Genomic DNA, 57,671 nt, shown 5'->3' with positions numbered 1-57,671 from the left:
GGCCCCGCGCAGCGTGACAATTTCAGCGTGGGCCGTCGGGTCATGGCTGAGGATCGGCTGATTAAAGCCCCCTGCAATGCGCTGATTATCTTTCACCAGCACCGCCCCGACCGGGATCTCCCCCGCCAGTGCGGCCTCTTCCGCCAGCGCCAGCGCCTGCCTCATCCAGAATTCATCATTATTATAAGGTGTTGTACTGTCAGTCACGTGAATACCTGCTTGTTTAAAATCAGGCACAGTATAGCGTCACTTTTAGCAGACAGGCAGTGTCTTTACGCCGTAAACAGCGCCAGTTTGGCGGCAAATCCCATGAAAAACAGCCCGATGGTACTGTTACCCGCTTTTGCCGCCTGTTTTTTGTGGCGGAAAAACTGTGATAACTTCGTGCCGCTGTAAATTAAAAAGGAGAGATACAAAAAGCTGACCGTTTCCAGAATCAGCGCCAGCACGCCGTAGCTCACCGCCGGATGGGTATAATTAAAATCAATAAACTGGATAAAGAAAGAGACATAAAACAGAATTGCTTTCGGGTTTGTCAGGCTCAGGATCAGCGCTTTATTAAAGGCATTTTCCGCTTTCAGCGGTTTATCCTCATGACGCCCCTTCTTCTGCATAAACGTGGCATAGAGGATTTTCAGTCCCAGATACAATAAATACGCGGCACCGAGGTAACGCACGGCGGTAAATAATGCCGGGGAGGCTTTAATCACTGAGGCCACCCCCAGAAATGACAACATGATCAGTACCGCATCACCGGTAAATACGCCCAGCGCAGCCTGGTAACCTTTTTTGTATCCGAATGTCGCGCTGGATTTAAGGACATACAGTGAGTTCGGCCCCGGCACGAGGATAATAAAAATAACACCGATAATATAAGTACCGATATTCAGTATGCCCAGATTTTCAAACATAACGCCTCCGTGGTGTGTGCCTGTTTACAGCTGTTTTTTTATTATTTTGTGTTCAGATTAATAAATCACAAAATACACGCCACGGATATACCCTCTCTGTTATAAGGTTATTTTCCCGTTTTCCTGCGGCATTTTGCGGCGGCGGGGATAAAATATCAGGATAAATATCCATACTGCCGATAATGCTGCGCCTGCCATTGCCAGATTAAACCCGCCCGCAAAGGCTTCATAAACCGCATTCTGCACTGCGTTTGTCAGTTCTCCGCTCTGTACGCCGGTGATAAGCTGCTCTGCTGACGGCAGCTGACGGTGCTGCGCAATACTGACCGCCCGCTGTATCATCAGGGTGCCGAGCAGTGCTACTCCCAGCGTCATACCGGTCTGGCGCATCATATTCAGTGTCGCCGAGGCCACGCCGGAACGCGCCGGGTCAGCGGCATGCATAATCAGCGCCCCGGTGGCGGGAATCGATAACCCCATGCCGGTGCCGAGCATAAACAGCATCAGCCCTGTCAGCGGATATGGCGTATACGGTGTCAGCAGTGTCATCAGCCCGCAGGATGCTGCGGTCAGCAGCAGACCGGTACCGAGGATCAGCCGGATACTCAGTTTGCGGGCGATCCGCCCGAAAGAGAATGCAAACAGCGCCATGGCGATAAATTCCGGCGACATCCGCCATCCTGCTTCAAGGGCATTCCAGCCCTGTGCTTTCTGTAAAAACAGTGCAATAAAAAACACATTAGTGTAGGCCGCAAAACCAATCACAAACGAGGCCAGATTATAGTGCAGATACTCGCGGCGTCTGAAATCCGCCAGCAGCAGAAGCGGTTTTGCCACCCGGCTTTCGGTGTACAGAAATAACAGAAGAAAAATAATTCCGCCGGTGACAGTAAACAGCGTCAGCGGATGCAGCCAGCCGTGAGTACCCGCTTCCGTCAGTCCGTACGTCACGCAACCCAGCGCCGCAATACTCAGCAGTTGCCCGGCAGGATCAAACGCTGCTTTTTCCGGGTCGGCACTTTCGCGGATGCCGTATTGCCCGAGCAAAAACGCAATTATACCGACCGGAATATTGATCAGAAAAATACCTTCCCAGCCGGTGGTGTGCACCAGCACGCCGCCGAGGATCGGCCCGGTAATCAGTGACAGCGCACTGACCGATGACCAGATACCAATCACACGGATACGCTGCTGATTATCCGCAAAGGTATGTGTGATCAGCGACAATGCGCCGGGGATCAGCAGCGCCGCCGCGATTCCCTGTACCACCCGCCCCGCCAGTAACAGCGGCAGCGTGTCCGCCAGGGCGCAAAGCAATGAGCCGAGGGTAAAAATCAGCACACCCGCCAGCCACATCTTTTTGCGCCCGTAACGGTCACTCAGCGGCCCGGCGGACAGGATAAGGGCAGATAAACACAAGGCATAAGCATCTATCAGCCACTGCAATGACACCATCGGTGCATCCAAATCATGCTGAATGGCCGGCAGTGCCACATTCACAATGCTGATATCCAGTGTTGCCATAAAAGTACCCAGGCAAATCGCGGTGGTAACGGCAAAATAACGAAGTCTGTTCATCGTGTTCTCCTTTCATAACAGCAGAATATACATTGACCGACCGACGGTCAATCGAAATAAGAACGTATTTCATTTGCGTGTTTTTTTCGCCTTCATATCCCGGAAATGGCATAATCAGGGTTTTCCGTTATACAAGGCGCATTTATGACTCAGTCAGCAGAACACAAACCCCGTTTTAAACCTGCCGATGTCCGGATCAATGAACTGATGGATGCCGCCGAATCACTGTTTCTCGAAAAGGGATTTGATGCCACTACGGTCAGTGACATTGTGGCGCGGGCCGGTGTCGCCAAAGGAACCTATTACCACTATTTTGCCGCTAAACCGGATATTTACGAGGCATTGCGCCACCGTTATATGGACTGGTTTCTGTCACAGACGCAGCAGGCGATGGATGCCTGTGCGGCGGATGATGCGGATGCCAGACTGGCCGCCTGGTGTGACCGGTCTGTCACCGCCTATACGGAGAAACAGGAACTGCATGATGTCCTGTTCCATCAGGGATTTCACCAGCAGGGCAATGACCATGAAAACGCCGTACTGAATCAGCTGCTTGCCCTGATTGCGGAAGGTGAGAAGCACAGTCACTGGCGGGTGGCACATCCGGATATCACGGCAATGATTATTTATCACGGTATGCATGCGGCGGTGGATACCCTGCCGCAATCCGGACAGTACACCGCACAGACGCTGGGCGGCGTGCTGTATGAACAGTTTCTGCGCTTTCTGAAAGCCTGATCTGCTCTGATAAAAAAAGCCCGGTCGCAGCCGGGCTTTTCACACTCTGTTGTTTATACAGATAAAAATCAGCGTAATGTTTCATCCGCACGCAGAGTTAACACTTCATAGCCGGTCGCGGTCACCAGAATGGTGTGCTCGGACTGCGCGGATAATTTTTTATCCCGCGTCACCACTGTCCAGCCATCTTTTTTGGTTTTAATTTTCGCGCCGCCCTGGTTAATCATCGGCTCGATGGTAAAGGTCATCCCCTCTTTCAGTTCCGTCCCTTTACCGTGCACACCATAGTGCAGCACCTGCGGGGCTTCATGCATCTCACGGCCGATGCCGTGACCGCAATACTCACGCACTACGCTGTAGCCGCGTGACTCGGCATAATGCTGAATAGCAGAGCCGATATCGCCCAGCGTCGCGCCCGGTTTCACCTGCTGAATACCTTCCCACATAGCCTCATAGGTGGTTTTCACCAGTTTACGTGCCAGCGGGGATGCTTCCGGCATGACATACATTTTACTGGAATCGGCAATAAAGCCGTTCTTCTCCAGTGTGATATCCACATTAATGATATCTTTGTCTTTCACCAGTTCGTCCGCTTTCGGAACACCGTGGCACACCACTTCATTCAGCGAGGTATTCAGCACATACTGAAATCCGTACTGCCCTTTACTGGCAGGGCGTGACTGAAGGGTATTCACAATATAATCTTCAACTTTGTCATTAATCGCCAGCGTGGACACACCCGGTTTAATGAAATCATCCAGCATGGCAAAAACGCTTGCCAGCAGACGGCCTGATTCCCGCATCAGCGCAATTTCTTCCGGTGTTTTTATAACGATACTACTCATGCTGTTCTCCTTTCCGGCTGACAGATTCTTTTTCCAGCATTTCGCTGACAAGCATTGTGAAGGTTTTATCCGGATTCATTTCAGCCTGCATTCCGATTTTGATCCAGAATTCTGCCTGAGCATTGATAGAGCGCGACATGACTGTACTCGCCCGGCGCAGATATTCATGTAATTCATCGGAGATTTTGACAATACCCACGTGAAATCCTTAACTGATAAACCATATATAAAACAGATATGGTTCATATAGTAGACCTCCCGCAAACGGGAATCAATCGCATCCTGATAAATCAGCATATTCTGTCAATCAGAAGAGCAATAACCCCATTCCCCGTTTCACCCGATCCAGCGTCTGCTGTGTCACTTCCCGCGCTTTTTCTGTTCCGCTGCGGATCACAGAGAGCAGATAAGGCTTATCCGCCATCAGCCGCGCCCGCTCCTCACGGATCGGTGCCAGCAGTGTCTGCAGGCATTCGTTCAGCACTGACTTACACTCTCTGTCACCTAACCCGCCTGCCTGATAACGTGCTTTCATCTCAGCAACCAGGGCTATATCCGGATGAAACGCATCAAGATACGCAAACACCACATTGCCCTCAATCCGGCCGGGGTCAGACACCCGCAGATGATGCGGATCGGTAAACATAGCATTGACGGCGCGCGTCAGTTCATCGGCACTGACAGAGAGATTAATGGCATTACCCAGTGATTTGGACATCTTACCGTTACCATCAATCCCCGGCAGGCGGCCGGTTTTACCGACTTCAGCACGACAATGAACCAGTAATTCCTGTCCGGTAATATGATTGATTTTGCTGACAATCTCATTGGTTTGTTCAATCATCGGCAGTTGATCTTCCCCGACCGGCACCAGATCAGCTTTAAACGCAGTGATATCCGCCGCCTGGCTGACCGGATAAATCAGAAATCCGGCCGGCAGTGTACGGGAGAACTGCTTCTGAATGATTTCCTGTTTAACCGTCGGATTCCGCTCCAGCCGGGATACGGTCACCAGATTGAGATACAGCAGTGTCAGTTCAGCCAGTGCGGGCAGCGCCGATTGCAGACAAATCACCGAACGGGCGGGATCGATGCCTGCCGCCAGGTAATCCGCCGCCACATCATAAAAATAACGGTTTACGTTTTCCGGTTGCGCACCGTTATCCGTCAGTCCCTGCATATCCGCCATCAGAATATACTGCACGGCAGAATGCTGAAGTCTGACCCGCTGTTGCAGCGAGCCGGTATAGTGCCCGAGGTGCAGCGGCCCGGTGATACGGTCACCGGTCAGAATAACGGATTGCGTGTGATGAGCAGACATACGATTTCCTCTTTTATTATGATCAGAGGCCGCCGGGGTGAATGCAATATGTCTGAAATGAAATCGCCGCACTCCGGCGGCGATTTTTGCAATTAAAACTGAATAACAAAAACGGCGCCGCACGTTGTGCGCCACCAGCAAGTATTGAGTGATAAACAGACTGCCATTTTATTATTCATCATGCTGACAATGTACAACCTTTATGGTTTATTACCACTCTTTTTTTGGCTGCGACGGACAGATGATCTTTCTGAACGCGAATAAGGCAATCACATGATTTCGGCTTCGATGCAATCAGGGTAGTTTGTCAATCTGGATATCACTGAGTCATAGGGTAAGTAAATATGTCTTTAGTTATAGGTAACGGTTGCTTTCCGTGTATTATTGATACTTATAAAGTCTTAGATGTATTTAATAATACTGCTCCCCCTACCCTGAGTATCTGGGAGAAAATTAAGGAGTTTTTCTGCCGTACTCATCAGACAGAGGCTATGTCATACCTTCATAAACTCTGCCATCCTGATCCTCCCCTGACAAAAATTGAAACAAAGGCACTCTTCGAAAAATTACGTGAGTTGGCTTATCCCGGCTTTGAGGATTATTTTTCAATTGAAGAAGTTGATGAAGTTGATGAAGTTGATGAAGCTGATGAAGTTGATGAAGTTGATGAAGTTGATGAAGCTGATGACGTTAATGAAGATAATAAAATTCTTAATTTACGCATCACGAGTACTGAAGGTTACAACTTGCTGACAATACGTATTAAAAATAACTATTTTATTGAGTGGAACGACAATATTCATTGTCTTTATCCACTCCGTCAGTCAGCCTGAATTTAATTATGGTTTCCATAGCGGACCGGCTTAAAACATGCCCGGTTTCGTATCACGTTCAGGATGCCATACAATCGCTATCGTGTTACGCGCTACCGTCAGGAGATTCACATCAATACATCTGCTATTACACTGACAGACACGATGACCGGGGAATACCCTTTTATTTACATACGTTATTCTTTGTCAGCACGAGCGGGGGTAAAAATGACAAATCATGACAATAAATCAGTTTTCTTTCATTGAGTTACCGTCTTTATCCGGTAGAATCAGTCAATGAAAACACATTATGATTTATCACCTCTTCCGGAGAATATTTATCGGACCAGATTAAAGTTACGTTAAGGAGAATATATGTTTTTACTGACACTCGGATTTATTATTTTATCCTGCCTGTTTGCCACCGTCATGAGCCCGAAATGGGATGATTAAATGAACGCAGCATTATCTCTCTGAACGCCTTTCAGTATTATACCAACACTGAAAGGCGTTTTATTTACGATGTTGTACAATACCGTATTCTCCCTTACCTTCCCGGCAAAACACACTTTTTGACCAATCATTTTTTGACTAATTCATATAACTTAACTATCTTAGACATGTCACCAAGCTGAAAGTAACACCTGACGCCTCTGAACCGGTTTCGTTTGTTCAGAGGCTTTTTTATTTCCTGCAGGAAATCCTGATTACCACCCCGCCAATATATTGTATTTTCTGAATAAATTACGCCATGATACATACGCCCGGCCTGATGCAAACCACTACGTGCAAATACTAAAAATAATCACGGATACATTTTTATACTGTACATATTCCAGATAGTGGTTATATTGATAAGCAGTTTTAATTAATTGATATTCACATTACTGACCTGCTCCTGACTATGCAGGTACACGTTCTGACATGATTTACCCGCACACTAACCTGTGCGGGTATTTTTTATTCCCCGGATGACGGACAGCAGCAGGATTTTTTACCTGTCAGTGCGGCTTCCTGCACCGGCGGACAAGCCACCGTGCCGTAAGAACAAAATACGCAGCAATCACCCTGAAGTGGTTTTAATAATGTATGGCAGTGCTCACATTCATAAAACCACTGACAGGCATTCACCGGCATGGTTTCTGTTTTTTCTGATCCGCAGACCGGACAACTCAACGTCGACTGCAATTCAATTGCTGCTGAATTTTCCATTTTTTATACCCCTGATTTTGATGTGACATCGTATAAAATAACATATTTCCTCCGGGCACAAAAAAGCCACCGAAGTGGCCTCCGCTGCCGCTGACGGCTTCACATGCGACATACCGGTTTACAGATAACGCGGTGATATGTGCATTTGTATACTCTATACTCTTTAAGTCCGAATCAGGAAATCCTTTTTTAATGTCATAAAAAACGGAAGACGACCGCTATATCCCGGTATTCATGTTAATTAATCTGTCGTCTTTTTTCTTATTCCCGCTGATACCATCCTTCTTATTGCATTATAATATTTTGACACAACCTGTCTGATTCTCATTATTGTTATATTAGATTTCATTAACAATGGATATTGTCACTATTTTAGCCTGTCTTTATTATCTTATATTCATAAAATCAGAATAATAACCCAAAATATCAAGCGAGTGATTTTGAACCAAACTCAATAAAAAATACCGAACGCTATGAATACTAACGATTATTTACCACTTCACTAATATACTACTTATTTATTACACTTCAGTCATTTATATTGTACCCACATTACGACTATTGCATTAGCAATTACCGTGCGTAGAATATACATCGTCGTCACACAGACAGATTATTTATATTAGCCAGGCATGATACATTAATTATATTACTTCATTCTCATTATTCCGGGATCCCCTTTGTTATCTGTTTATAAGGTTCTTATTTATGCCCGTTAATAACAAACGAAATTCCGCTGTCATTAATCAGGCAGCTGGTGCGGTTATTCGATCATTGCGGAAAGAAAAAAATTTGTCAGGCTATGATTTAGGCTGTTTAACCGGATTAAGCCAGCAGCAAATTTCCCGCTATGAGCGTGGCAGCAACCATCTGACACTAAACCTGCTCATTGCAATATTGCTTGCTCTGGATACGACACCAGAGGATTTCTTATACCAGATGAACATTCATTGTGGTTTTACTGACAGTAAAAATATGCTGTCAATTTTCAGAAAGAAACGTTCATCATTTAATGATGATGATGAAACTGTATTCTACAGCTAATATTTACCACTTAATATCGGAAATATTATATTTATTGTATTAATCTTCAATATAATCAAACGAAAATCGGTGACAATAATACTATCTTATTCATTGAAAATAACTAATGAATATTCAGTCACAAATACAATTTTATTTTTTATTACTGTCCGACAGGAATTCAATAACCGCTCAATGGGTAACTCCGTGACGCTGAACAGAACACCAATAGCATCCCGTTCGGTGCCATTGCCACCCTGCCCGACAATAATGCCGGTGAAACGACCACCGGCATTATAACATCGTGTATTATTCACACAGACGAAGGTGTGTGTTTCAATACATCCCTTTATTTTCTCGCTGAAGAACAAAAATAAATTCCGGCTATAATGAATACACCACTCAAAAAATGATAACTGTGTAATTTTTCACTGAGGAAAAGAACACCAAAGAAACCGCCACTCAGCGGGATCAGGTGAGAGAAGATCTCCCCTCTTGTTGCGCCGATAGTCAGTATACCTTTATTCCACAGCAGATATGAGAGCCATGACGGAAAAATAACCAGATAGGCAAGTCCGGAGATAAACAGCGGTGAGGCATAATTGCCTGTATTACTGATCTGAACATCATGTAAGAACAGATAAATAATCAGTATCGGTAACATCATCAGACTGCCGGTCACCGAGCTGATAGCCACAAAGGCATTACCGTTTACCTCACGGGGTTTCAGTCTCAGGAAAGCACAATACAATGCCCAGCTGATAGCAGATCCCAGTGCCCACAAATCCCCTTTATTTAAATGACTGATGACTTTTGTAAAATTAAGGTCACCTTTGAATATCAGATAAATCACACCTAACGTACTCAGTAATACGCCGATATAATTTCTCCTCTGAATTTTTTCTTTAAATATCAGCGCATTAATCAGTAAAACAAGGGAGGGTGTCGCTGACATATAAATAGCGGCATTAAGCGCCGTGGTATATTGCAAACCGATATACAGCGTGACCGGGAATAAAACCTGTCCGCATAATGACAGAAACAGGATTATCCCTTTTGCCTTTTTCATAAACGCCCACTGCTGTTTAACCTGACTGAAATACAGCGTCATCAGCAAAACGGCCGTCACCAGCCAGCGCAGCTGCGATAAAATCACCGGGTCAGCTTCAGATACCAAAAGATGCCCGACAACATAGTTCCCGCCCCAGAAACACGCCGCCAGCGTTAAGAATAAATAAGGCATATCCCGCTCCAGCCTGGTCAATATTTATCCGACCGTAACATGATGCCCCCGGAGCAGGCTTGTTATTTATCAAAATAGTTATGGATTTTAAAATAATTTTTAAGATGTATGACTCAGAGTGCGGGGCCGGTTATCACTGCTGCGGTTACAGACATAATGCAGAGTCCGTTCAGCCGGGGTAAAGCATCTATCTGCATCTCTCGGAATAATCCACTTGCGCATGAATTTTTGAAAAGGCAGGATGTTAATCCTAAACTAAATTGATAACGACTATCGATTCAGACTAAAAATTCATCAATAGCAGATCGGGTATTTAACAAAAAACCAGTCAAGAAGTAAAAATATCAGTAAAACAAAGCATTGCCGCTATCCTGTGTTACGACCCGAAAAATTAAAAAAGGTAACAGAATACTACCGCCACTATCTGATTGATATTTATCAAAAAAAACACACACTCGGAAAAAATAATATATATAAAACGATAAAATTCCGGTTTTATCGTACTGTTATTTTTTAATATCCGAAATATAATATCGCTTATCGCCCGATAACTTCATCCCCTTCCTCTTTATCCACCAATACTGCCCTATTCTGTTTGCAGAATTTGTCTGAAAATCGTTTTTCATCATGAAAAATGTTTCCATTTATTAATAAACCGAATTTATGCAATATACATAAGCACATGCTAAAATTTCTGCGTTTTTTTTATAAATTAAAAAATACACATATAATTATTTATGATTTCATTAGCAAATGTAAAATAATATTTCGCCATTTAAACAGTGACTTTCTCTCACAGGGCTGTTTAATTTTCACTCAGTGCAATTATCGTACAGTTACAGCATTGATTATTTAATATGCTTCAATTGCCTTCTCTATAATTTTCTTTATTTTCAATCACCCTCTGATTAACTACTATTCATATGAGTAATTAATAAAAGATTTTACTAATTAAAAACGCAATTAATTTAACATTTGTATATCACTTGACTAACACACCCGGTTTATTAGTAAAATAATTTTATTGATTGACAGGGGCGTGCCGCAGGCGATAACTTCTGCGCTAACGTATTCCACGATCTGAACTTAAATCAAATATTTTAATTAACACAAAATACAACTAATTACATAGATTACGTGTATTCATCCGGTGACACAGCCCGGTGACAGCAATCACTTATCTTATGTATCTGTACGGGACAGTTAATTCCCTCTCAAAAATTCATAAGGACAGTCAATGAGTAAAAATGACCTTGGCAGCGTTGCGCCGAAAGAACGTATTAATATTAAATACACACCTCATGACGGCGGAAGCCAGGCAGAAATTGAATTACCTCATCATTTGCTGGTCATTGGTGACTTCAAAAACAAAGAAGAAGATACACCGATTGAAGAACGTAAAACCGTTTCTGTCGATCAGAATAACTTTAATTCCGTGATGGAGAATTCAGGTATTAACCTGACATTCGCTGTTAAAAATCACCTTGAAGAAGAAAGTGATTCAGAAATTCCTGTCAATCTTGATATTAAATCTCTGCGTGATTTTTCCCCTGACAATATTGCGAAAAATGTTCCGGAATTAAATAAGTTACTCGAATTGCGGGAAGCATTAGTTGCGCTGAAAGGACCGATGGGAAATATCCCGGCATTCCGTAAACAGCTTCAGGCTCTGCTGGATAATGAATCCACCCGTGAGCAACTGTTAAAAGAACTGGATATCGTCAGTAATAAATAATTGATGGGAATTGTATTATGTCTACAGCAACAGAAAGTATAAAACAGGAAGCAGGCCAGATCCCTGCCGGTACATCCCTGCTTGATGAAATTATGTCGCAGTCGCGGATGACCCCGGAAACCGAAGCCTACGATATTGCAAAACAGGGTGTGGCCGCCTTTATCAGTAACATCCTGGCCAGTGACTCAAAAGAAGAACCGGTCAATAAGTTACTGATTGATAAGATGCTGGTCGAACTGGACAAAAAACTCAGTACCCAGATGGATGAAATTCTGCATAACCCGCAGTTTCAGGAAGTGGAGTCCTCCTGGCGTTCCCTGAAGTTACTCGTGGATCGCACTGATTTCCGTGAAAATATTAAAATTAATATTATTCATGCCACCAAATCCGAACTGCTGGAAGATTTTGAATTTTCACCGGAAATCGTCCAGTCCGGTTTCTATAAGCACGTCTATTCCGCCGGTTATGGTCAGTTTGGTGGTGAGCCGGTTGCCGCGATCGTCGGGAACTATGCTTTCAGTAATACCACACCGGATATGAAGCTGCTTCAGTACGTCAGTGCTGTCGGTGCCATGGCTCACGCCCCGTTCCTGTCATCTGTTTCACCTGAGTTTTTCGGTGTGAGCAGCTATACCGAATTGCCGGCGATTAAAGATCTGAAATCTGTTTTTGAAGGTCCGGCACACACCAAATGGCGTTCTCTGCGTGAAGCGGAAGATTCCCGTTATCTCGGTCTGACCGCGCCGCGTTTCCTGCTGCGTCTTCCTTACGACATGGTTGAAAACCCGATTAAAAACTTCAACTACCGTGAAAGTGTCAAGCAAGACCACGACCACTATCTGTGGGGGAATACCGCATTTCTGCTGGCAGCCGGGATCAACAACAGTTTCGCCAAATACCGCTGGTGTCCGAACATCATCGGGCCGCAGAGCGGGGGGGCCGTCAGCGATCTGCCGGTTCACTGCTTTGAGGCGCTGGGCGAACTGCAGACCAAAATCCCGACAGAAGTGCTTATCACTGACCGCCGTGAATTCGAACTGGCAGAAGAAGGCTTCATTACCCTGACTATGCGTAAGGGCAGTGATAACGCCGCATTCTTCTCCGCCAACTCGGTGCAGAAACCAAAACATTACCCGAACACCCGTGAAGGTAAGATGGCAGAAACCAACTACAAACTGGGTACCCAGCTGCCATACATGTTCATTATCAACCGCCTGGCACACTATATCAAAGTGTTACAGCGTGAGCAGATCGGTGCATGGAAAGAGCGCCAGGATCTGGAGCGTGAGCTGAATATCTGGCTGAAGCAGTATATTGCCGATCAGGAAAACCCGCCGTCAGATGTCCGCAGCAAACGCCCTCTGCGTTCCGCACAGATTCAGGTACTGGATGTCGAAGGGGATCCGGGCTGGTATCAGGTGGCTATCCAGGTGCGTCCGCACTTCAAATACATGGGTGCCAGTTTCGAACTGTCACTGGTTGGCCGTCTCGATAAGGAATAACCGTCATGGGGGCGTATTATCATCGTCAGTCTTCACAACCGGTACGCCTTTTTGAACGGATAAGAGGGAAGCACGCCGGTGCTTCCCGTCAGTCCCGTACTGCCGCTCTGATTAATTCGGTCAAATCACACCTGACACAGGTGCTGAATACCCGGCCGGACACCTGTCAGAGCAGCAGTGAACTGGGTGTGACGGATCTCAATGATGCCACCGCAACAGCGGTGGATTTCCGTGCCAATCTGGAAACGTCCATCAGAGACTGCATCCTGCGCTATGAGCCGCGGATCAGTGATGTCGCGGTGGAAGGTGTGATTGATGAACATAACCCGCTGCTTCTGGAGTTCCGGATCACCGCACTGGTGTTACTGGAAAATCAGTCTCAGCTGATTGAATTTAATATGCAGATGGACAGTCACCGGCATTACAGACTGAAGCAGGCCTGACAGAATGCCACGTAATCCCCGTTTTTCTGATGAACTTGAATATCTGCAACTGCTGGAAGATACCGTTGCGCGCCACAAGCCGCATCTGGTTAATTTTCTGGCGGAGAAGAGCACTGATCCGGATGTGCTGCGCCTGCTGGAAGGATTCGCTTATCTGTCCGCCTCCCTGCGCAGTCAGATTGAACGCCAGTTTCCGGAATTATCAAACAGCCTCGTCACCATGCTGTGGCCCAGTTATGCCCGGCCGTTTCCGTCAATGACAGTGATGCAGTTCGTGCCGTCCTCTTCCCTGAGCCGGCCTGTTTCGGTACCGGCGGGAACACGGTTTGAGAGTCAGCCCGTCACACTGGATGAAAGTGATGCGGAGGAAGATATTCTGCATCAGATGACCTGCCATTTCACACAAAGCCGTGATCTGCGGGTGATGCCGTTTACCGTCTCCTCTGTCACCGCTGACAGACAGTCAGTCACGGTTTCGTTTTCACTGCCGCAACCGGTCCGGTTAGCGGATGCCGGTCTGGCGGAGTTACAGATTTATCTCGGCGGGGATGATTACACCTCGCAGGAACTCTATTTTCTGCTGAATCACGCGGTATCCGGCGCAACACTGGCCACCGGAAAGCATACGTATCAGCCGGAAAACATGGCCGTATCACCGGTCGGGTTCAGCCGTGAGGATGCACTGCTGCCCTATCCTAAAAACAGTTATGAGGGGCATCGCCTGCTGCAGGAATACTTCAGTTTTCCGCGTGCCTTTCTGTTTCTGAATATTGAGGGACTTAATGATATTCCGGCGGTGATGTCCGGTGATCATTTTTCCCTGACCATTCACTTTTCCCGTCCGCTGCCGCCGGCTGCGGATATTAACAATGACAGCATCCGGATTAACTGTGTACCGGCGGCTAACCTGTTCCCGATGGAAAGTGAAGCCATTGAGCTGGACGGCAGACAAAGTGAGTACCCGCTCAGTCCGGGCTTTGCTCACCCCGGCAGCTACGATATTTTTTCTGTCACCCGGGTGGACGGACTGCGCCGCTGTGCCGGACAACCGGCAAAAATGACACATTACACGCAGTTTGAAAGTTTCCATCATCAGGAGCCGGTCAATAAAGGTGATGACGAGCTGTATTACCGCCTGCGCACACTGCCGTCGCCGGATGACGGCGGGTTCCGCCACCGGATGTCTTTTGTCCGCAGTAATGAACCGGCATTGATCGGTTGTGATGAAACCATTTCCGTTTCTCTGCTCTGCACCAACCGGGATGTGGCCGGTTATCTGCGGGCCGGTTCCGTTACCCGCAGCACGGCACCACTGCCGGATATTGCCGCAGTCAGCAATATCATGAAACCGACACAAACATTGCGGCCGTTGCTCGACCACTCGCTGCACTGGTCTGTGCTGACGAATATGTCGCTGAATTATCAGTCACTGCTGAGTCTGGATGCATTACGGCAACTGTTACAGCTTTATGATCTGACCTCTGTTTTCCACCAGCAGACGGCCCGTCAGACACAGAAATGCCTTGATGCCCTGGTGAGCATGACCACGCAGCCCGCTGAATACCTGTACCGGGGATTGCCGGTGCGCGGGCTGAAATCCACCTTATCTGTTCATCAGAGTGCGTTCTCATCCGAGGGCGGGCTCTATTTGTTTTGTTCCGTTATTGCTCACTTTTTCGGGCTCTATACCAGCGTGAATACCTTTCATGAGCTGGAAGTGATCAATATGGATAACCGGGAAGTGTATGTATGGCCGGCGAAAGTCAATCACACCGTTCTGCGCTGACATCCTCCGCCGGCGATGGTACTGCCGCCATGACGGAGTATGACTTTTATCAGCTGGCAGAGTTACTGATTAAATCCGTGACAGCGGCCGGAAAGTCCGCACAGGAAAGTATCCGTTTCTCGGCAAGTGCCGGCATCGCCTTTCCGACACGGGATGTAACCGATGTCACCCGCCGTGAGGACGGCAGCTATGATGTCAAAGTGGCGTTTCTGGGCCTGCACGGCAGCCAGTCTCCGCTGCCGGGCTATTACCTCGACAGCCTGGCGTGGGAAGAAGCCCAGCAGACCGAAAGCGTCACAGATTTTCTCAATCTGTTTAATCACCGCTTTGTCACACTGCTGCACCGGATCTGGCGGAAATACCGCTATTACATTTCGTTTGAGCCGGACGGACGTGATCCGTTTTCCCGCTATATGTTCACGCTGCTCGGGCTGGGCAGCGAAAGTAACCGCAGCCGGATCCGGATCAATCACAACAAAATGCTGGCCTATGCCGGATTACTGGCAAGCCCCGGGCGCTCAGCGGATGTGATATGCAGCCTGATTTCCCACTGTTTTGATCTGGACCATGTGGAGCTGTCAGGCTGGGAAAGCCGCCGGGTGCCGATTGCGGACGATCAGCAGAACCGGCTGGGTGAAATTCTGTACAGCGCAAGCCGGACCGCGCAGCCGCGTTCCCTGCTGGGTGAAAATTTCAGTCTCGGCGCCCGTATTGAAGACTGTAACGGAAAATGCACTATTGAAATCAGTGAATTACCACTGAGCCGTTACATGCGTTTCTTACCGAACGGCCCGGATTATCTGCCGCTGGTCGCCTTTGTGTCTTACATCATGCACGAGCAGCTGGCCTGGGATCTGCGGCTGCGGATGGCGGAAAAACAGGTCGGCGGGATGGTTCTCGGCGAAAACGATAACAATCAACTGGGCTGGCGGAGTTTTATCGGGCAACCGGAACTGAAGCCTTTTGTGACGATTTCAGTATTGGAATAACATCATGGATAAACCACAACTTAATTTTCATTTGGTGAACAGTAACCGGCTGGAAAGCGGCCGGGCTGCAACTGCGCAGTTTTCCTCTCAGGGCGGCACTATCGGCAGTAACGCCGACTGTACCTGGTCACTCCAGGACAGCCTCGGCAAAGTCGCCGGGGTTCAGTGCCGCATTGTCTGGCAGGATCAGACATTCTGCCTGAAAACCCTGACCGAGCAGGTCCGCCTCAATCAGACGGCGATCCCCCGCCACGCGGGTGCTGTCCGTCTGTCACAGGGCGATATCGTTGAGATCGGCGAACTGCAGTTTAAAACCCATCTTGCCATGACCGATGAACCTTACCGCGACCCGATGGCTGTGGCACCCCAGGATATCGTGTCCGCCGGCAGTAATCCGCTGGATAACCTGATGGATACCCGCACCACACAGGATAACACCCTGCATCAGGGCGATGATACCGCGCCGGCTGTTTTGGGTTCACGCACCCGTGACCCGTTACAGGCACTGGAAAATGAAAGCCTGACCGGCGGCGCGCAGATAAAAAACGATATCTCCGGTCTGCTGGCCGATAACTATCCGGCCTCATCCGCCGCCATGCCGCTCTCCGATAACAGAGGGAACACCATTGTGCAGGAATATATGGATCTGCCGACACTGTCCGCCACCGATCGCACTGATGATCTGCTGCCGCTCACCGATGCCGATCATATTGCGGTAAATCCGCTGATGCGCGGGCTGGAAGCACATTTACCGATGCACAATTCCCGTCAGGCCAATGATTTTCTGACCGAGATCGGCCGGACACTCAAAGCGGCTATTGAAGGACTTCTCGCACTGCAGAAAACCCAGGATAACCTGCGCGACAAACAATTGCGCCCGATCGAGGATAACCCGCTGCGTCTGAATGTGGATTACCAGGAAGCTCTGCACCTGCTGTTCGGTGATGAACGCAGTCCGGTACATCTGTCCCCGACCGCTGCCGTCAGCGAGAGCCTGGCCAATATGCAGCTTCATTATCAGGCCAATCTGGAAGCGATTTCCGTGGCACTGGATACCATGCTCGATGCCTTCTCACCGGAGCGGCTGCTGGCGCGTTTTTCCCGGTATCAGCGGGCGGGCGAAGAGAGCAGTTCAGATCCGGCATGGGCATGGCAGATGTATGTCAGCTACTACCGTGAGCTGAAATCCTGCCGCCAGCAGGGGTTTGAGAAACTCTTTTATGAAGTTTACACCCATGCCTATGACCGGGCATTACGTAAAAGTTTATAAGGGACATCCATCATGAGTGTGAAACTGCGATACGGATTGTTGCTGCTGATCCTGGTATTAAGCGGATGCAGCAAATCCTGGGAAGCGACCAAAAAAGTCGGCAAGGTGCTGTGGGATCCGGATACGCCGGTGGGCAAAGCGAGCCAGCAACCCTCTGAAATTGCTATCACACTTCTGGCGGAACCCGATATCAATCCGAATCAGGATGGTGAGCCGTCTCCGGTGGAGATGCAGCTTGTCTATCTCAGCGAGGACTCCCGCTTTGAATCGATGGATTTCGATCAGCTGGATGAAAAACCGCTGCCGGATGTGCTCGGTAAAAACTATATCGATCACCAGGATTACACACTGACACCGGATCAATACAAACCGCTGGCATTACTGCGGACCACCGGTGAAAACCGCTATCTGGGTGTGATCGTCCGTTACTCGGATCCCAATGTTACCGAATGGAAAAAAATCATCAAATTAAGCGGAATCGGACGGCAGTATTACCTGCTGGTTCATGTCAGGGCAAATGAAGTGGAATTGCGCAAAGAGGAAGAAGAATAATATGTCGATGAAAAACCGGGTTATCTGGCGCGAAGGTCTGTTTATCAAGCCCCAGCATTTCCAGCAGCAGCAGCGCCACCAGGATTATGTGACAGAGAGCCTGCTCTCTGCGTTCTTCGGTCATCATGCCGGGTTTACCTCGCTGGTGATCAACGACGATATTCTGCGGCTGGGCCGGATCGGCATTTCAGAGGCGACCGGTGTGATGCCGGACGGCACCCTGTTCTCCATGCCATCGCAGGATGAACTGCCGCCGCCGATTGATATCGCACCGATCAATGATACCGGCAACAACATTATCTATCTTGCCCTGCCGCTGCACAGTGCCACTGTCAATGAAATTGCGGCCGGGCATAACAACCACCTGACGGCGCGCTATAAAGAGTTCAGCCTGGATGTCCGTGATCTGCACACCGAAAGCGGTGATGTCAGTATGCTGAATGTGGCAAAACTCAGCCCGGTCCTGAAACAGGGTGCAACAGAGCTGAATGCCTATGTGTCTGTGCCTGTCTGCCGTATCAGTGAACAGACAGCAGACGGCGGGCTGATCCTCGACGATACCTTTATTCCGTCCTGCCTGAATATTCGTTTATCGCCATCCCTGACAGGATTTCTCGATGAACTGAGCGGCACACTGGCCGAACGCGCCCGGCAACTGGCCGGACGGATCGGTTCACCGGGGCAGCAGGGTATCGCCGATGTGGCGGAATTTATGATGTTACAGCTTCTCAACCGTGCATCCCCGCGTTTTGCGCACTTTGCTGCCCAGGATGTGCTGCATCCGGAGCCGTTATTCTGCGAACTGCGCTCATTGTGCGGTGAACTGCATACTTTTACCGATCAGTCACGGCTGGCAGGGCAACTGCCGAAGTATAACCACCAAGCTCTGGCTGAATGCTATCCGCCACTGATGCGGGCACTGCGCCTGGCACTGAGTGTGGTACTGACACCACGTGCTATTGCGATTCACCTTCAGGAACAGGAACACGGCATCCGCGTGGCGACAATTCAGGATCCGCAACTGTTGCAGCAGGGCGAGTTTATCGTGGCGATCCGCGCTCAGATGCCGCAGGAACAGCTGCGCCGCCAGTTCACCCAGCAGACCAAAGTCACCTCCATCAACCGCATCCGCGATCTGGTCAGTGTCCAGCTGCCGGGGGTATCACTGATTTCTCTGTCTGCTGCTCCGCGCCAGCTGCCGTATCACGCGGGTTACACCTATTTCCGGCTGGATCGCCAGGGCACAGCCTGGCAGGAAATTCAGCAGAGCGGCTCTGTCGCCTTCCACGTTGCCGGTAACTTCCCGGAGCTGGATATTCAGTTCTGGGCCATCCGTAACGGGGGCGATTTATGACCGATGATTTACTGACCGGCAGCCTGTATGAGGATACCTCTGAGGATGCACAGTATCTGCGCCAGCGGAGGCATAAGCAGTACCGGATCCCGCTGCGCGGTGAAAATATTAACCCGATGATTGATGCGGCCACCCCGCTGCTCGGTATGGTTATGCGGATGCATACGATGTCCGGTTCGCCGCTGCCGGACAAGCTTTATCAGCAGGTGGTGACAGATATTCAGGCTATCGAGCAGCAGTTGCAGTCTCAGGGCTATGAACCGGGCGCGATTGTCTCGTTTCGCTACGTGCTTTGCACCTTTATTGATGAAACCGCGCTGGGCCTCGGCTGGAATGCGGATAACGGCTGGGTGAAAAAATCCCTGCTGGTGCATTTCCACAATGAATCGTGGGGCGGGGAAAAAGTGTTCATTCTGATCGAACGCCTGCTCGGTGAGCCGAAACGCTATCTGGATCTGATTGAGTTTATCTGGCTGTGTCTGTGCCTCGGTTACCGGGGCCGTTATAAAGTCACCCAGGGCCATAACGATGAATTTAACCGTCTGCTGCGCCGCCTGCAAAAACAGATCCGCCAGCTGCGCCCCGAACAGGGCGCTGTTGTGCTGTATGAAAATACCACCACGGATCCTCACCGCTACCGGCTGGGAAAACGTCTGCGGCTCAAATATATCTTTATCGCCGGCATACTGATGGCCGCCGGTATTTACGGCCTGTATCTGTCACAGCTCAATAATCAGACACACCATATTTTGGAACAACTTACTCCGTTACTGAGTCAGGGTATACACTGATGATAAATATCGATCTTTCTACACTCGTTAACCGCCTCGATCCTGTGGCAAAACATGCACTGGAAAATGCTGCCGCCCGCAGCGTCAGTGAACAGCAGCCGGAAATCACTGCCGCGCTGTTTTTAGGCTGCCTGCTGGAAACGCCGTTAACCGATGTGCGGGTAATCTGCCAGCGCGCCGGTATTGATCACAGCGAACTGGCGGACATGACCGCAGCGCTGATCCCGCCGCATCAGGCACTGACCCAGGGGTATCCGGGGTTTTCCCCGCTGCTGACTGAGCTGCTGAAAGACAGCTGGCTGGTCGCTTCCGCCGAATATCAGCATACCACGCTGCGCTCCGGTGTTATCCTGCTGGTGCTGCTGCAGATGCCGCAGCGTTACCTGCCGCAGCAGGCCTGCACACTGCTCAGTAACATAAACCGTGAACAATTAAAGCAGCAGTTTGATGAGTGGACAGCGGGTTCGGCAGAAAGCCAGTCCGGTGATTTCAGCACTCAGCCTGCGGGCAGCAATACCCCGGCGGCGGACAGCCTGCTCGCCCGTTTCACTCAGAATATGTCAGAGCTGGCACGGCAGAATAAGCTGGATCCGGTTCTGTGCCGTGATAACGAAATCGACCTGATGATCGATATCCTCTGCCGCCGCCGCAAAAATAACCCGGTGGTTGTCGGTGAGCCCGGTGTCGGGAAAAGCGCACTGATTGAAGGCCTGGCACTGCGTATTGAGGCTGGTGAAGTACCGGAAAAACTGCGCCGCTGTCAGCTGCATGTGCTGGATCTGGGCGCGATTCAGGCCGGTGCCGCCGTCAAAGGGGAATTTGAAAAACGGTTCAAAGGGCTGATTCAGGAAGTCACCGGTTCCGCCACCCCGATCATTCTGTTTATTGATGAGGCGCATACCCTGATCGGTGCCGGTAACCAGCAGGGCGGCACCGATGTCGCCAACCTCCTCAAACCGGCGCTGGCACGGGGGGAGCTCTGCACTATCGCGGCAACCACCTGGAGTGAATACAAAAAGTATTTTGAGAAAGATGCGGCACTGGCGCGGCGCTTCCAGTTAGTTCAGGTCAAAGAACCGACGGCGGCGGAAGCGGTGATTATCATGCGCGGCCTGCGCACGGCCTATGAGTCCGCCCATCAGGTCTTTATTGATGATGATGCGCTGCGGGCCTCGGCTGAGCTGAGTGACCGCTATCTGTCCGGTCGTCAGTTACCGGATAAAGCCATTGATGTGCTGGATACGGCCTGTGCGCGGACCGCGATCAATCTGACTTCACCACCGAAACAGATTTCCGCCCTGAAAACACAGTTACACCAGATCAGCACGGAGCGGGATGTGCTGGCGCGCGAAGCCCTGCTCGGACTGGTGGATCACACTGACCGCCTGGCCGCGCTGCAACAGCAGTCTGAACAATTACAGCAGTCACTGGATCAGTTACAGACTGACTGGCAGGCACAGCAGACATTAGTCCGCGATATCATCCGCTTACGGGCGAAACTGCTTGGCAGCGCAGAACAACACGCAGAGACAAATGATACAACGGTACAGACGGAAAACGCATCAGACCCGGCAGAGACCGGTGAAGCCGCTGAGCCGGAAACCACAGAAAGCATCCGTGAACAGTTACAGACACTGAATGCAGAACTGGAAACCCGCCAGAAGCTCTCCTCCCTGGTGTCCCCGCATGTCGGCAAAAAACAGATTGCTGAAGTGATCGCCGAATGGACCGGTGTTCCGCTCAACCGTCTGTCACAGGATGCCCTTGCCGTGGTCACCGAGTTACCGGCTTATCTTGGGGAATCCATCAAAGGTCAGGATCTGGCGATTGCACATCTGCATAAACACCTGCTGACCGCCCGTGCCGACCTGCGGCGTCCCGGCCGTCCGCTGGGGGCTTTCCTGCTGGCCGGGCCGAGCGGTGTGGGGAAAACCGAAACGGTATTGCAGATAGCGCAGCTGATGTTCGGCGGCACACAATATCTCACTACCATTAATATGTCCGAGTTCCAGGAAAAGCACACAATTTCCCGCCTGATCGGCTCCCCGCCGGGGTATGTCGGTTACGGTGAAGGCGGTGTGCTGACGGAAGCCATCCGCCGCAAGCCTTACTCCGTGGTGTTGCTGGATGAAGTGGAAAAAGCCCATCCGGATGTGCTGAATCTCTTTTATCAGGCCTTCGACAAAGGGGAAGTGGCTGACGGTGAAGGCCGGGTGATTGACTGCAAAAATATCGCCTTTTTCCTGACCTCAAACCTGGGTGACAGCACGATTGTCGCTTATGAAAACCGCCCGGATGAACTGCTGGATGCGCTGTATCCGGAACTGACCACGTTCTTCAGACCGGCACTGCTTGCCAGGATGGAAGTGATCCCGTATCTGCCGCTCAATGACGAAACGCTGACACGGATCATCCGCGCCAAACTCAGCCAGCTGGAAGCGCGTCTGGTACAGCGTTTCGGCGCACAGGTCACTATCAGTGATGCCGTTTATAACGCCATTATTCAGCGTGCAAACCGGGCTGAGAACGGTGCCCGTATTCTGGAATCCGTCATCGATGGTCACTTACTGCCACCGCTTTCCCTGCTGCTGCTCAAACACACGGCAGCCGGAAAAACCATCCGCCATATTACGCTGTCAGCCACGGATGACAAATTCACCGCTGAGGTGGATGCGGAATAATGAAGAACCGACTGAAAAATGCGCTGTCACTGATAGACTGCCCGACAACCGAATCACTGATAACGCAGTTTCTGCCGCACTGTTTTTTCCGCAGCTCCCTGAGCGCACTGGCTGTGGTCGTACTCAGCCCGCGGGATAACCGGCTGCTCAGTTACTCGGTCGATTATTCACAACCACAGGTCACTGCCGGTCTGCTGGACACCGATGCGTCTGATATCAGTCAGCCGCTGGTACAGGTAACCTTTAACCGGACACCGCTCTGCTGGACAAACCTGTCACAGGGCAGCCATCTCGAGGAAAGCAGTCTGAAAACGTTTATCCGCGGATTACCGGCGAACAGCGGTATCCACGGATTTCCGTTCTGCGATCACGAGGGCAAACCCGCCGGGGCTATCTGCCGTCTCGGTACCGGTCTGACCCGCAAAGAACACGAACGGGGCATGACGGCGATCTATTACCGGATTTTTTGTCATCACTTCTGCTCGCTGACCCAGCGGATGCAGATCCGGACACAGAATCAGCAGCTGCGCGGGCTGCTTCAGCTGGCTCAGGAAAAGGAGCGCAGGCTGGAAGCGATGATGACACAAACCATGGTGACCCCCGCACTGCCACCGTCATCCGATCCGGATATGTCCGGTATCAGAGACCTGACCTCCGCCCTCGACCGGTATGAATCCGACATTCTGAACTACCGGATGCAGGCGGATAACCACGACCTGAATGAAGCCGCAGTGAACCTGAATATCTCCAAACGTGCCCTGGTGTACAAATTAAAAAAATACGGATACATGTCATGACCAAGAGGATGCTTCAGAGCGTGACCGCTTTGCTGATACTGACACCGCTGTGGAGCCCGGCACAACCGGTTCCCGCACTTTCCGGTGATATGTCAGCACGGCTGGACACCTGCCGTAAAGAGTCGTCACCGCTGGTGCGGCTGGACTGCTATGACAACATCGGCAGGGACAACGCCGTGCCGCAGACGGCCCCGGCGGCGAAAGGCGAGATCCGGCGCCGGGCGGCAGACAATGAAGAGAAACGGACAGAACATACCGTGACCTTCATCACCACCCAGCCCCGTGAAGGTACCTGGCCTGTGGTCATGACCGCACCGGCGATCGGCACACAACCGCCCCGCCCGATCCTGATGCTCAGTTGCATCGATAACATTACACGGATGCAGCTGATCATGAACGCCCCGGTGACAGTACATGCTGTCCGTTTATCCACCCCGGAAACCTCATTCAGCAGTGACTGGTTTATCCGCGAAAGCGGTTATGTGCTGGAATCCAGCCGGGGTCTGGCCGGGATCGGTGAAATCAAACGCATTATGACCGGCGACTCACTGACCATCACGCCGGAAAACGGGGAACCGGTGACTTTTGATCTGTCTCAGCTGACAGAAAGTATCAAACCTTTACGCGCGGCCTGCCGCTGGTGAATAGCATGATAGCAACACGTTTTAACTGGTCTGAACAACTGCTCGCCCCGCTTGATCCCGGGCAGATAAGCAGTATGGTCAGTGACAGCAACCCGGACTGGGAATATATCGACAGTGAAATGATTAAATTCGGCTCCCTGACGCATGCCTCTCTGGATATTGAGGCTATTCAGTCACGGATCCTCACTCTGCTGTCTGCCACCACAAAAGATCTCCGCCTGGTGGTACACCTGCTGCGCACTCTGCAGCATGCCGGAAATGCAGAGGAAATCACGCTGGGCGCGCAACTCTTTTCCCTGTTCTGCCGTCAGTTCTGGCACGACTGTTATCCTGACAATATCAGACTGAAAGTCCGTCTGACACAGCAGGTTTTACAGCGTTTTGAGCTGGCACAGGATAATTTTACCCGTCAGGCCACCGCTGCACAGCGGGATAATGTCCTCGGGGATTTTGCCGGACTGGCGCAGTTCTGGAGTGAAAACCACCAGGTCCTGTCACAAAAACTGGATGATCTGAGCCGGGGTTACCGCCGCATTGAGAACAGCGCACCGGACACTGTCACGGCCTCTGTCCGTCCGGCGGCAGATACCACCACAACCACAGCCCCTGCAGATCCTGCACCGCGTAGCCTGCCTGCCGCAGAAACCGGAACGGATGGCGGTTTTCCGGTCGCTGACCTTGACAGCGGAAATGACCGCACCCGCAAATCGGCCCTGCTGAATGCCGCGGATGCCCTTTGCCGCAGCGCCCCTGAAAATGCCATCGGCTATCAGCTGCGCCGTTATGCTGTCTGGCACACTATTCAGTCCGTACCGTCCGCCGATGCCACCGGAAAAACCCCGCTGGCAGCCGTTGCTGCCGATCGGGTTACCGCTTACCGCAAACAGCTGACACAGGCTGATCCGGTATTACTGGCTGATATTGAACAGAGTCTCAGCCTCGCACCTTACTGGCTGGACGGTCATTATCTGGCCGCGCAGGCCGCGCAGCAGCTGGGACTGGATACCGTTGCACAGGCCATTCGCCGCTGTGTATCGGAGTTTGTCGCCCGTCTGCCGCAGCTGACCACCCTGAGTTTCTCCGATAAAACCCCGTACGCCGGGGCAGACACCCTGGCCTGGCTGACCGCAGCGGATTCCGCCGGGACAACCGGGGTCAGCAGCGCCGGGGCAGACACGGATGAGATCACCCGCTGCTATCAGGAAAACGGTCTCGATGCGGCGCTGCAAAAGATTGACACCGCCATAAACCGGGCTGAACAGCTGCGTGACCGCGTCTGCCTGCAACTTCTGGCAGCATCACTGTTTGAGCAGTCAGGCATGACGGGACTTGCTCAGGCTCAGTATCAGCAACTGCATGACATCGTATCACGCAGCACAGTAACGCAGTGGGAACCCGCTTTACTGCAACAGCTTACCGGAAAACTTCCGGAGTCCGATTTCAGAAGGAATAACGTTTAATGAAAAAACCATCCTTATCATCCGTGGATGCACAGGGTCTGATCAGAAAATGGTTTAAAGCCGATAAACCCAGACTTAAATCGGCATGGGCTGTTTTTCTGGCCATCATTCCGGCGCTGATCCTTATCTGGATTTGGATTTGGGGAGCGGATTTCAGCTTCCGTGATGACTATCCGCTGCGTCCGGTCAGCGCCCGCTGGCTGGCAACATTCGGGCTGTTCCTGATTGTTATCGGCTGGGTGGGATACACCGCCCGGCGGCGTGTCCGCGAACTGGAAAAACTGAAACTGGATGTTGAACTGACCGTTTCAGACCCGGTCCGCAAAGATATTGAATTTCAGAACCGCTATCTCAGCCGCTGGCTCAGCGAACTGCGCCGTCACCTCGGCGACAATCGTCATTCACTCTATCAGCGCCCGTGGTATCTGGTGCTCGGCGCGGAAAACAGCGGCAAACATACCCTGTTTTCCGCTAATCTCGGCCTGCTGGATCTGGTACCGCAGGACAGGATCGTCTCAGAAGACGGTATCGCCCTGCATGTCCGCTGCTCACTGACAGATAAAGCCGTGCTGCTGATGCCGCGCGGGCATCTGATCACGCAACCGCACGATGACAGTGAAAAACCGCAGCTGTATCACCGCCTGTGGAACAGCCTGCTCGGGCGCATGGCAGAGGAGCGTACCCGTCAGCCGCTGAACGGTATCATTCTGACCATCGACACCGCCCGGCTGATGACCGAAGACAAAGAAGCCGGCAGCCGTTATTTTGCCGATATTCATATGCGGTTGCAGGATATCCGCCTTGCCTTTAACACCCGTCCCCCGGTGTATATCGTGCTGACCAAACTGGATCTGTTACAGGGTTTCAGTGCCATGTTCCAGTCACTGGGTGTGGCAGAACAGGAATCCGTTCTCGGCGTCACATTTACCCGGGACGATCAGCACAACTGGATCAGTGAACTCACCACCTTCTGGGAGAAATGGATCAGTCAGCTCAACGCCGCTCTGCCGGAAATGATGCTGAACCGGGTCGATGACAGCCAGCGCAGCGAGCTGTTCAGCTTTATCCGCCAGATGGTCGGGCTGCAGAACCGGGTGACAGAACTGACAGAACAACTTATCGGCAGCAATGATGACGACATCCCGCTGATCCGCGGTATTTATCTGACCTCTTCCGCCCAGCGCGGTCAGATCGACGATATCTTCACGCAAAGCGCCGCCATGCAGTACAACCTGCCGCCCGCACCGACACATACCTGGCCGGTCAGTGAAAGTCAGCCCTGGTTTACCGGTCAGCTGTTCCGTGATGTGCTGTTCTCAGAACCGAATCTGGCGGCAGAAAACCGTTTCTGGTTACGCCGCCATCACCACAACGTCTTTTTTGCCTCGCTGGCAACGGCGGCCGGGATTATTGCCCTCTGGGTCGGCTGGCATCATTATTATGACCAGAACTACCAGGCAGGTAAAAACGTGCTCTCCGAAGTCAGTGCATTCAGCAGTGTGACGGCGGATAACCAGCAGGACACCACCGGCGTGCGTCAGTTGCCTATCCTCAATCCGCTGTCGGAAGCCACGCTGGCTTACGGCAATTACCGCGAGAAAAACGGTATCCTGACCGATCTTGGTCTGTATCAGGGGAAAAAAGTCGGCCCGTATGTGGAAAAAAGTTATCTGCAACTGCTGATCGAACGTTTTCTGCCGGCCATCATGGCCGGATTACAGCAGGATCTGGCCCGTGCGCCGGAAAACAGCGAGGAAAAGCTCACTATTCTGCGTGTCATGCGCATGCTGGAAGACAAAAGCGGCCGTAATAATGCGATTGTCAAAGATTACCTGCGCAAACGCTGGAGCCGTGAATTCACCGGGCAAAACGAAATTCAGTCACAGCTGATGGCGCACCTGGATTATGCCCTTGAGCATACCGACTGGGCAGCAGACCGCGAGCGCGGAGATGCGTTAGCCGGTCAGGCCTTCCAACCGTTTGCCCCGGCTATCCGTAACGCCCAGAAAGAGCTGAGCCGCCTTTCGCTCTATCAGCGGGTATATCAGACACTGCGCCTGAAAGGCCTCAATGAGCTGTCGTCACCGCTGGATCTGCGCCATATGATCGGGCCGAGTTTCAGCCATGTTTTCGTCTCACTGGATGATGAAAAACTGGAAGTGCCGCAGTTCCTGACCCGCAACGGACTGACCAATTACTTTATCCGGCAGAATGAGGCGCTGGTGGATCTGACCGCACTGGATGCCTGGGTACTGAATCTGTCGCAGGATGTCCGTTACAGCGAAAGTGACCGCCGGGAAATTCAGCATCAGATCAGCGAACAGTACCTCGGTGATTATGCCGCAAACTGGCGGGCAGCAATGAGCAATCTGGAAGTCCGTGAGTTTGAAACCATCCAGGATGAAATCAGTGCGCTGGAGCAAATTATCAGCGGCGAGCAGCCGTTACGCCGGGCCCTGCAAATCCTGCGGGATAACACCAGTCTGCCTGCCGTGGACAACAACCTGACAGAGAAAGAAAAACAGGCCCTTATGACGCAGGGTGAGTACCGGTTACTCGGGCGGATCAACCGCGAATTCTCGCCGCAGACAGAAATACTGGTCAGTAACAACGGCGAAAACCTGCAAAACGTCAACCAGAAACTGAATGATCTGCATCGTTACCTGCTCAGTATCGCAAATGCGCCGGTGCCGGGCAAAGCCGCACTGAAAGCCGTTTTTCTGCGTCTGGAAGAAAATAACCGCGATGCCATTTTTGAAGTCAGCCAGATGGCGAAAACCATGCCGGAACCTCTCGGCCGCTGGATTGGTGAACTGGCTGACCAGGCGTGGATTGTGGTACAGAAAGAGGCGATCCGTTATCTCGAAGTGGAATGGAATGAATCCGTGGTCAAACAGTACAACAGCTACATTGCCGGCCGTTATCCGTTTGATCCGCAATCAAACCGTGATGTTCCGCTGAGTGAGTTTGAGCGCTTCTTCAAACCGGGCGGGACACTGGATGCTTTCTGGCAGCAGAATCTGCGACCGTTTGCCGAGAACAATCTGCTGGTGAATGAGGACGGGCAGTCACTGATCCGCCCGGATGTGCTGGAACAGATTGAAACGGCCAACCGCATCCGTAATACCTTCTTTACCCCGCAGGGTAACCTTGAAACTCAGTTTGCCATTGAACCGGTTCAGTTGTCCGGAAACAAACGGCGCAGTGTGCTGAATCTTGACGGACAAATTCTCGATTATGCACACGGACGCAGCAACACCGTTCATATGATCTGGCCTAACTCCATGCGTTCCGGCGGAGAAAGTAAGCTGACCCTGGTTTCCGGCTCCACCGGCAAATCACCGCGTGCGATTGTCCGCAATGGCCCGTGGGCACTCATCCGGCTGATTCAGTCCGGTAAACTGACCAATGTGAACGCCGACAGTTTCGATGTCCGCTTTACGGTGGATGACGGGGAAATGACCTACCGCATCTCTGTTGATGAGTCGGATAATCCATTCTCCGGCAATCTGTTTTCCCGTTTCAGCCTGCCTGAAACCCTGTATTAATGACGGAGAAAAATATGGACGGCATTGTTATCCGGACAGGCACTTCCCCGCTGGATTTACCGGCATTCGCGGAAATCCGGGAAGAAATCAATAAACTCAGTCACCCGTCCCAGCCGGAAGTCAGCTGGTCGCGGGTGGAGGCCAAATCCCTGGAACTGTTCAGACAAAACGGCGTGGATTTGCAGACGGCGGTTTACTACACCCTTGCCCGTCTGCACCGCGGCGGTCTGGCGGGGCTGACGGAAGGTTGTGAGCTGATTGCCATGATGATGGTTCATGACTGGGATGCGGTATGGCCGCCGCAAATCAATCACCGCATTGAGATTCTTAACTGGTTTATCACACGGGCCATGGCAACCGTACGCCGTCTCGCCTTCCGCCGTGATGACCTGCGCCTGCTCTACCGGGCAGAGCGGGCGTTACAGCTGATCACCGGACGGCTGTCGCAGGCACCGTCCGGCAAAATGCCGATCACGGATAATCTGCAGTTTTACTTCCGTAATGCCGCCAAAGAGCTTGAGCAACTCTCACCGGCGGCAGGCGGTGACGTGCCGCCGGTAACCGTCGCTCCGCTGATCTATATCGCGGAAGAGAGCCCGGCAGGCTCCGGAAGCCATGCGGCGTCTGACGGCAATTCCGGTCACAGCACCGTCCGTTTTGTGCAGATGGTGCCGGAACCGCCGCCACCCCGCAAAACCTTTCCGTTTGCCGGATTTGCGGCGGGTCTGGTCACCGGACTGATTCTGATCGCCGTGCTGTTCTTCACTGTCTACAAACCAGTGAAAGATGAACTGGACAGCGTCGCCGCACAGCCCGGCAGTGCGCCGGTTCTGTGGTTTGCCAACCCGCAGCTGGCGACTTACGGACAGATTCTGGCCGATGCGGAACAACAATCTCCGGTTGCCCCGCTGCTGCTGACCGAAAAGATGACCGACATTGCCCGTCAGCGCTGGCCGAACGACCCGGATCAGGCGTATGCCACCCGCCGCTGGCAGGACACTCTGCAGATGCGGATTGCTGATGCGGAACCCACGGACAGCTGGTATCTCACCAATGAACGGTTACAGGCACTGTCCAACACCATTGTTGAACGGGAAAAAAAACGCGGCAGTTTTACCCTGTCGTATCTGAAAACGGAAATCTACAACATCCGGCAGGCTCATTCAAAAACAGTTCCGGCAGAAGAATATCTGCGGGCCTTGTCTGACGACATCCGCAACGGCCGGCCGGTTTCAGCCGCACAGCTGCACCGGATTAACCAGCAGCTTAACGGCCTGATTGCGCTTTATGCGGATTTACAAAAACAGGCGGAACAGGCGGGTCTGAAACCCGGCAGCGGCAAACAGGAATAAGGAAAACCATTATGGCGAATATGATCTATTTAAATCTCAGCGGAAACCAGCAGGGCAATATTTCACAGGGTTGCGGCAGTCTTGATTCTATCGGTAATAAATATCAGCAGGGCCATGAAAATGAAATATTTGTACTCCATCTGAATAATATGTTCAGTCGTACCCAGAACCTGACATTCAGCCCGGTGAATTTTGTCAAGCTGCTGGATAAATCCACCCCGCTGCTGGCAAATGCGATTGCCAATAATGAAGTGATGGAAATGGTATTCAGTTTTTACCGGACGTCACAAAACGGCTCACAGGAAAAGTATTTCACCGTCACATTACGTCAGGCATCCATTGTTAATATTAACAGTAATTATCCGCACTCTGCGGATAATAATGACGCGCAGCCGGAGGAAACCGTCAGTGTGAAATACAAAGATATTATTTTCCAGCATGTTATGGCAGGAACATCCGGCTATTGCTGCCAGGAAGAGATCACACGTTAATTTTCCGTACACTACATACTGATTACCGGCAGCGGCAGAGTCACTCATGAGCGAAATTAAATTTTTACAGGAACAACATTATTTACAGCAACTCAGCCGCAGGTTTATCCGCGACTATCCGCATCTTGCTGATGTACTCGACCCGGATGATGAACAAAGCGGCAGCCTGCTGGAAGGGTTTGCCTTTCTCAGCGCCCGGTTGCAGGAAAAAGTGGATGATGCCTTTCCTGAAATTACCCTGCCGCTGTTACAGCGCCTGCAATCCCGTGCAATAAAAGGTATCCCGGCCACTTCGGTTGTCCGTTTTGATGGTCAGGAGCAGATTGATTTTCCGCTGCCTATCCCCGCCGGTACCGAGGTAAAAGGCGCGGCTGAGGAAATCTTCACAACCTGTAACCCGGTACTGATGCAGCCTTACACCTTATTACGCCGCTATGTGACGCATCATCCGTCAAAAAGCTGTCTGTCACTGGAATTCAGATACCGCGGCAGCCACAAAAAGCCGGAAACCGCACAACTCAGCTGTTTTCTTGATCCCGATGTTTCTTCCGCCGGTATTTTATTACTTTGGCTGAGTCAGTATTTTGATCATATTGAACTGGCTCATAACAATACGCTGTATCACGGTGATGAAACCCGGTTCAGCTTTATTCCGCAGATAGGAAAACATAACGCCGTGTTATCCGGCGCGGATGAAAAACCGAACTGGCCGCAAAAATTGCTGGAAGGATTATATATCGATCATGTCCATCACTTTATCAGCATTGATATTCCGGCGATTGTTCCGGTGCTGGACTGGGTATCCGCAGACACCTTCACACTGAATATTTATTTCAGTAAACAGTTGCCATTGCGTAATGATCAGCTGACAAACAGCTTTCTGCTTAATTGTGCCGCAGTTGTAAACCAGGAAAAAGAAAACGAAGTCATCCTGGATTTCCGTGAAAATGAAGCGGTTTATCGCCTGCCGGTGGATGACGGATATTATATTACGGAGCTTAAGCATATTCAGCTGTCTTTTGAGCCGCATGAGGAATCACGGGGCATTGTCGCCGATTTCCATCCGGTGATTCACCTCGCCCCTGCTTCCCGGCTGCTGCCGCAATATCAGGATGCCTGGTTCTACGCACTCAGTATCGATAAAACCATCACCGGTCAGAATCATTATTATATCCATTTTTATGATAATCACGGTAAAGCACTCACCCTCCCGCCGGGGCCGCATTTCCGCTGTACCTACCGCTGCATTATCAGTGCGCCGCAAAGCCGTGCTGCGGATATCAGCCATCTCAGTCCGCAGCTGCCGGATTTGCTGACTGCCTCCGGTGTCACACAATGTACACCGTGCTATCCGCCGATAACGGATAACCACGCTTACTGGAATCTGCTGTCACATTACAGCGCCAACAGCTTTATGCTGTCATCTGTTGATTCAGTGAAACAGCTGATCAGCGACTATGTATTATACCAAGAAACAGACCGGCAGCGCTGCAAGCAGATAAACCAGCTCCTGAGTGGCATTCATGCGGTTGATTCGGTACTGGAAGACCGTCTTGTCCGCGGAAAACCATACCGCTGTCTGGATCTGACAATGACACTCGATGCACACAAATATGATAATCCCGGCGATGCCTTTATGTTTGTAATGCATTTATATCATTTCTTTCCGTTCTGCCTGTCAGAAAATATGCTGCTGAAAATGAATGTGCAATTCACCGATAATGATACGATCTGGCATTTATCACCTTATTTACTGAACGGATATAAGTCGCTGATTTAAATCAGCACCCGGAAGGCTGTCACTGAAATAAACGGGCAGTTATCAGAGATAAACTGCCCGTTTTCAAAGAAGGGGTTAACCGCGTATTTATTCGTCAACAGGACAGAGATACATTAAATTTTATCGTCATCATTATCAGTACTGTGATTGACCTGATTATTCCGGACATCTGTCAGCATTTTTCCCCGGGCAAAATCTTCTTCTAATGCATTCATGCAATAGTTAATATAGAAGTATTGAAAGAGAAATGTCAGGGTTCTGTTAAGATATAATGTAATGCCGAACTCTCTTTCTGCATAATTTTCCAGCGCACGCTTCATTTTGAACGACCAGACAACCCAGAAAACAGTGACAGAAATGGAAAACACATTACTTAATATAGTATATATGTCATCCGGCCCGGCAGTATATCGGTCATGATATACATTATTCATCATACTCAGCACATCCATATGTAAAGATAGACCCATGACAATTGCAAGATAAATAAATATCTTACTTTCAAATGTTTTTTCTTTCAGTTCTGAATTAAATGCATCTGCATTCTTCCAGGCCCACATTACCGGATAAATACCCGCTGTTAACATACTGAGTAATACAAACCGACCTGTACCCTGATTTGTGATTGACTTTAATGTATTAATATCTTTCATTATATATCCGCTGCATTGATTAAATAATACACAGGAATTTCCTGTTCTGTTGATTAATATATCTGTAAATTACATTCGTCATTTTCTGCTGCTATCGCATAATGTAAACACGATCACCAAAAAATTTAATGTAGATATATTACAGTTTTACAGATAAATCATAAATGCTTTAACATTAAGTTGGCGTTAAAATTCAAAAAATAAGATAAATAAGAAATTTTTGACCAACGCAATCCAGTGATGATGATTATCTTATCAAAATACACTGCGGCAGAATTCATATTTAATCTGAACATAACAGTTTCAATAAAATAGTCACACAACTACACATAATGAGAGTTTGTGCGAACGGTGACAAAATAGTGAGTGATGATAACTCACCTGTCTGTAACCATTATTAATCGGACAGAAGATATACAACTGTCCCGGAAACCTTAGCGCAGAACAATAAATATTTTTTGTTTTTCACGACGACTATATTAGAATTACTTTTTCCATGCAAATGAACAGGTTAATAAATGACATCGATAGACAGAGTACAACACAGTTTAGTCTGTGTTATTTTTTTTGCGGGTTGGTTCTTAATTCAGTTTGCGATACTGGCGTTCCCCGGAGCAACCACCAGCAACGGCGTCTTTGCAGCCTGGCCGGTATTTATGATCTTATTTGTCCTGCCTTATTCTCTGTTTTCCCGGGCATTTTACCAGAAACGAACCGGACTGATGCCTTTCGGTACAATACGATTGTCAAATCTCTGGTTACCGGTAATCGCGATGATGATATTATCTGTTGCAACCCAGTTTTTCGGCGAAAATGAAACGTGGATGCTGCGGATATTTACCCTGTCCCCTTTGCACCAGTTTATGATGGCCGCAGCTATTATTTTTGCTGCACCGGTTATTGAAGAGATTATTTTCAGAGGCTTTCTGCTGAATACAGGAATAGGATATGGCCCGAATGGTAAACACATAGCTATTCTTATCACCTCGCTCTTATTTGCATTAGTACACTCTCAGTATCATTCCCCCGTCACATTCATTATGATTTTTGTGATGTCCGTTATTTTTTGTCTGGTCAGAATTAAGACGAATTCCCTTATAGCACCGATTGTCTTACATGCTCTGTATAATGGCATACACATGCTGCTGTTTTTTCTTTTGACAGATGTCAGCTAAATGAGAATCAGGATCTGTGTTTGTAAACCAAAGAGTCAACAAATGAAAAAACGATTCATTTCCATGCTGTTCACAGTATCAATTCAATCCGGATTCACCACTGAAAACACCCCCGGCAACGTAATCACAACGTTGCTACTTTGTTGCTGTTTTGTTTTTTGACGCAGACCTCATTTTATTTTCCACCGCCATGATTAACTTAATCAGGTTATTATGTTAAAAATCACTTTTAGCGACGACAATAATTCACAACAACACTCATTACAGAGGTGAATATGAAAAAGATACTTTGTTCCCTTTTTACTGCTGTGATTGTTTTTTCTTCTGCCCCTGCGTTTTCCTGTGTCATGTGGGGTCAGCATACATGCAATCAGGATTGTAAAGACATGCCCGCATGGCTGTATCCGATATGTATATATGGCGGCACTCATACTCATTGATAAAGATGCATTAAAAAATGCCTGCTCAGTGAGCAGGCTTGGTTTCATCAAATCGATACGGGGTTCCCGCGTAAACGTTTTAATCCTGAATCCCATCAGGTCAATAATGGTATGTCTGTCATACACCTTATCGCCCAATTCAACGTTAGATTCAATAATATGACGGGCGCGGTTTATATACGCCACAATCTTCCCATAACAGCCAGAAACACAGGCGTAAATTTAGCTCCGGAAGCCGGACACAGCCTGACACATTGCGCTTAGTGACATATCGTTTAGGATACATTTAACTTAAGTATGTATAATTACCTAATAGTATCCTTCGTAATTGTGTGTTTATGATTTACTTCCCGGCTTGCCCCGTTCCTTGGTTACGGGGCTTTTTTTTTGCCCCTCCGTTTCAGTCTCCCGCATTATCTGTTTACCTTGTTTACCGTCAGCTGCCTTGCACGGCCGGGGCGATTTATATCCCGGAATAACAAAAACTGTAATGGCTATGTACAGAAAACAGAAAATGTTAAACAGGTAACTATTAAAGCAACGATGCCATGAAGCGTCAGTGCTATCATTGTCCGGGTCGTATCAACGTTACCGTTTTTTCTGTTACTGACTAATTCACTCAACGCAATCACAGAGAAGAAAAGACAATAGACACCTGCACCAAAAATAATAAATGCCATACTCAAGCCTCTGGACAACGTTGACCACCCGCCAGAATTGTTATGAGCGCTGACCTCATTAATAACCAGTGCGGCTATAAATACGATAAGCCCGAACCAAAACGCATTTAACACGCCTCTTCCGACCACGGTGACGTCTGTTTTATCAGTATCCATGTAATTTCACTTTTATTAAAATGGGCATTAAGTAACATATACTATCCTTTTCAGATGATTTAAAAGCGTATAATTTATCCGAAAATCACAGAGTAATAAGTGTACGCTTTGCATTTTACGGAACCAGACAACGCACACAGCCGGAAAAATTTTTTCTTTCGTACTTTGCTCAGCGCGATTTTTTGAGATAATTAAGACAGTGACAGCAGGAGTAAAGGCTTGTGTTGCTGATTTGTGTTCCTGAAACAGGAAAACCAAGGTTATAATACTGGTTATATTTACAGAAACCGGTTAGATAGTAACGTATAAGTGCAAGATATAAGTTACTGAATTTTAAATAATTTATATGGTGATAGCGACTATGGCGTTACTGATTACCGAACGTTGCATAAACTGCGATATGTGCGAACCCGAGTGCCCCAATGAAGCAATTTCAATGGGGGATTCTATCTATGAAATTAATCCTGATTTATGTACTGAGTGTGTCGGGCATTATGATAAACCGACCTGCCAGTCCGTCTGTCCGATTACCAACACGATTATTATCGACCCGGAGCATACCGAGACACAGGAAATGTTGTGGGATAAGTTTGTGCTGATGTATCACGCCGATAAGATTTAAGCGCAATAATGCGCCCGCAACCGGGCGCATCTGTCAGGAATGGGTTTCAAGGATAACCGTTGCACAAGCGTAATGACGCTCGTCGGCAATAGAGACATGGTAGTGTGTGACTTCACGGGCGGCAGCCAGTTCTCCGGCATAGCCGAGAAAGGTCAGGTTAGGTTTGCCGAGTGAGTCATTGCTGACTTCAAACTGATTAAACGCCAGCCCCTGACGGATCCCGGTGCCCAGCGCTTTGGATGCGGCTTCTTTAACCGCAAAGCGCTTGGCCAGAAAGCGCACCGGTTGTTTATGCTGCCGGTACACGTCCCACTCCGCGTCACTGAGGATCCGTTTTGCAAAGCGGTCACCGGAACGCCCGATAACCGCTTCAATACGACTTATTTCAACAATATCTGTACCAATGCCGACAATTGCCATTAACGACGGGCTTCCCGCAGCAGGGTTTTCATATCCGCAACAGCCGCAGCCAGCCCGCTGAAGACCGCACGGCCGATAATCGCGTGGCCGATATTCAGCTCATAAATCGCCGGCAGTGCTGCTACGCGCTGAACGTTGTGATAGTTAAGACCGTGTCCGGCATTCACTTTCAGGCCTTTACCAGCCGCATAGGCAACCGCATCTTTAATACGGATAAATTCTTTGTCTTCTTCCTGAGAGGTTTCCGCGTCCGCATAAGCGCCGGTGTGAATTTCAATGAACGGTGCGCCGACATCATCTGCAGCATCAATCTGGGTATGGTCAGGGTCGATAAACAGGGAAACTTTGATACCGGCTTCAGTCAGACGTTTCACCGCACGGGCGATTTTTTCTTTCTGACCAGCGACATCCAGCCCGCCTTCCGTGGTGACTTCCTGACGCTTTTCCGGTACCAGGCAGCAGAACGCCGGTTTGATACGGCAGGCAATATCAACCATTTCATCGGTGACCGCCATTTCCAGATTCATACGGGTCTGAATAGTTTGTCTCAGCAGTTCCACATCACGATCGGTGATATGGCGGCGGTCTTCGCGCAGATGCACAGTGATACCTTCCGCACCCGCCTGCTCTGCGACAAATGCCGCCTGAACCGGGTCCGGATAGTTGGTGCCGCGCGCATTACGGACAGTTGCAATGTGGTCAATGTTTACACCCAATAAAACTTCACTCATTTTTTATCATCCTCCGGGTAACTTTTGTTATTCAGTTTAACCTTTTTCAGACGAAGAGGAACCACCGCAGCCATTTTCTTTTGAAACCAACGGCGGGCGCACAAATTGACGAAATAATTCGCGGCTTTTCAATGGCTTTCCGCCGAGATAGGGTTTTAAGGCGATACGGGTGAAGCGTTTGGCGGCACGTAACGTTTCCGCATCCGGAAATTCCCGGGCGGCAAGTGCTTTCAGCTCACGACCGGTGAAGCTGCTGTTATCCACCACCAGGCTGGCGATAAAGCCTTTCTCCTCGCGGTAGCGGTAGGTCATGGTATCAGAGACTTCCTGTCCGCTGCCCGCACAGTGGAGAAAGTCCACGCCGTAGCCGATATGATGCAGCAGTGCCAGCTCAAACTGACGCAGTGCCTGTTCCGGTGTGGTATCGCTGGCCGCGAGATACTGAAGGCAGCGCAGGTAATCAAAAAACAGCGCGGAATACGTGACGCCGTTAGCCAGCACACGAGAGAGCAACTCATTGATATACAAACCGCTGTAAAGAACAGTGCCGGTAAGAGGTAATGCGAGGGAGATAGGATCCGCGTCGCGCAGGGTTTTCAGTTCCCCGCGCCCGCCCCAGCGGATCAGCAGCGGCGTAAAGGGCTGCAATGCCCCTTTGAGACCGGAACGGCGGCGGCGCGCCCCTTTCGCCAGCAGGCGCTGCCGCCCTTCCTGTTCAGTGAACACATCCAGCATCAGGCTGGTTTCACTGTAAGGGCGACTATGGAGTACAAATGCGCGCTGCCAGCCGTCCATTGCTGCGTTACTTCAGGTCGTCAACATAACCCAGGCTGCGCAGTGCCCGTTCGTCATCGGCCCAGCCGGCTTTGACTTTCACCCACAGTTCGAGGTGAACACGGGCATCAAACAGGCGTTCCATATCAATACGGGATTCAGTCCCGATCGTTTTGATACGGCTGCCTTTGTTGCCGATAACCATTTTTTTCTGGCCTTCGCGCTCAACGAGGATCAGACCGTTGATCTGAAATACGCCGTTGTCCTGCACAACAAACTGTTCGATTTCCACCGTTACTGAGTACGGCAGTTCGTCGCCGAGGAAACGCATCAGTTTTTCACGGATGATTTCAGAGGCCATAAAACGCTGCGAGCGGTCAGTGATGTAATCTTCCGGGAAGTGGAACGGCGCCTGCGGAATATGCTGACGCACAATGTTCGCAATAGTATCAACGTTCATTTTCTTCTCGGCACTCAGTGGCACCACGTCGAGAAAATCCATTTGCTGACTGAGGAACGCAATATGCGGCAGCAGTTTGGTTTTATCTTCCACGTTGTCCACTTTGTTGATGGCAAGCAACACCGGACAGCGCAGAGAGCGGACTTTATTCAGTACCATCTCATCATCCGGCGTCCAGTTAGTGCCTTCAACCATAAAAATCACCAGCTCAACGTCACCGATGGAACTGCTGGCTGCACGGTTCATCAGGCGGTTGATTGCCCGTTTCTCCTCAATATGCAGCCCCGGGGTATCCACATAAATAATCTGATAATTATCCTGTGTATCGATCCCCATAATGCGGTGCCGCGTGGTTTGCGGTTTCCGCGAGGTAATAGAGACTTTCTGACCCAGTAACTGGTTCAGTAAGGTGGATTTGCCCACATTGGGACGTCCGACTATCGCGACAAAGCCGCAATAGGTGTTTTCTTCGCTCATTCAAGCTCCAACAAAATTAATGCTTGTTCCGCCGCGGCCTGTTCGGCTTTCCGGCGGCTGGAACCGGTTCCTTTTACCGGCTGTTCAACACCGCTGATTTGGCAGTGAATGGTGAACTCCTGATCGTGAGCTTCACCTTTTACCTGAACAACCAGGTAGTTCGGCAGAGGCAGATGCCGCCCCTGAAGGTATTCCTGTAACCGGGTTTTCGGGTCTTTTTGTTTATCCCCGGGCGAGATTTCGTTCAGTCTGGATTCATACCAGCTGAGGATAATCCGCTCAATTGTCTGAATATCACTGTCGAGAAAAATCCCGCCAATCAGGGCTTCGACAGTATCCGCGAGAATGGATTCACGGCGGCTGCCGCCGCTTTTCAGCTCTCCGGGTCCCAGGCGCAGACATTCGCCGAGGTTAAATTCACGGGCCAGTTCCGCCAGGGTATTTCCGCGCACCAGTGTGGCACGCATCCGGCTCATATCCCCTTCATCCACTTTCGGGAAGCGGTGATATAAATCATTGGCAATAACAAAACTTAAAATAGAATCGCCGAGAAATTCCAGGCGTTCATTATGTTTGCTGCTGGCACTGCGGTGAGTGAGTGCCTGCATTAATAAGTCCTGACGGGTAAAAGTATAGCCGAGTTTTCGCTGCAGCTGGTTTATGACTATCGGGTTCATGTGCGACCAAAAATTAGGATGTTTATAAAACGCACACGCAACAGACCTGTAGCCGCGAAAAACCGCGATACAAAACTGTTGCGTTTGCACTGGCTCCCCGGAAACCGGGGAGCCAATCATTTTGCGGGGCATATTCTACACTGTGATGACAGGTAATGCTCAGCAAATTCTGTTTTTTCTATTCTATCCGTCCGAAACGGCTCAGGCGCAGGCCGGTAGGCCATTCACCTTCCTGTTTTTCAAGGCTTAACCAGATAAAGCTGGCACGACCAACCAGGTTTTGTTCAGGCACAAATCCCCAGACACGGCTGTCCGCACTGTTATCACGGTTATCACCCATCATAAAGTAATGCCCTTCCGGCACCACCCAGGTGTACTCCGGTAATCCCGGCTGGCGGAACAGACGCTGCCCGCTGATGCTGTCCGGGGTGATTTCCGGGACGGTCAGAATATGATGAGCTACCGGCCCCAGATTTTCAATCCGTTCCGCCTGACGACGATAACCGACTTCCATATCATCTTCGATCGGGAACTGACGGGCACCGCCGCTCATAAAGGAGCCGCCCAGCGGGGATTTTTCCCAGCGGATAGCCCATTCGCTTTCATATTCCTGACCATAAGTGACCGGCAGGGTTTCACAGCTGCTCTGGTCTTTAGTACAACCCGGATAGACCTGTAACTCTTTGGCATACGGATCATAAACGACTTTATCGCCCGGCAGGCCAATCACACGTTTGACATAATCGACACGCGGATCTTCCGGATATTTAAACACTACAATATCACCGCGCTTCGGCTCCCCGGTTTTAATCAGGGTGGTCTGCGTGATCGGGTCTTTTAACCCGTAAGCGTATTTTTCCACCAGCATAAAGTCGCCGATAAGCAGTGTCGGCATCATGGACCCGGACGGGATCTGGAACGGCTCATAAATAAACGAGCGCACGATCAGAACAATCGCCAGCACCGGGAACAGGGATGCAGTACCTTCCACCCAGCCCGGTTTGGCTACTGTTTCAGCCAGATGAGCCTGATCCATGGTTCCTTCTGTCAGCTCCGCCATGCGCGCCAGTTTTTTCTTACGGGCCGGCTGAATTTTAAATTTATTCACCACCCAGATGATCCCGGTAACCAACGTTGCCAGGGTCAGGATCAGCGCAAAAGTGTTCGCCATTATGTCTCCTTACAACCTGCTGAATAATTAATCTTTGCCGACATGGAGAATGGCTAAAAACGCTTCCTGTGGTAACTCAACGTTACCGACCTGTTTCATGCGTTTCTTACCGTCTTTCTGTTTCTGCAACAGTTTTTTCTTACGGCTGACGTCACCGCCGTAGCATTTCGCCAGGACGTTTTTACGCAGCTGTTTCACTGTTGAACGCGCAATAATATGGGTGCCGATAGCCGCCTGAATCGCGATATCAAACTGCTGACGCGGGATCAGATCTTTCATCTTCTCTACCAGCTCACGACCGCGGTACATAGAATTATCACGGTGAGTGATAAGTGCCAGCGCATCCACACGATCGCCGTTGATAAGCACATCCACGCGCACCATATCAGACGCCTGGAAGCGTTTGAAGTTGTAATCCAGTGACGCGTAGCCGCGTGAGGTGGATTTCAGGCGATCGAAGAAATCGAGCACCACTTCCGCCATCGGAATTTCATAGGTCAGCGCGACCTGGTTGCCGTGATAAACCATGTTGGTCTGCACACCGCGTTTTTCGATACACAGCGTGATCACGTTACCGAGGTACTGCTGCGGCAACAGCATATGACATTCTGCGATCGGCTCGCGCAGCTCTTCAATATTATTGAGCGGCGGGAGTTTGGACGGGCTGTCAACATAGACGATTTCACCGCCGGTCGTTTCCACTTCATAGACAACCGTTGGTGCGGTGGTGATCAGATCGAGATCATATTCACGCTCCAGACGCTCCTGGATAATCTCCATATGCAGAAGACCCAGGAAGCCGCAGCGGAAACCGAAGCCCAGCGCGGTAGAGCTTTCCGGCTCATAGAACAGGGAAGCATCGTTAAGGCTCAGTTTACCGAGCGCGTCACGGAAGCCTTCATAGTCATCAGAGCTGACCGGGAACAGACCTGCGTAGACCTGAGGTTTGACTTTCTTAAAGCCCGGCAGCGGTTTATCCGCCGGTGCGCGTGCGCCGGTTAAGGTATCCCCGACCGGTGCCCCGAGAATGTCTTTAATCGCACAGACCAGCCAGCCCACTTCACCGCATCTGAGGATATCTTTATCCACCTGTTTTGGTGTGAAGATCCCCAGACGGTCAGCGTTATACACCTGACCGGTGCTCATGACTTTGATTTTATCGCCTTTGCGCAGTGTGCCGTTTTTGATACGGATCAGTGACACAACGCCTAAATAGTTATCAAACCAGGAGTCAATAATCAGTGCCTGTAACGGTGCATCAGGATCACCTTCCGGCGGCGGAATATCGCGCACCAGGCGTTCGATCACATCGGTTACACCCACGCCGGTTTTCGCCGAACAGCGCACCGCATCAGCCGCTTCAATCCCGACGATATCTTCAATTTCTTCCGCCACCCGCTCCGGGTCGGCAGCAGGCAGGTCAATTTTGTTCAGAACCGGCACCACTTCCAGGTTCATTTCCAGTGCGGTATAACAGTTTGCCAGCGTCTGCGCCTCAACCCCCTGCCCCGCATCAACCACCAGCAGCGCCCCTTCACAGGCGGCCAGTGAACGGGAGACTTCATAGGAGAAGTCAACGTGTCCCGGGGTGTCGATAAAGTTGAGCTGGTACGTGTCCCCGCTCTGCGTGGTATAATCGAGTGTCACACTCTGGGCTTTGATGGTAATGCCGCGTTCGCGTTCCAGATCCATTGAGTCCAGAACCTGCGCCGCCATTTCGCGGTCGGATAAGCCGCCGCAAATCTGAATAATGCGATCTGATAAGGTGGATTTACCATGATCGATATGAGCAATAATGGAAAAATTTCGGATATGGTTAATTTTCAAGATAAAATTCTTCTTTGTAATGCCCTATAAAACTAGCTTTGGACACCTGTAAGGACTCAAAGCCAACACTCTATATTGCTGGTTAATAGACTTATTGCCAGCATTCTACATGCTACAGACACTCAACTCAAAGAAACGTTCATTCTGCGGGGAAAAAACCCGTTTTTCCGGATAACCGGCCGGCCATCCGGCAGCGGACATTATCACCTGACCCCGTTGAACCAATCACCTTTTCACATAAATATATCTGCATTTATAAATTTTAATGATGATTTGATAAAAAATATTCACCTATGAATATCATTAATAATCAAATGATTAAGTGTAACATCAAAAAATAAGCATCTTATGACGATCTGTTTATTTGACTAAAAAGCTATTGGCGACAATTATTGTTAATGGTGATTTTTACTTATTATCCAATGTAATTAAGCTAAAAATAAGACCATATAATAAATTACAGGAATATTTTATCGATAAAATCACTTACATTAGATAATTTAACATTTATGAGGCAATCATTAATGGAACAAATAACCAGAGTCCTTGAAAAAATAAATCAGGGGCGTAACGACCAGCCTCTCACCCTGGCCGATTTCATGCCACTTTCCCTTGCCGAAATCCGTAATACGGGTCAGCTTTCACGGGATGACGCACGGTTACTGTACCGTGCCGCGCAAAAAGAAAAACAAAACAACCTGCTCTATACCGCACGGGCACTGACCCGCGCCAATCCGCTGCTGCGCAACGAAATGAGCAGAGCCCGCTATCACGGTGCAACCCCTTATGGCTATGATGATATTATTGTGCCGCGCGCTGATGAGTTTGCCGCCCCGGGTGCTGTCTCTTCCATGTTTTCCCCGGCCGGTTATCTGACAGAACTGTACCGTGAAGCCCGGGGACTGCATCCAAAAGACAGTGACCATAATCTGGATAAGCGCCGTCCGGACCTGGCAAAACTGGTGCTCTCTCAGGACAATCTGGATAACGAAATCTCTGCTCTGTCACTGGCGAATGAGCAACTGGAAACGGCGCTGATGACAAATGCCGGTCAGACAGACAAAAGCACATACTATGAAACCCTGGCAAAGTCCTGCAACAGTGGTGTAACGCCGTATAACCTGCCGTTTGAGGGAATACATAACGCCCTGGCGCAGCGGAATTTTGTTCTGCCGGATAATATTCTCAGCACCTCTGCGAAGTTTGCCATACTGACGGCATACAACGCCGGTATCTCACCAACGTTGTATGCCATACTGACAGAAGATACAGAGTCATTAACCGGTCCCGACCTGAAAAAATCGCTGAAAAATAACTTCCCGACGATTAAGATTAGAAAGCTTATGACTCCGGATGCGCTGGCCAATTATTATGAGCTTCCGGCAGATGACATTCAGGCCCTTATTGCCGCCGAAATAACAGGCCGGTTAGCAACACCGGATATGTATAACAAGAATAATAAACTGATAATACCGGCAATAAGCGCCGGCGGGAAAATAACATTCAGTGAACTGGTCAGAACACCGGATGATCAAAAACAGGCAGACTATATTGATTTAATTCCGCAGGGTGGTAATCAGTTTTTAGTTAATTTTAGTGTAAAGGAAACCCTGAAAGACGCGACGCATTTTAGTATAGGCTGTAATGAATCGTTTAATGATCTGGCAGATAAAAAGGGGTTTGTTCCTCTGGCCGGGGAGCACTACAGTATCTCCGTCACACTGGATGCTGAGCTTTTAAAAGCAAAAACCAAAATCGGAATCACCAGAAAAAAACCGGAACCCGCCAGCGACGGGAACTATTACACCTCAGCCACCTTCACCATCAGTCCCAATACGAAACCGGGTATATGGTTCCTCAGACTCAATAAAACACTGCGTCTGGCAAAAGTCAGCAGTATGATCCCGCTCGAAACACAACATGCCTTAATCCACGTAAGAAATGGTTCAAGCGAATACGAATTACACCGCTTCACCGAAACGCTGCTTTACCGTAAACGTTACGGTATTGATACTGAAACCGCATTAATGCTGTGTAACGCCGGTATCAGCAAAATCCGCTATGACGGGCAGCTCAGCCATTTTGACCGCCTGTTTAATAATCCGCCGCTGAATGGTGTAACTTACACTTTAGGTGGTGATGATATTCCGATGGAACCGGATACCAAAGACCCGCGTCGTGAAGTCCTGAAACGCGCTTTCCGGGTAGATAATACCGGTTTGTGGCAACTCTTTGTTATCACAAATCGTGAAAACGAATCCAAAACTATCGAAAACAAGACAGAAAAACTTCGTGGTCTGTTATTTGTTCGTCTGCTGGCGGATGTGCACAACCTGACAGTAACACAACTGGATGCCCTGCTGCAGATTTCCCCTTACAGGTCAATGAACGTTTACGATTTAGATGGCAAAACGCGCCAGAGAATCCTCTCTTTTCTGTCCCGGATCACCCAATGGCTGAATACACAAAACATTACGGTTGAACAGCTGATGCTGCTGCTGAGTAAAGAATCTCCGGCGGCGCCGACCAAAGAGATGCAGCTCCTGCTGGATCTCTTGCGTAACGGTGGTATTGACAAAGCCGATACAAAAACGCTGTATACCACCATGGCACCGGTGATTACCGCGGCTATGCAACTGGACGTCACGGAATCAGGGGAAGCACTGCTGCGCTGGCTGGATAACAATCATCCCGAAAAGATACCCGCCATCACCGAGGCTTGGGATCTTATTATCAAAAAAGATCAGACAGCCGACGACAAGAAAAAACTGGCGGCCTGGTGTCAGGCACTGGCACAACGTACATTGGTCATTCGCACCTTTACACTCAGTCATGCCGAACTTCAGACATTGTCACAAGGTGCACCGGCCGGCACCATTACTGACCTGTATAACATCTGTGATTTCCATAACCTGACTAACCGCTGTGGTGAACAGGCCGGTACGGTACTGGATGCACTGCAAAGCAGGACACTGACAGTGAACATTCTGGCACAGGCACTGAATCGGTCAGAAGATGTGATTACTCAGGCACTGACACAGGCCGGACAAAAACCGGAACTGACCACATGGCAACAGCTGGCCACATTGCCGCCACGGCTGGATTTGGCCGATACCCTGCATATCACCCCGAAAGATATCACCACGCTGCTGACAGTGTCTGAGAATGTGAAAGCGTCTTATGCAGACCTCTCCGCACTGGCAGGATTGTTACAGGCCGGTCTGAACGAACAACAGACCAGACAACTGCAAAATCAGTCTGAACCGCGCCGCAATGAAGCCCTCAGCGGGGAGTACCGTTCTCTGGTCATGAACAATCCGGTGGCAAACCGTGATGATATCTGGCGTAATCTGCTGGTGGACGGAAAAGTCAGTGCCGGAATCACAACCACCCTGCTGGCGGATGCCATCGCCGGTATTCAGCTCTATATTAACCGCACCATTGCCGGTGATGAGCCGGATGCAAACAGTGCAGCTCTTGAGCGTCAGTTCTTTAAAGACTGGGATACCTGTAATAAACGCTACAGTACCTGGGCGGGTGTGTCTCAGTTAGTCTATTACCCTGAAAACTACGTTGACCCGACCCTCCGTATCGGTCAGACCGCGATGATGAACACCATGCTGGAGCAGCTTTCACAAAGTGAACTCAGCAAAGATACCCTGGAAAACGGCTTCCGCCAGTACCTGACCGCCTTTGAGCAGGTCGCTAATCTGAAAGTGATCAGCGGTTATCATGATGCCGTTGATATTGAACAGGGCAACACCTGGTTTATCGGTACCAGTCAGACGGAGCCGAAAAAATATTACTGGCGCAAAGCGGATCACAGTAAATGTCAGAATGGCCGCTTTGCCGCCAATGCCTGGAGTGACTGGAAAGAAATTACCTGTGCGGTGAATCCGTACAGGGATATGGTGCGGCCGGTGATTTTCCATTCACGTCTTTATCTGTTATGGATTGAAAAACAAGTACAGAAAGATAACACCGGTAAAGATACGCCATCTTTTACCCTGAAGCTGACACATATTAAATATGACGGCAGTTGGGCTTCACCATTCAGTTATCATGTGACTGAAGACTTCACCACCGGCGGAGAAAAAAATGGTCTGTACTGTGCCGCCAACCAGGACGATAACTCATTGCTTATTGTCTGCTATAAAAAAGTAAAAGAAAATAACACAGTACCGACTGAATCCTTCGGATTGAATATTCTTCCGGATATGACCCATGAAAAAGAAAAAAATATACAAAAAATATTAACGAAAGTTTCCCATCAATTAGATACAGAAACTACCGTCAGGGTAAATACCCTTCTGAATCGTCAATTCACTTACAAATTTACCCCGGTATCACAAGACGGAAATTCGGCACTGAATCTCACCCTATCCCCTGGTGACTATTTAATCAGTGATCATAATAATAAAAAAACACTGACATTGAATCCTGATGCTTGTATTACCATCGACCCCGGTAAAATATTTGATTTTATTCCCGATCCTTTGCAGAAAGGATTTATTAGTAAACTCATAATTACTGACGCTACAATTTATAAACCGGAATCAATGGAAATAAAGCCTATCGATAATAAAATGTCCGGCTCCATTGATAAGCTTGCCGTAGTGGGTATCAGGCCAACAGATTCGATAAGTGTGATTGCGCTTTCCATCTGTAATCTTAAGCCGGAAGTTGATGACATTATTCTGACAAGTAACACAACAAAACGGAGTTTCACTCTGGGTTTTAACGAAAAATCAGGGTCATGTTCTGCATATAATTGTACTCTTCAAGACGCATTAGCGATGAATAGTGAAGAATATGCTATTCAAACTGATGTACCAAATGCGGGTACACTCCTCTTGGGCGAGATGAAAGCTCAGGCCAAACCTATCCATGCAAATAATATCGAAATTACATTTAAATCCAAGGAGAGTGAATTAAAAAAAATAAACGGTCATGACGCCGGGATCACCCCTCCGGAGTACCCGCTTCATTCAAAAAAAATACTGAAATTCCCGTTTGGGGAACAGAAAATAGATCTTCCCGACAATACAGATGTTAATAACCTGGAGATCATAATAACTGTTAGTTTCAGAAATACAGACATTCTTACAGCGACTGCCACTTATAAGTTGGTTATAAAGAATGCTGCTTTAGATTCCAGACCCATATCCCTGTACACCACGCCGGACGGCGCTCAATATATGGAGCGGGATGGTTACCGTACCCGGTTAAACACGCTGTTCACCCGCCAGTTAATTGAGCGTGCCAATAACGGCATTGACGCAATATTATCCCCTGAAACCCAGTATCTGCCTGAACCGAAACCGGGACAGGGCACCTATGTCACACTGACACTGAAACCGTATGACAAGAATATCCACGGCACTGACCGGGCATTTACGATTTATTACAGCAATGATGTCACGGACACCGGCAAATTTTCAGTTTACAGCGGCTCACTCAGTATTACCGATACGACAGAAGTAAAATTATTCATTCCGCTGATTAAAAACGCCGCGGGTCAGTCTGCTGATACGCAGCAGGATACTTTATATCTCAATGCTAAATACCAGACAGGAGCAACAAAGCCGATCTGTCTGTCCCGCGCCGATGCTGATAAAAATAATCCTGAAGGCTGGACATTGGATAAAAGTGTTAACAAAGGCACCTTCGCCGGCCTGGCAGAAGACGGGGTCTCCGGTTTATTACAATCCGGTGAGCCGATGGATTTCAGCGGTGCCAATGCCCTCTATTTCTGGGAATTGTTCTATTATACGCCGATGATGGCAGCAACGCGCCTGTTGCAGGAGCAGAACTTTACCGACGCTAACCGCTGGTTAAGCTATATCTGGCGTCCTGATGCAAATGGAGCCGGTGACTGGCGGGTACGCCCGCTGAAAGAAGATACCTCCTGGAATGCCGACCCGCTGGATTCGGTTGATCCCGATGCGGTCGCCCAGAATGATCCGATGCACTACAAAGTCAGCACTCTGATGAAACTGCTGGATTTGCTGATTGCCCGTGGTGACAAAGCTTACCGCATCCCGGAACGCGATACCCTCAATGAAGCGAAAATGTGGTATATGCAGGCTCTGGGGCTGCTCGGGAATAAACCTGTCAGCATTCTCAGCAATGACTGGGAAAATCCGTCACTCAGTAATGCGGCAGATAAAACTCAGGCAAAACAGTTCCATGACAAAATCAGCCGAATCCGCAGCGGCGGCCTGCTGCCGGATGTCCGCACTGCTAATACCCTGACCGGATTGTTCCGGCCGCAGCAAAACGAAAAACTGCTCGGCTACTGGCAAACGCTGGAAATGCGCCTGTTTAATCTGCGCAATAATCTCTCCATTGATGGTCAGCCATTATCTTTGCCAATCTTTGCCGCACCGGCAGACCCGGCCGCACTGCTCAGTGCCGCCGCCGCAGCCTCCGGAGGCAGCAAATCGTTACCGTCTGCTGACATCCCGGCAATGCGCTTCCCGCAGGCGCTGGAAAGTGCCCGCTCGCTGACCGGGCAACTGATGCAGTTCGGTTCCACCCTCCAGGGGCTGATTGAGCGCCGGGATGCGGAAGCGATGAGTGAACTGCTGCAAAACCAGGCCGGTGAACTGATGCTCTCTTCCCTGCGGATACAGGAACAGGCTCTCACCGAACTGGATGCCGAGAAAAAAACTCTGGAACAGAGCCGGGCCGGGGCACAATCCCGTTTTGACAGCTACCGCACGCTGTATGATGAAAATGTCAGTGCGGAAGAAAAACGGACCATGGATCTGTATTTATCGTCTTCTGTACTGAGTACATCCATTGACGCACTGAATATGGCTGCCGCCGCTGCCGATATGGCACCGAATATCTTCGGCGTAGCCACGGGGGGCAGCCGCTGGGGCGGTATCCCGAAAGCCATTGGTGCAGGTATGAGTCTGGCGGCGTCTGCCACCAAAACGACTGCCGATAACATCAGCCAGTCTGAAGCATGGCGCCGCCGCCGTCAGGAATGGGAAATCCAGAAAAATAATGCCGAATCTGAAATAAAACAGATTGATGCACAACTGGAAACCCTTGCTGTCCGCCGTACCGCAACAGAAATGCAGTACAAACATCTGGAACTCCAGCAGGTGCAGACTCAGGCACAACTGGAGTTAATGCAGCGTCAATTCAGCAATAAAGCACTTTATAGCTGGCTGCACGGCCGTCTGGCATCCATCTATTACCGCTTCTACGACCTGACAGCAGCCCGCTGCATGATGGCGGAAAAAGCTTACGGATGGCAAACCAATGATACTGCAACCCGCTTTATCAAGCCCGGCGCATGGCAGAGCAATAACGCCGGCTTGATGGCCGGGGAATCCCTGCTGCTGAATTTGACTGAAATGGAACAGGCATGGCTGAAACGGGATAGTCGCTCACTGGAGGTAACCCGCACTGTTTCTCTGGCAGAAGTGTACCGTACTGACAATGTTATTCTGGCAGAAGAAATTGCTGACCTCCTGCAAGGTAGTGGCAGCGGGGATACACCCGCATTAACCGGGCTTTCAATGACGGAGGATAAACAACTGCATGCCGCATTCAACCTGAAAAAATTGGGTATTGAGACAGACTATCCTGCCAGCCTGGGCAGTACACGCCGTATCAAACAAATCAGTGTAACCTTACCGGCGTTGGTTGGTCCGTATCAGGATATGCGTGCCATATTCAGTTACGGCGGCAGCGCGTTGCCGGCCGGTTGCAAAGCTATTGCACTATCCCACGGTATTAATGATGACGGCCAGTTCCGGCTTGATTTCAATGACGGTCACTGGCTGCCGTTTGAAGGTATCCCGGTGAATGATGATAACAGCCTGACCCTGAGCTTCCCGGACGCAATCGGTGAGAAGCAGAAACCACTGCTGCTCAGCCTGACCGATATCATCATCCATATCCGTTACACCATTTGTTAACTTTTATCCTGACGACACGCTGCGGGCATCAGATTGTCGTCAATAAAAACAACCCGCAGTGATAAATAACAGCCTGTCATTCAGGCTGTTATTTTTTATTCATACTGCAGGCGGGTGACTTTCCTGCATGGTGTCCTGCGGGTAAAACCACAAGACATGCCCGCGGTAAAAAAAATGCCGGTCAAATCATGACCGGCATTTTTTACAGAAAAGAAAACAGAATCAATCAGGACTCACACATATCAATACTGAGTTCTGACGGTGGCAGGCCGATTTGCAGTATAACCGGCTCATAATCCTCAGAGCCGCTCCAGTGACGGGCTATTTTACGCGCCAGCAAAAACCCGGCTGCGCCACCCAGAATACCGCCGGCAAGAACCAAAGACTGGCTTTCTGCCAGTGCCTGTACCAGTCCCGCTCCGGCAAACAAACCCAGCAGCGGCGTGAGATACACCAGCATTGCCGAACGTAATAAGCTTCCTTCCGGGATCCCGACTTCCACTTTCTGACCGGTCACCAGCGGCTCACTGACCGGAATTTCAAGCTGATGCTCTGCTTCCGGCCCCAGTTTATTCAGCAGATAAGAGCCGCATGCCGCCCGGGCTTTGCAACTGCCACATCCGGCAGATGACCCGTAACGCAGGACCGCGCGCCCGTCCTGCCAGCGCACCACGGTTGCCCACTCTTTGACCATATTAACCTCCGCTGAATGTCACACCGTCAGCTATCTGCCGGGCTGTCGCCGGAGGCAGTTCGCCGAAGACGGTGATCTCATTATCACCTTTACGTATGGTATACAGCGTACGTGAACCCTGGCGCATTGTCTGTTGATTTTCTGCTGTCTTCACGGCTTTGGCGACATTCACAGAAAAAGAAAACAGACCATCGCTGAACATGACCGTCTCCACCCATTCCTGTTCCCCCACCTGACGGCGGTTACGGGTCATTTCTTTAAACCCGTTAGGAAAACGCATCACATCCCAGTCAAATTTGACCTTTTCCGGCTGCGGAATCGCCAGTACCGGCGGCATGGTAACAGACTGCACCGCTTTCAGTGCCTCTGTCACACTACTGTTATTCACGGAAGCAGAAACCACGCGGAACTGCTCAAGTGAAACATTATTCTGATCCAGCAGATCCACCTGTAACGGCAGACCGGTTTCTTCATCTGCGACAACAATATAATTGTAACGTGAATTATCTTTTGAGGTGATGCGCACCACCCGACCCGGATGATCACCGATGTGGATCCGCCCGACATCAATAAAATTGTAATAGGCTTTCAGCGCATTGAAGTCTGCGAAAATAATCGACGGCAGATAATCAACAATGTGATTACCGCTCAGGCTGAATGAATCCAGCCCCGGTTCATAGTAGCTGATCTCCTGACCACGCTGGACAATTTCCCGGCGGGAGCTGTCCATCTGCATAATCTGCGCGACAGGCTGACCATCCATAACCGCATAGCGGTAACGGACCGGTGTGATACCTTTCGGGGAGATGGTGATAAAAGAGAGTTCATAACTGAGTGTGCGGGAAGCGTTACCCATATTCTGCAGCAGCGCCTCAGCACTTTGTTGTGCTGAGGCCGGTGCTGCGAGTAACAGGCTGCCCGTCAGAAAAGCAACGGATAACCAGATTCGTTTCATTACTACTGCTGTGGTTGTGAAGACGCGCGACCCTGTTCCGGGGTGGCTGTCTGTTTAACTTCAGGCTGACCATCCGTGTGTACACGGCGATCCAGTTCATACTGCTGGAAAATCGCATTCAGACGCGCACCGCGCTCCTGATCAAAACGGGTCTGCGGAGCAAGGCCCGCGCCGTTTTTCAGATCCAGGCTGACCGGTGAGGCACTGCCCATAAACGGAACAGTATTGAATGCGGATGCATCACCGTTGACCACGCTCTCTGTGCCGTCAGTATTATAGTGCTGAACACCGATAATCACGGCCAGTGATACACAGGCTGCCATACCGATTTGTGTTAACTGACTGGCCCACGGGCGCAGTTTTGCCACAAATCCGTAATCACGCCATGTTTTCGGTTCAGGCTGAGACTCAGGGATCGCCTGAGGTGCGATATAAACCGGCTCCTGCGCCAGTGCTTCAGCTACCCGTGACGCAATATCAAAATGCATAACATCCGGCAGATCGCCGCGCAGGGTATCACGGATAAGGTGATAACCGGCCCATTCTGCCTGCAGATCTGCATCCTGTGTCAGTGCGGTAACCACTTCACTGTCAAGAGTTTCTCCGTCCATCAGTGCGGAAAGTGTCTCTTTTTGCATGCCTACGTTCCCTTCAGTGTGATTTAAGTGCTCACTGATTTTGTATCAGTGGCTGAACTTTATTATCGATGGCTTCGCGTGCGCGGAAGATACGGGAACGAACCGTACCGACCGGACAATCCATAATCTCAGCTATTTCTTCATAGCTCAGACCATCGAGCTCACGCAATGTAATCGCCGTTTTCAGATCCTCGGGTAAGGAATCGATCGTGCGGAAAACCACCGCTCTTAATTCTTCAGACAACATTAAGTTCTCTGGGTTCGAAATTTCTTTTAACGCCCCTGAGGATTCAAAATTCTCAGCATCACCGGCATCCACATCACTGGACGGCGGACGGCGCCCCTGAGCAACCAGGTAATTCTTTGCTGTGTTGACTGCGATACGGTACAGCCAGGTATAAAATGCACTGTCACCGCGAAATGACCCGACTGCGCGGTACGCCTTAATAAAGGACTCCTGCGCCACATCCGGAACATCACTTTGCGGAACATAACGGGATACCAGACTTGCCACCTTGTGCTGATAACGTACCACCAGCATATTAAAGGCTTTCTGATCCCCTTTCTGTACCCGCTCAACCAGCATTTGATCCGTTAACTGCTCGCTCATTCGCAGTGTTATCTCCCGAAGCTCAGCTTCACCATTCTCTTTCCTGTTTCGCTTCACTTCATCATGAGCAAGCGATACTTTGAGTCAGCTAAAATAGCGAAGTTCATTTTTCTTTTAAAAAAATTACAAAAAAGGATCCTTTTTGTGATCCTTGCTGCATATTTTTCGGATAAGTCCGGTGTATTTACCCGCACACTCTCTTTCCGGTAATTAACGTTACAGATTACCACGTTTTTGCCGGTAATCCCTCTGATAATCGCAGAAAATTGCCTCAGGGCAGTACAAATATCCTGTTTAATGTGTTTTTCTCTGAAAAAAGCACCGTTACTGTTATCACAACAGCGTAATTCAGTATTTCAGATAAAACCCGGTAATAAATGATTTAAAATCAGCGCTGTAACTGCCTTCTTCCGTTTTAATACTTACCGTCCGGTGCAGCGCACTGACCGGACGGCGTGATAAGGCGATCAATGTCCGGTGAAAAGGAGTGTCCGGTTTATCTGATACCGCAATCTGCGTGTGCAGAAACCAGTTCTGCTCACCGGCGGCGGTGATAAAATCTTGTCCGGTGGTGTACGGCAGCACCACACAGAATAAACCGTCCGGCGTAATAAGTTGTGCCGCATGCCGTAAAAGCTGCGGGTGCTCCAGTGATGTGGTGTAACGGGCGGTTTCCCGCGCACTGTCACGGCAGGCAACAGCCGGAGCGAAATACGGCGGATTACTGACGATAAGATCGTAACGGGATTCCGGGCAGGCCGCGGTAAACTCACCAATATCCTGATGAAACACCCGCAACCGGTCTCGCCACGGTGACGCCAGAAAATTTTCCGCAGCCTGGGCCGCTGCGCCGGCATCAATATCCACCGCGTCAATCTGCGTATCCGGCAATGACCGCTGCGCCAGCATCAGTGCCACCAGCCCGCTGCCGGTGCCGATATCCAGAATATGGCGGGCATTTTCGCACGGTGCCCAGCCGCCGAGCAGCACCCCGTCGGTACCGACTTTCATGGCACAGCGGTCATGGGCCACAAAAAATTGTTTGCAGGCAAAACCACGGCGGCGGGCGGGTTGTTTTTCGTTTGTCATCATCACTGAGCTGTTTGTCTGTTAAAATAAAGAAATCTCGGCGACAGGATACGGACTTCTGCCCGCAGAAGAAAGTCCCGCACGCTGACAACTATTTTTGATGAAGATCCTGTCCAAGCCGTTTATAATCAGCGGTCCAAACAGAGGTATATAATGACTGCAACTACTTTTTCTGAACTTGAACTGAACGATGAACTGATCCGCGCACTGGATGCCAAGGGCTATGAGCGCCCGACGGCCATCCAGGAAGCGACTATTCCGGCTGCGCTGGATAATCGTGATATTCTGGGTTCAGCCCCGACCGGCACCGGCAAAACTGCCGCCTATCTGCTGCCGGCCATTCAGCACCTGTCTGACTTCCCGCGTAAAAAATCCGGGCCGCCGCGCGTGCTTATTCTGACCCCGACCCGCGAACTGGCTATGCAGGTGGCGGATCAGGCCAGAGAATTCTGTCAGTTCACCCATCACGATGTCGCCACGATCACCGGCGGCGTGGCTTATATGAACCACGCCGAAGTGTTCAGTGAGAACCAGGATATTGTTGTCGCGACCACCGGTCGTCTGCTGCAGTATATAAAAGAAGAAAACTTTGACTGCCGCGCGGTTGAGATCCTGATCCTTGATGAAGCTGACCGCATGCTGGACATGGGCTTTGCCAACGACATCGAAACTATCGCCGGTGAAACCCGCTGGCGCACACAGACCATGCTGTTCTCTGCCACCCTCGAAGGTCAGGCTATCCGCGATTTCGCCAAACGGATCCTGAACGAACCGGTTGAGATCGAAGCCGATCCGTCACGCCGTGAGCGTAAAAAAATCCAGCAGTTCTATCTGCGTGCCGATGACCTCGATCACAAGAAAGCCCTGCTTGCACATTTGCTGAAACAGCCGGACGTCACCAAAACAGTGGTATTTGTCCGTAAACGTGAGCGCGTGCGTGAACTGGCTGACTGGCTGCGCACACAGGATATCGTTTCCTGTTATCTTGAAGGTGAGATGGTTCAGGCGAAACGCAACGAAGCCATCAGCCGTATGACTGACGGGCGCGCTACGGTGCTGATCGCCACCGATGTGGCCTCCCGCGGGATCGATATCGACGATATCAGCCACGTGTTTAACTTTGACCTGCCGCGCACCGCAGATGTCTATCTGCACCGTATCGGACGTACCGCCCGTGCCGGACGCAAAGGTGTGGCCATTTCGCTGGTGGAATCTCACGACCAGCCGCTGCTCGGCAAAATTATCCGCTATGTTGAAGAACCGGTTAAAATGCGGGTGATTGATGAATTACGGCCGAAAACCCGTGCGCCATCGGAGAAAGCGACGTACAAGCCGTCGAAAAAAGTGCTCGCCAAGCGCAAAGAGCAGAAAGCCGCTGAAACTGAGAAGAAGAAAAAAACCAAAATCCGTCACCGCGTCAGTAAAAATATCGGAAAACGACGCAAGCCAGGCGCAGATCATGCGGAGCAAACTCCTGCGGCCACTGAACCACAGGAATAAGCGGAATTCCTTCTCTCTGATAAAAGAAAACGGACTGTCACAGTCCGTTTTTTTATGCTTACTCCCGGGTTTCATCCATCTGTTCCATCGCGGTAACCACCTGCGACAGGGTATGCGCCTTCACACCGAGGACCAGTTTCTGCAAAACGGAATGCGCATGCTGCGGCGGATAATAATCCAGCGCTATCCGCTGCCCCAGCGCTTTCGGGATATCCAGTCCGTCCTGAATATGCGTAAGCCAGTCATGTTCCAGCACATAATGGCGGATAAGTTCGGCCCCGCGCGCGTGCGCCGTCACCAGAGACACCCCCTCTTCCGCCAGCGTATTTTCTGCCAGCCCTGCTGCATTAAATATCACCGCCGGCTGCTGAAGTACCACCGCACAGAATGAAGCCAGACCACCGCCGAGAGAATGCCCGACAAACAGCCACGGGCACACGGATTGCGACAACAGATGTGCTGCCAGTGACACAGCCTCCTGATACTGCCGGGCCGGCAGTCCGCGCCCCTGGCGGATATTGGTCATCATATCCGGCATATCATTACTGCCCGCAAATGCCAGAATACCTGTATCGCGATAATGATAAATCATGCTTTGCAGGCCGGACGGGCTGCTCAGCTGATCTTCTGTCAGTGAGAGCGAGGCCAGTGTCTGCGCATCAGAACGGCTGACCTCGCCGATATCACGGCTGCCGGGCTGATAACTGTCAGAACACAACCGGGCCAGGGTAATATCATCGGGAAAACCATCCTGCCGGATCCCGGCGGGTACCGGCAGCAATAAATTCGCTGCGGTCAGATGCTGCCGCTGTAAAAGTGCCTGGCAATGCGGCGTGGATGAGAAAGCCAGTAACTGCGAAAAATAGTGTTCGATCAACATAAGTACGCCTCCTTGGACACTGAAGGCTTCACTTAACGCTATTCACTACTCTGTAACAATATCATTTTTTATCAGTGAGTTACCGGCATCCCTATCCGTCAGACATAAAAAAACCACGCCGGAGCGTGGTTTTCGGAACACGAATTGTTGCCGGAACGATTACAGGCTGGCAGTAAAAGTACGGGCAATAACGTCGCGCTGCTGTTCAGGTGTCAGTGAGTTAAAACGCACTGCATAACCGGAAACA

48 protein-coding genes (2 of these 48 running past the window's edge) are annotated in these 57,671 nt (G+C 50.0%); 24 read left to right on the top strand and 24 right to left on the bottom strand.

All coding sequences use genetic code 11. From position 1 onward, the window contains the following. The 3 genes from tadA to ACF8OF_RS07715 all read right to left on the bottom strand — a co-directional run. A protein-coding gene (tadA, locus tag ACF8OF_RS07725; RefSeq protein ID WP_262861825.1) for a tRNA adenosine(34) deaminase TadA crosses the window boundary here: on the bottom strand, nucleotides 1-207 show its 5' end (the start). 321 nt of this gene lie to the left of the window's left edge; 207 of the gene's 528 nt are visible here — the first part of the coding sequence; its start codon is at nucleotides 205-207; the stop codon falls past the left edge of the window. 65 nt (nucleotides 208-272) lie between these two features. Then, on the bottom strand, nucleotides 273-911 hold the full coding sequence (gene leuE, locus ACF8OF_RS07720; protein ID WP_025152083.1) for a leucine efflux protein LeuE: 639 nt from the start codon (nucleotides 909-911) through the stop codon (nucleotides 273-275). 99 nt (nucleotides 912-1,010) lie between these two features. Further along, nucleotides 1,011-2,489 (bottom strand): MFS transporter, encoded by a 1,479-nt coding sequence (locus ACF8OF_RS07715; protein ID WP_392496217.1) that lies wholly within the window; start codon nucleotides 2,487-2,489, stop codon nucleotides 1,011-1,013. 144 nt (nucleotides 2,490-2,633) lie between these two features. Between ACF8OF_RS07715 and ACF8OF_RS07710 the strand changes: the two genes are divergently transcribed. Next, on the top strand, nucleotides 2,634-3,227 hold the full coding sequence (locus tag ACF8OF_RS07710) for a TetR/AcrR family transcriptional regulator (RefSeq protein ID WP_262882095.1): 594 nt from the start codon (nucleotides 2,634-2,636) through the stop codon (nucleotides 3,225-3,227). A 68-nt stretch (nucleotides 3,228-3,295) separates the two neighbouring features. On the opposite strand, the gene map is transcribed toward ACF8OF_RS07710, so the two are convergent. The 3 genes from map to trpS all read right to left on the bottom strand — a co-directional run bounded on the left by map (nucleotide 3,296) and on the right by trpS (nucleotide 5,393). Next, nucleotides 3,296-4,072 carry a type I methionyl aminopeptidase gene (gene map / locus ACF8OF_RS07705; RefSeq protein WP_392496215.1) on the bottom strand — a complete coding sequence of 259 codons (777 nt, stop codon included), beginning with the start codon at nucleotides 4,070-4,072 and terminating at the stop codon, nucleotides 3,296-3,298. Further along, the gene (locus tag ACF8OF_RS07700; RefSeq protein ID WP_004241949.1) at nucleotides 4,065-4,271 is read right to left on the bottom strand and encodes a ParD-like family protein; all 207 of its coding nucleotides are present in this window, start codon (nucleotides 4,269-4,271) and stop codon (nucleotides 4,065-4,067) included. Before ACF8OF_RS07700 ends, map begins: the two co-directional genes overlap by 8 nt. Before the next feature lie 108 nt (nucleotides 4,272-4,379). Further along, nucleotides 4,380-5,393 (bottom strand): tryptophan--tRNA ligase, encoded by a 1,014-nt coding sequence (gene trpS / locus ACF8OF_RS07695; RefSeq protein ID WP_279796207.1) that lies wholly within the window; start codon nucleotides 5,391-5,393, stop codon nucleotides 4,380-4,382. Between the two features lie 344 nt (nucleotides 5,394-5,737). On the opposite strand from trpS, the gene ACF8OF_RS07690 reads away from it, so the two are divergent. Beyond that, nucleotides 5,738-6,226 carry a hypothetical protein gene (locus ACF8OF_RS07690; protein ID WP_392496213.1) on the top strand — a complete coding sequence of 163 codons (489 nt, stop codon included), beginning with the start codon at nucleotides 5,738-5,740 and terminating at the stop codon, nucleotides 6,224-6,226. A gap of 939 nt (nucleotides 6,227-7,165) precedes the next feature. Here ACF8OF_RS07690 and ACF8OF_RS07685 read toward each other — a convergent pair. Beyond that, nucleotides 7,166-7,417 carry a GDCCVxC domain-containing (seleno)protein gene (locus ACF8OF_RS07685; protein WP_349466095.1) on the bottom strand — a complete coding sequence of 84 codons (252 nt, stop codon included), beginning with the start codon at nucleotides 7,415-7,417 and terminating at the stop codon, nucleotides 7,166-7,168. Nucleotides 7,418-8,125: 708 nt separating this feature from the next. Here ACF8OF_RS07685 and ACF8OF_RS07680 point away from each other — a divergent pair. Beyond that, entirely contained in the window at nucleotides 8,126-8,461 is a 336-nt protein-coding gene (locus ACF8OF_RS07680) for a helix-turn-helix domain-containing protein (protein ID WP_262860904.1), read from the top strand. Nucleotides 8,462-8,789: 328 nt separating this feature from the next. On the opposite strand, the gene ACF8OF_RS07675 is transcribed toward ACF8OF_RS07680, so the two are convergent. Then, nucleotides 8,790-9,683: a DMT family transporter gene (locus ACF8OF_RS07675; protein ID WP_392496212.1), complete on the bottom strand. Its 894-nt coding sequence runs from the start codon at nucleotides 9,681-9,683 to the stop codon at nucleotides 8,790-8,792. A gap of 1,237 nt (nucleotides 9,684-10,920) precedes the next feature. On the opposite strand from ACF8OF_RS07675, the gene tssB reads away from it, so the two are divergent. From tssB to ACF8OF_RS07590, 17 genes are read left to right on the top strand one after another with little or no spacing between them, the layout of a single operon-like run. Beyond that, nucleotides 10,921-11,418, top strand: a complete 498-nt coding sequence (gene tssB, locus ACF8OF_RS07670; protein ID WP_025152075.1) for a type VI secretion system contractile sheath small subunit — start codon at nucleotides 10,921-10,923, stop codon at nucleotides 11,416-11,418. A gap of 17 nt (nucleotides 11,419-11,435) precedes the next feature. Next, a complete protein-coding gene (gene tssC, locus ACF8OF_RS07665) occupies nucleotides 11,436-12,920 on the top strand; it encodes a type VI secretion system contractile sheath large subunit (RefSeq protein ID WP_045137852.1) in 1,485 nt (494 codons plus the stop codon). A gap of 5 nt (nucleotides 12,921-12,925) precedes the next feature. Beyond that, nucleotides 12,926-13,363, top strand: a complete 438-nt coding sequence (gene tssE, locus ACF8OF_RS07660) for a type VI secretion system baseplate subunit TssE (RefSeq protein ID WP_392496211.1) — start codon at nucleotides 12,926-12,928, stop codon at nucleotides 13,361-13,363. Nucleotides 13,364-13,367: 4 nt separating this feature from the next. Next, nucleotides 13,368-15,149 (top strand): type VI secretion system baseplate subunit TssF, encoded by a 1,782-nt coding sequence (gene tssF / locus ACF8OF_RS07655; RefSeq protein ID WP_392496209.1) that lies wholly within the window; start codon nucleotides 13,368-13,370, stop codon nucleotides 15,147-15,149. Continuing rightward, nucleotides 15,113-16,138 (top strand): type VI secretion system baseplate subunit TssG, encoded by a 1,026-nt coding sequence (gene tssG, locus ACF8OF_RS07650; protein ID WP_274369193.1) that lies wholly within the window; start codon nucleotides 15,113-15,115, stop codon nucleotides 16,136-16,138. The genes tssF and tssG overlap by 37 nt, the downstream gene beginning before the upstream one ends. 4 nt (nucleotides 16,139-16,142) lie before the next feature. After that, nucleotides 16,143-17,408 carry a type VI secretion system-associated FHA domain protein TagH gene (gene tagH / locus ACF8OF_RS07645; protein WP_279796212.1) on the top strand — a complete coding sequence of 422 codons (1,266 nt, stop codon included), beginning with the start codon at nucleotides 16,143-16,145 and terminating at the stop codon, nucleotides 17,406-17,408. 12 nt (nucleotides 17,409-17,420) lie between these two features. Continuing rightward, the gene (gene tssJ / locus ACF8OF_RS07640; RefSeq protein ID WP_262860910.1) at nucleotides 17,421-17,960 is read left to right on the top strand and encodes a type VI secretion system lipoprotein TssJ; all 540 of its coding nucleotides are present in this window, start codon (nucleotides 17,421-17,423) and stop codon (nucleotides 17,958-17,960) included. A gap of 1 nt (nucleotide 17,961) precedes the next feature. Then, a complete protein-coding gene (gene tssK / locus ACF8OF_RS07635; RefSeq protein WP_262860911.1) occupies nucleotides 17,962-19,314 on the top strand; it encodes a type VI secretion system baseplate subunit TssK in 1,353 nt (450 codons plus the stop codon). Next, on the top strand, nucleotides 19,311-20,105 hold the full coding sequence (gene icmH / locus ACF8OF_RS07630; RefSeq protein ID WP_262860912.1) for a type IVB secretion system protein IcmH/DotU: 795 nt from the start codon (nucleotides 19,311-19,313) through the stop codon (nucleotides 20,103-20,105). Before tssK ends, icmH begins: the two co-directional genes overlap by 4 nt. Then, the gene (gene tssH, locus ACF8OF_RS07625; RefSeq protein WP_392496207.1) at nucleotides 20,105-22,786 is read left to right on the top strand and encodes a type VI secretion system ATPase TssH; all 2,682 of its coding nucleotides are present in this window, start codon (nucleotides 20,105-20,107) and stop codon (nucleotides 22,784-22,786) included. Before icmH ends, tssH begins: the two co-directional genes overlap by 1 nt. Then, a complete protein-coding gene (locus ACF8OF_RS07620; RefSeq protein ID WP_392496206.1) occupies nucleotides 22,786-23,583 on the top strand; it encodes a hypothetical protein in 798 nt (265 codons plus the stop codon). Before tssH ends, ACF8OF_RS07620 begins: the two co-directional genes overlap by 1 nt. Continuing rightward, nucleotides 23,580-24,227: a type VI secretion system-associated protein VasI gene (gene vasI / locus ACF8OF_RS07615; protein WP_262882104.1), complete on the top strand. Its 648-nt coding sequence runs from the start codon at nucleotides 23,580-23,582 to the stop codon at nucleotides 24,225-24,227. Before ACF8OF_RS07620 ends, vasI begins: the two co-directional genes overlap by 4 nt. A 5-nt stretch (nucleotides 24,228-24,232) precedes the next feature. After that, a complete protein-coding gene (gene tssA, locus ACF8OF_RS07610) occupies nucleotides 24,233-25,687 on the top strand; it encodes a type VI secretion system protein TssA (RefSeq protein ID WP_392496205.1) in 1,455 nt (484 codons plus the stop codon). After that, nucleotides 25,687-29,235, top strand: coding sequence for a type VI secretion system membrane subunit TssM (gene tssM, locus ACF8OF_RS07605; RefSeq protein ID WP_274369198.1), 3,549 nt, complete (start codon nucleotides 25,687-25,689; stop codon nucleotides 29,233-29,235). Before tssA ends, tssM begins: the two co-directional genes overlap by 1 nt. A gap of 14 nt (nucleotides 29,236-29,249) precedes the next feature. Further along, nucleotides 29,250-30,587 carry a VasL domain-containing protein gene (locus ACF8OF_RS07600; RefSeq protein ID WP_392496204.1) on the top strand — a complete coding sequence of 446 codons (1,338 nt, stop codon included), beginning with the start codon at nucleotides 29,250-29,252 and terminating at the stop codon, nucleotides 30,585-30,587. 11 nt (nucleotides 30,588-30,598) lie between these two features. Beyond that, complete coding sequence (locus ACF8OF_RS07595) at nucleotides 30,599-31,078, top strand: Hcp family type VI secretion system effector (RefSeq protein ID WP_262882107.1); 480 nt, start codon at nucleotides 30,599-30,601, stop codon at nucleotides 31,076-31,078. A gap of 46 nt (nucleotides 31,079-31,124) precedes the next feature. Beyond that, on the top strand, nucleotides 31,125-32,858 hold the full coding sequence (locus tag ACF8OF_RS07590) for a type VI secretion system baseplate subunit TssF (protein WP_392496202.1): 1,734 nt from the start codon (nucleotides 31,125-31,127) through the stop codon (nucleotides 32,856-32,858). A gap of 113 nt (nucleotides 32,859-32,971) precedes the next feature. Here the strand turns inward: ACF8OF_RS07590 and ACF8OF_RS07585 are convergent, their stop codons facing one another. After that, nucleotides 32,972-33,511 carry a DUF4234 domain-containing protein gene (locus ACF8OF_RS07585; protein WP_392496201.1) on the bottom strand — a complete coding sequence of 180 codons (540 nt, stop codon included), beginning with the start codon at nucleotides 33,509-33,511 and terminating at the stop codon, nucleotides 32,972-32,974. 518 nt (nucleotides 33,512-34,029) lie between these two features. On the opposite strand from ACF8OF_RS07585, the gene ACF8OF_RS07580 reads away from it, so the two are divergent. Continuing rightward, nucleotides 34,030-34,686: a CPBP family intramembrane glutamic endopeptidase gene (locus ACF8OF_RS07580; RefSeq protein WP_392496200.1), complete on the top strand. Its 657-nt coding sequence runs from the start codon at nucleotides 34,030-34,032 to the stop codon at nucleotides 34,684-34,686. 934 nt (nucleotides 34,687-35,620) lie between these two features. Here the strand turns inward: ACF8OF_RS07580 and ACF8OF_RS07575 are convergent. Then, on the bottom strand, nucleotides 35,621-35,962 hold the full coding sequence (locus ACF8OF_RS07575; protein WP_392496199.1) for a hypothetical protein: 342 nt from the start codon (nucleotides 35,960-35,962) through the stop codon (nucleotides 35,621-35,623). A 361-nt stretch (nucleotides 35,963-36,323) separates the two neighbouring features. Between ACF8OF_RS07575 and ACF8OF_RS07570 the strand changes: the two genes are divergently transcribed. After that, nucleotides 36,324-36,584, top strand: coding sequence for a YfhL family 4Fe-4S dicluster ferredoxin (locus ACF8OF_RS07570; protein ID WP_015422607.1), 261 nt, complete (start codon nucleotides 36,324-36,326; stop codon nucleotides 36,582-36,584). A 33-nt stretch (nucleotides 36,585-36,617) separates the two neighbouring features. On the opposite strand, the gene acpS is transcribed toward ACF8OF_RS07570, so the two are convergent. The 7 genes from acpS to lepA all read right to left on the bottom strand — a co-directional run bounded on the left by acpS (nucleotide 36,618) and on the right by lepA (nucleotide 43,115). Continuing rightward, nucleotides 36,618-37,004, bottom strand: coding sequence for a holo-ACP synthase (gene acpS, locus ACF8OF_RS07565; protein ID WP_262860924.1), 387 nt, complete (start codon nucleotides 37,002-37,004; stop codon nucleotides 36,618-36,620). Further along, nucleotides 37,004-37,735 carry a pyridoxine 5'-phosphate synthase gene (gene pdxJ / locus ACF8OF_RS07560; protein ID WP_024473957.1) on the bottom strand — a complete coding sequence of 244 codons (732 nt, stop codon included), beginning with the start codon at nucleotides 37,733-37,735 and terminating at the stop codon, nucleotides 37,004-37,006. The genes acpS and pdxJ overlap by 1 nt, the downstream gene beginning before the upstream one ends. Nucleotides 37,736-37,771: 36 nt before the next feature. Beyond that, nucleotides 37,772-38,530 (bottom strand): DNA repair protein RecO, encoded by a 759-nt coding sequence (gene recO, locus ACF8OF_RS07555; protein WP_392496197.1) that lies wholly within the window; start codon nucleotides 38,528-38,530, stop codon nucleotides 37,772-37,774. Between the two features lie 7 nt (nucleotides 38,531-38,537). Then, the gene (era, locus tag ACF8OF_RS07550) at nucleotides 38,538-39,446 is read right to left on the bottom strand and encodes a GTPase Era (protein ID WP_004236984.1); all 909 of its coding nucleotides are present in this window, start codon (nucleotides 39,444-39,446) and stop codon (nucleotides 38,538-38,540) included. After that, the gene (rnc, locus tag ACF8OF_RS07545) at nucleotides 39,443-40,123 is read right to left on the bottom strand and encodes a ribonuclease III (protein WP_004236985.1); all 681 of its coding nucleotides are present in this window, start codon (nucleotides 40,121-40,123) and stop codon (nucleotides 39,443-39,445) included. Before rnc ends, era begins: the two co-directional genes overlap by 4 nt. A gap of 178 nt (nucleotides 40,124-40,301) precedes the next feature. Continuing rightward, entirely contained in the window at nucleotides 40,302-41,294 is a 993-nt protein-coding gene (lepB, locus tag ACF8OF_RS07540) for a signal peptidase I (protein WP_262860926.1), read from the bottom strand. Between the two features lie 27 nt (nucleotides 41,295-41,321). Then, complete coding sequence (gene lepA / locus ACF8OF_RS07535; RefSeq protein WP_025152050.1) at nucleotides 41,322-43,115, bottom strand: translation elongation factor 4; 1,794 nt, start codon at nucleotides 43,113-43,115, stop codon at nucleotides 41,322-41,324. A gap of 530 nt (nucleotides 43,116-43,645) precedes the next feature. On the opposite strand from lepA, the gene ACF8OF_RS07530 reads away from it, so the two are divergent. Then, nucleotides 43,646-51,058, top strand: coding sequence for a neuraminidase-like domain-containing protein (locus tag ACF8OF_RS07530; protein WP_392496194.1), 7,413 nt, complete (start codon nucleotides 43,646-43,648; stop codon nucleotides 51,056-51,058). Between the two features lie 226 nt (nucleotides 51,059-51,284). Here the strand turns inward: ACF8OF_RS07530 and rseC are convergent, their stop codons facing one another. The 5 genes from rseC to ACF8OF_RS07505 all read right to left on the bottom strand — a co-directional run bounded on the left by rseC (nucleotide 51,285) and on the right by ACF8OF_RS07505 (nucleotide 55,047). Then, complete coding sequence (gene rseC / locus ACF8OF_RS07525; RefSeq protein ID WP_279796235.1) at nucleotides 51,285-51,752, bottom strand: SoxR-reducing system protein RseC; 468 nt, start codon at nucleotides 51,750-51,752, stop codon at nucleotides 51,285-51,287. A 1-nt stretch (nucleotide 51,753) separates the two neighbouring features. After that, the gene (rseB, locus tag ACF8OF_RS07520) at nucleotides 51,754-52,707 is read right to left on the bottom strand and encodes a sigma-E factor regulatory protein RseB (RefSeq protein ID WP_392496193.1); all 954 of its coding nucleotides are present in this window, start codon (nucleotides 52,705-52,707) and stop codon (nucleotides 51,754-51,756) included. 2 nt (nucleotides 52,708-52,709) lie between these two features. Then, nucleotides 52,710-53,345 (bottom strand): anti-sigma-E factor RseA, encoded by a 636-nt coding sequence (gene rseA / locus ACF8OF_RS07515; protein ID WP_262861648.1) that lies wholly within the window; start codon nucleotides 53,343-53,345, stop codon nucleotides 52,710-52,712. A gap of 31 nt (nucleotides 53,346-53,376) precedes the next feature. Beyond that, nucleotides 53,377-53,955 (bottom strand): RNA polymerase sigma factor RpoE, encoded by a 579-nt coding sequence (gene rpoE / locus ACF8OF_RS07510; protein ID WP_262861649.1) that lies wholly within the window; start codon nucleotides 53,953-53,955, stop codon nucleotides 53,377-53,379. Nucleotides 53,956-54,303: 348 nt separating this feature from the next. Beyond that, nucleotides 54,304-55,047: a tRNA1(Val) (adenine(37)-N6)-methyltransferase gene (locus ACF8OF_RS07505; protein ID WP_279796244.1), complete on the bottom strand. Its 744-nt coding sequence runs from the start codon at nucleotides 55,045-55,047 to the stop codon at nucleotides 54,304-54,306. A gap of 150 nt (nucleotides 55,048-55,197) precedes the next feature. Between ACF8OF_RS07505 and srmB the strand changes: the two genes are divergently transcribed. Then, on the top strand, nucleotides 55,198-56,544 hold the full coding sequence (gene srmB, locus ACF8OF_RS07500) for an ATP-dependent RNA helicase SrmB (RefSeq protein WP_262861237.1): 1,347 nt from the start codon (nucleotides 55,198-55,200) through the stop codon (nucleotides 56,542-56,544). A gap of 58 nt (nucleotides 56,545-56,602) precedes the next feature. Here the strand turns inward: srmB and ACF8OF_RS07495 are convergent, their stop codons facing one another. Both ACF8OF_RS07495 and grcA read right to left on the bottom strand, forming a co-directional pair. After that, the gene (locus tag ACF8OF_RS07495; protein WP_349466082.1) at nucleotides 56,603-57,424 is read right to left on the bottom strand and encodes a hypothetical protein; all 822 of its coding nucleotides are present in this window, start codon (nucleotides 57,422-57,424) and stop codon (nucleotides 56,603-56,605) included. A gap of 159 nt (nucleotides 57,425-57,583) precedes the next feature. Next, a protein-coding gene (gene grcA / locus ACF8OF_RS07490) for an autonomous glycyl radical cofactor GrcA (protein ID WP_004237002.1) crosses the window boundary here: on the bottom strand, nucleotides 57,584-57,671 show its 3' portion. 296 nt of this gene lie beyond the right edge of the window; 88 of the gene's 384 nt are visible here — the last part of the coding sequence; its start codon lies off the right edge, out of view — the gene reads right to left on this strand; it ends in the stop codon at nucleotides 57,584-57,586.

The organism is Morganella sp. TYF_1 (assembly GCF_043105645.1).
GTDB lineage: Bacteria > Pseudomonadota > Gammaproteobacteria > Enterobacterales > Enterobacteriaceae > Morganella > Morganella morganii_B.
Note: the sequence above shows the minus strand (reverse complement) of the source record. Positions and strands in the feature narration are given on the sequence as shown.

What these genes read in the sequence shown, in the direction of transcription:
- leuE (WP_025152083.1), bottom strand. Translation starts at nt 911, where the DNA reads ATGTTTGAAAATCTGGGCATACTGAATATCGGTACTTATATTATCGGT.
- ACF8OF_RS07715 (WP_392496217.1), bottom strand. Translation starts at nt 2,489, where the DNA reads ATGAACAGACTTCGTTATTTTGCCGTTACCACCGCGATTTGCCTGGGT.
- ACF8OF_RS07710 (WP_262882095.1), top strand. Translation starts at nt 2,634, where the DNA reads ATGACTCAGTCAGCAGAACACAAACCCCGTTTTAAACCTGCCGATGTC.
- map (WP_392496215.1), bottom strand. Translation starts at nt 4,072, where the DNA reads ATGAGTAGTATCGTTATAAAAACACCGGAAGAAATTGCGCTGATGCGG.
- trpS (WP_279796207.1), bottom strand. Translation starts at nt 5,393, where the DNA reads ATGTCTGCTCATCACACGCAATCCGTTATTCTGACCGGTGACCGTATC.
- ACF8OF_RS07690 (WP_392496213.1), top strand. Translation starts at nt 5,738, where the DNA reads ATGTCTTTAGTTATAGGTAACGGTTGCTTTCCGTGTATTATTGATACT.
- ACF8OF_RS07685 (WP_349466095.1), bottom strand. Translation starts at nt 7,417, where the DNA reads ATGGAAAATTCAGCAGCAATTGAATTGCAGTCGACGTTGAGTTGTCCG.
- ACF8OF_RS07680 (WP_262860904.1), top strand. Translation starts at nt 8,126, where the DNA reads ATGCCCGTTAATAACAAACGAAATTCCGCTGTCATTAATCAGGCAGCT.
- ACF8OF_RS07675 (WP_392496212.1), bottom strand. Translation starts at nt 9,683, where the DNA reads ATGCCTTATTTATTCTTAACGCTGGCGGCGTGTTTCTGGGGCGGGAAC.
- tssB (WP_025152075.1), top strand. Translation starts at nt 10,921, where the DNA reads ATGAGTAAAAATGACCTTGGCAGCGTTGCGCCGAAAGAACGTATTAAT.
- tssC (WP_045137852.1), top strand. Translation starts at nt 11,436, where the DNA reads ATGTCTACAGCAACAGAAAGTATAAAACAGGAAGCAGGCCAGATCCCT.
- tssE (WP_392496211.1), top strand. Translation starts at nt 12,926, where the DNA reads ATGGGGGCGTATTATCATCGTCAGTCTTCACAACCGGTACGCCTTTTT.
- tssF (WP_392496209.1), top strand. Translation starts at nt 13,368, where the DNA reads ATGCCACGTAATCCCCGTTTTTCTGATGAACTTGAATATCTGCAACTG.
- tssG (WP_274369193.1), top strand. Translation starts at nt 15,113, where the DNA reads ATGGCCGGCGAAAGTCAATCACACCGTTCTGCGCTGACATCCTCCGCC.
- tagH (WP_279796212.1), top strand. Translation starts at nt 16,143, where the DNA reads ATGGATAAACCACAACTTAATTTTCATTTGGTGAACAGTAACCGGCTG.
- tssJ (WP_262860910.1), top strand. Translation starts at nt 17,421, where the DNA reads ATGAGTGTGAAACTGCGATACGGATTGTTGCTGCTGATCCTGGTATTA.
- tssK (WP_262860911.1), top strand. Translation starts at nt 17,962, where the DNA reads ATGTCGATGAAAAACCGGGTTATCTGGCGCGAAGGTCTGTTTATCAAG.
- icmH (WP_262860912.1), top strand. Translation starts at nt 19,311, where the DNA reads ATGACCGATGATTTACTGACCGGCAGCCTGTATGAGGATACCTCTGAG.
- tssH (WP_392496207.1), top strand. Translation starts at nt 20,105, where the DNA reads ATGATAAATATCGATCTTTCTACACTCGTTAACCGCCTCGATCCTGTG.
- ACF8OF_RS07620 (WP_392496206.1), top strand. Translation starts at nt 22,786, where the DNA reads ATGAAGAACCGACTGAAAAATGCGCTGTCACTGATAGACTGCCCGACA.
- vasI (WP_262882104.1), top strand. Translation starts at nt 23,580, where the DNA reads ATGACCAAGAGGATGCTTCAGAGCGTGACCGCTTTGCTGATACTGACA.
- tssA (WP_392496205.1), top strand. Translation starts at nt 24,233, where the DNA reads ATGATAGCAACACGTTTTAACTGGTCTGAACAACTGCTCGCCCCGCTT.
- tssM (WP_274369198.1), top strand. Translation starts at nt 25,687, where the DNA reads ATGAAAAAACCATCCTTATCATCCGTGGATGCACAGGGTCTGATCAGA.
- ACF8OF_RS07600 (WP_392496204.1), top strand. Translation starts at nt 29,250, where the DNA reads ATGGACGGCATTGTTATCCGGACAGGCACTTCCCCGCTGGATTTACCG.
- ACF8OF_RS07595 (WP_262882107.1), top strand. Translation starts at nt 30,599, where the DNA reads ATGGCGAATATGATCTATTTAAATCTCAGCGGAAACCAGCAGGGCAAT.
- ACF8OF_RS07590 (WP_392496202.1), top strand. Translation starts at nt 31,125, where the DNA reads ATGAGCGAAATTAAATTTTTACAGGAACAACATTATTTACAGCAACTC.
- ACF8OF_RS07585 (WP_392496201.1), bottom strand. Translation starts at nt 33,511, where the DNA reads ATGAAAGATATTAATACATTAAAGTCAATCACAAATCAGGGTACAGGT.
- ACF8OF_RS07580 (WP_392496200.1), top strand. Translation starts at nt 34,030, where the DNA reads ATGACATCGATAGACAGAGTACAACACAGTTTAGTCTGTGTTATTTTT.
- ACF8OF_RS07575 (WP_392496199.1), bottom strand. Translation starts at nt 35,962, where the DNA reads ATGGATACTGATAAAACAGACGTCACCGTGGTCGGAAGAGGCGTGTTA.
- ACF8OF_RS07570 (WP_015422607.1), top strand. Translation starts at nt 36,324, where the DNA reads ATGGCGTTACTGATTACCGAACGTTGCATAAACTGCGATATGTGCGAA.
- acpS (WP_262860924.1), bottom strand. Translation starts at nt 37,004, where the DNA reads ATGGCAATTGTCGGCATTGGTACAGATATTGTTGAAATAAGTCGTATT.
- pdxJ (WP_024473957.1), bottom strand. Translation starts at nt 37,735, where the DNA reads ATGAGTGAAGTTTTATTGGGTGTAAACATTGACCACATTGCAACTGTC.
- recO (WP_392496197.1), bottom strand. Translation starts at nt 38,530, where the DNA reads ATGGACGGCTGGCAGCGCGCATTTGTACTCCATAGTCGCCCTTACAGT.
- era (WP_004236984.1), bottom strand. Translation starts at nt 39,446, where the DNA reads ATGAGCGAAGAAAACACCTATTGCGGCTTTGTCGCGATAGTCGGACGT.
- rnc (WP_004236985.1), bottom strand. Translation starts at nt 40,123, where the DNA reads ATGAACCCGATAGTCATAAACCAGCTGCAGCGAAAACTCGGCTATACT.
- lepB (WP_262860926.1), bottom strand. Translation starts at nt 41,294, where the DNA reads ATGGCGAACACTTTTGCGCTGATCCTGACCCTGGCAACGTTGGTTACC.
- ACF8OF_RS07530 (WP_392496194.1), top strand. Translation starts at nt 43,646, where the DNA reads ATGGAACAAATAACCAGAGTCCTTGAAAAAATAAATCAGGGGCGTAAC.
- rseC (WP_279796235.1), bottom strand. Translation starts at nt 51,752, where the DNA reads ATGGTCAAAGAGTGGGCAACCGTGGTGCGCTGGCAGGACGGGCGCGCG.
- rseB (WP_392496193.1), bottom strand. Translation starts at nt 52,707, where the DNA reads ATGAAACGAATCTGGTTATCCGTTGCTTTTCTGACGGGCAGCCTGTTA.
- rseA (WP_262861648.1), bottom strand. Translation starts at nt 53,345, where the DNA reads ATGCAAAAAGAGACACTTTCCGCACTGATGGACGGAGAAACTCTTGAC.
- rpoE (WP_262861649.1), bottom strand. Translation starts at nt 53,955, where the DNA reads ATGAGCGAGCAGTTAACGGATCAAATGCTGGTTGAGCGGGTACAGAAA.
- ACF8OF_RS07505 (WP_279796244.1), bottom strand. Translation starts at nt 55,047, where the DNA reads ATGATGACAAACGAAAAACAACCCGCCCGCCGCCGTGGTTTTGCCTGC.
- srmB (WP_262861237.1), top strand. Translation starts at nt 55,198, where the DNA reads ATGACTGCAACTACTTTTTCTGAACTTGAACTGAACGATGAACTGATC.
- ACF8OF_RS07495 (WP_349466082.1), bottom strand. Translation starts at nt 57,424, where the DNA reads ATGTTGATCGAACACTATTTTTCGCAGTTACTGGCTTTCTCATCCACG.